Here is a 44,797-nt window from a genome sequence, read left to right as displayed (position 1 = left end):
TGCGGGTAACGCGACGGAGAAGGGTGGGGTGGCCAATGGTTCGGGTGGTGTGGTTGCGAGCGGCAACGTGCTGACCAACGACACCGATCCGGATTCCGGTGATACCAAGGCCGTTACGGCCGTGGTCTTCGGTGCGACGTCGGGCACGCTCGGCTCGGCGTTGAACGGCACCTATGGCAGTCTCGTGCTCAATGCATCGGGCGCCTACAGCTATGCGATCAACGAGAGCAATGCCGCCGTCCAGGCGCTGCGGCAATCGACCAACACGCTGAGCGATGTCTTCAGCTACACGATGCGCGACAGTGCCGGCGCCACGGCGACGGCAAACCTGACCGTCACCATCCATGGCGCCAACGATGCGCCGGTGCTGGCGGTGCAGACGACGACCCAGAATGCCACCGTCGGCTCCGCCTTCTCCTTCACCCTGCCGACGACGACCTTCACCGATGTCGACAGCGGCGAGACGCTGGCCTATTCGGCAACGGCCGCCGATGGCACGGCGCTGCCCTCCTGGCTGAGCTTCAACGCCTCGACGCGGACCTTCTCCGGCACGCCGACGACCTCAGGCACCTATGGCGTCAGGGTAACGGCAACAGATCTTGGCGGCCTTGCCGCCAACGAGACCTTCAACATCGCCGCATCGACGACGCCAACGACCTACAGCCTGTTCTCCGCCTCCAGCACGCCTGCCCAGACCAACCTCAACGATGGTCAGCAGCTCGAACTCGGCGTCAAGTTCACGTCGAGCGTCGCCGGCGACATTATCGGCATCAGGTTCTACCGCAGCGCCAACGACAACGGCCAGAACGTCGTCGACCTGTGGAGCTCCACCGGCACCAAGCTTGCCACCGCCACCTTCACCAATACCACCGCCAGCGGCTGGCAGACGATGAACTTCACAACGCCCTTCGCCATTGCTGCCAACACCACCTATGTCGCCTCCTATCACACGACAGGCGCCTATGTGGCGACCGGCAATTTCTTTACGACCGCCGTCACCAGCGGCCCGCTGACGGCGACAGCCAGCGGCAACGGCGTCTACCGCTATGGCGGATCCGCCACCGTTGGCATTTTCCCAAATGCCACTTTCGGTGCTACCAATTATTGGGCCGATGTGGTCTTCCGTCCGGGATCGGGCACGCCCGGCAATACGACGCCGACGGCGGTTGCCGATGCGGGTAACGCGACGGAGAAGGGTGGGGTGGCCAATGGTTCGGGTGGTGTGGTTGCGAGCGGCAACGTGCTGACCAACGACACCGATCCGGATTCCGGTGATACCAAGGCCGTTACGGCCGTGGTCTTCGGTGCGACGTCGGGCACGCTCGGCTCGGCGTTGAACGGCACCTATGGCAGTCTCGTGCTCAATGCATCGGGCGCCTACAGCTATGCGATCAACGAGAGCAATGCCGCCGTCCAGGCGCTGCGGCAATCGACCAACACGCTGAGCGATGTCTTCAGCTACACGATGCGCGACAGTGCCGGCGCCACGGCGACGGCAAACCTGACCGTCACCATCCATGGCGCCAACGATGCGCCGGTGCTGGCGGTGCAGACGGCGGCCCAGAACGCCACCGTTGGCTCCGCCTTCTCCTTTACCCTGCCGACGACGACCTTCAGCGATGTCGACAGCGGCGAGACGCTGGCCTATTCGGCAACGGCCGCCGACGGCACGGCGCTGCCCTCCTGGCTGAGCTTCAATGCCTCGACGCGGACCTTCTCCGGCACGCCGACGACCTCAGGCACCTATGGCGTCAGGGTAACGGCAACGGACCTTGGCGGCCTTGCCGCCAACGAGACCTTCAACATCGCCGTGTCGACGACGTCGTCGACCAGCTACAGCCTGTTCTCCGCCTCCAGCACGCCTGCCCAGACCAACCTCAACGATGGTCAGCAGCTCGAACTCGGCGTCAAGTTCACGTCGAACGTTGCCGGGGATGTCACCGGCATCAAGTTCTATCGCAGCGCCAATGATAACGGCCAGAATGTCGTCGACCTGTGGACCACGACCGGCACCAAGCTCGCCACCGCCACCTTCACCAATACCACCGCGAGCGGCTGGCAGACGGTGAATTTTGCAACACCGGTCACCATCGCCGCCAACACCACCTATGTCGCCTCCTACCACACGACAGGAGCCTATGTCGCGACCAACAATTTCTTTACGACCGCCGTCACCAACGGTCCGCTGACGGCCCCGTCAAGCGCCGTCGCCGGCGGCAACGGCGTCTATGCCTATGGCGGATCCGCCACTGCAGGTCTTTTCCCGACCAACACCTATAATGCAGCGAATTACTATGCCGACGTGGTCTTCCGGCCGCAGCTCGTCGCGTGAAGCATGTGAGGGGATTACGAACGGGTTTCGAATGAGGCTGATACGTCGCAAGTACTCGCCGCGGCTCCGGTCGCCCGGAACGCCCGCATTCAAGGAAGGCCGATGAACAGGATCGAACGGCTTCCGGTAACCGTGCTGGCCGGCTTCCTCGGCGCCGGCAAGACGACGCTGCTCAGCCACGTCCTGAATAACCGTCAGGGCCTGCGGGTCGCCGTCATCGTCAACGACATGAGCGAAGTGAACATAGACGCCAGTCTCATTCGCGACGGCGACTGCAACCTGTCGCATACGACGGAGACATTGGTCGAGCTCAGCAATGGCTGCATATGCTGTACTTTGCGCAACGACCTCCTGACGGAAGTACGACGGCTGGCAGAGGAGCGGCGATACGACTATCTGTTGATCGAGGGCACCGGCATTGCCGAGCCACGCCCCATTGCGGCAACCTTTTCCTTCCGCGACGAGACCGGTGTTTCGCTCGCCGATTTTGCCAGGCTCGATACGATGGTCACCGTGGTCGACGCTGCAAATCTGTTAGCCGACTACAGCAGTGCCGATCTGCTTGCCGACCGTGGCCTGCAGCGTGACGGTGAGGATCGGCGCACCCTGATCGACCTGCTGGTGGATCAGATCGAGTTTGCCGATGTCGTCGTGATCAACAAGATCTCGGATACGACCGAAGCGGTCCGCTCGGAGGTGAGCAAGATCGTTACCTCTCTCAACCCGGATGCGCTTCAGGTGGAGACGGATTTCGGCAAGATTTCTCTTTCAACCGTCCTTGATACAGGCCTCTTCGATGAAGCAAAGGCCGCGGCGCATCCCCTGTGGCACAAGGAATTGTATAGCCCGGATGAGCATGTTCCGGAGACGGAGGAATACGGGGTCTCGAGCTTCGTCTATCGCACCCGGCGTCCCTTCGATCCGACGCGGTTTCGGGCATTCCTCGACGAACCCTGGCCGGGAGTGCTGCGCGCCAAGGGCCACTTCTGGCTTGCCACGCGCCCGCGTCATGTGGGCCTGATGTCGGCTGCCGGGATCCAGCGGCGCTGCGAGCCCATGGGGCTCTGGTGGGCAGCCGTGCCCCGGCAGGACTGGCCCAACCACCAGCAGTTTCAACGACAGCTGCAGAGCCGATGGGACAGCGCCTGGGGCGACCGCCGGCAGGAACTGGTTTTCATCGGCGTGGGGATGGACGAGACAGCTGTACGGACTGCGCTGGACGGGTGCCTCGCCAGCGCCGATCCGCGCGACTGGGCCGCCCTCGAAGATCCGTTTCCGGCCTGGTAACACGGGCGGAGCAGGATAGCGCGCGCGTTAACCGGCCCGACCGGCCGGGGTGCGGTGAGGATCATCATATCGACGTATGGTAGTACCACCCACATACCCCGGATTGCTGTCGTCCGTTCCATTGCGAAAGCTGGCAGGATGAAGTCTTGCAGTGTCGATCGACGGATTGGGGACGCCGCTGATGCGGAGAATTCATGTCAGTAATCGTGAGTACCTGAGTATATTTGGTGGAGCGTTGATTATCTGTCGTTCATCCTCTGCCTGGAGCGCAGGCCTTGGATCGACGACGGTCGTGTCTTCGACGAATAGCGATGGTTCCCCGGGCTTTGCCAATCAGGGCAGCGCAACGGTCCACTCCTCCTTCACCGGCACGGTCACATCGTCCCTGACACCATCGGTCGACATGCAGACGCCCTCGGCATCGCCGGCGCCTGCGGCCGATGGCGGCACGCGGGACACGTCCACGAAGACGGCGTCGGCTGCGACGGTCTTCGAGACGCCTTCCTCGACATCCGAGCGCACCGTGCTTGGCCCGGATCCGCTCGAGGAGGCTGCGACACTGCCCGGCGCTCCCGAGCTGACCGGTGTTACCAGCAATGCCGATACCGGCAGCGGCGAAACGGCGGCGCCTGTTCCTTCTTCCAGCAGTGTCGCCACGGCTTCGTTGCGCCTGCAGGCCTCGATTGCATCCATTTCGGTCGAGGAGAGCCAGGACTCTTCTGCGGAGACGACAGCGGCCCCGACAGCATTGGTGGCCCCAGCGACGGCTGTGCCTGCGGCGACGCCCAACAAGATCGCGCTGGAAAACCTGAAGCAGGGCAACCCGATCAGCGAGTGGGGGCTGGAGGGCGACGGCGGCGGCACCATCCAGGGCTTTGCCACCGAAATCAGCACGAATATCGGCCAGACGGTCGATTTCAAGATCGCCACCGATTCCACCCACTACCGCATCGATATCTATCGCATGGGCTATTATGGCGGGGCTGGCGCGCGCAAGGTCGACTCGATCGAGCAGCAGCTGACCACGGCGCAGATCCAGCCGCATCCAATCGTCGACATGTCGCTCGGTCTCATCGATTGCGGCAACTGGTCGGTCTCGGCGAGCTGGCAGATTCCAACGGACGCGGTCTCCGGCGTCTATTTCGCCAAGCTGGTGCGCGAGGACGGCACCGAGGATGCCAGCATCATCCCCTTCGTCGTGCGCGACGACGCCTCGACCAGCGATATCGTCTTCCAGACGTCGGACACGACCTGGCAGGCCTATAATGCCTGGGGCGGCGCCAGCCTCTATTACGGTGAAGTGCCCGTCGACCCGGCAGACATGATCGGCTACCTGCCGCCGAACTGCAGCTGCGGCGTGACCGCGATCGGCCGCGCTTCGGCGGTCAGCTACAACAGGCCGATCATCACCAATACGAGCCCGATCGGCGGCTCGCATGATTACATCTTCGGCGTCGAGTCTTCCGCCATCTCGTGGCTGGAGCAGAACGGCTACGACGTGTCCTATATATCAGGCGTCGATACGGCGCGCAGCGGCGGCCTGCTGCTCAATCATGATGCCTATCTCTCCGTCGGACATGACGAATACTGGTCTGCCGAACAGCGCGCCAATGTCGAGGCCGCCCGCGATGCCGGCGTCAACCTCGCCTTCTGGAGCGGCAACGAATGCTATTGGAAGGTGCGCTGGGAAAGCAGCATCGACGGCAGCGGCCAGGCCTATCGCACCATGGTCTGCTACAAGGAGACCTGGGGCACGAGCACGGATCCGAGCAATGTCGGCACCGGCACCTGGCGCGATCCGCGTTATGCCGATCCGGGGCAGGAGCCGGAGAATTCGCTGACGGGCACGATGTTCCAGGTGGACAGCTACCGCCAGGATACGATCTCCATCCCCTACGACTATTCGAACCTGCGCTTCTGGCGCAACACCGAGGTTTCGGAGCTGCAGGAGGGCGATAGCTATAATCTCGTGCAGAACCTGCTCGGCTATGAATGGGACTCCGATGTCGAGAACGGATTCCGTCCGGATGGACTGATCAATCTGTCGCTCTCCTCGGTCTCGGTGAGCACCTATCTGCGCGACTACGGCACGACGGTCGGCGATGCGGTGGCAACCCACAGCCTGACCATGTACCGGGCGGCAAGCGGCGCGCTGGTCTTCGGCGCCGGCACCGTCTTCTGGTCCTGGGGCCTGAGCGACAACCACCAGGGCCCGACGACATCGACCGATCGCAACGTGCAGCAGTCGATGGTCAACATGTTCGCCGACATGGGCATCCAGCCGACGACGCTGGATGCGAGCCTGATCCTGGCGACACAATCGACCGATATGCTGAAGCCCACCTCGTCGATCAGCTCGTCGATATCAGGCGCAAGCTTCCTCGAAGGGCAGCATGTGACGATCACGGGCACGGCGCAGGATTTCGGCGGCGGCATCATCGCCGGCGTCGAGATCTCCACCGATGGCGGCCAGCACTGGTTCAAGGCGACAGGCCGCGAGACCTGGAGCTATAACTGGGTCGTGCAGGCGAGCGGCACCTATACGATCATGTCGCGCGCCGTCGACGACAGCGTCAACATGGAGGCGCCAGCGGCCGGCAAGCAGGTCACCGTCACCCTGCCGGACACCCAGGGCCTGTGGACGCTGGCGGACAAGCCCGCCGTCGAAATGGCGATCGATCGCGATTCCGTCGAACTCGGCCTGCGCTTCCAGGCGACGACGGCAGGGTATGTCGAGGGCATCCGCTTCTACAAGGGCTTCTACAATACCGGCGACCATGCCGTCAGCCTCTGGAGCGCCAACGGAACGCTGCTGGCAACGGGTGTCTCGGTCGGTGAATCGCTCTCCGGCTGGCAGACGGTGATGTTCTCCAGCCCGATCCAGATTGCGGCCGGCACGACCTATGTGGCCTCCTATCACACCAACGGCTTCTACTCCGCCACCGATAATTATTTCGGCGGCACCTATGCCAGCGGCGCGCTGAAGGTCGTCGATGGCGGCGGCGTCTATGCCTATGGCGACAATGCCGGCACCTTCCCCGGACAGAACCTCGGCACCGGCACCAACTACTGGGTCGACGTGGTCTTCGACGCCGGCCCCAACAGCGCGCCGGTTGCGACCGACGATAGCGGGCTGACGCTGACCCGCAACGACAGCGTCGTCATCTCGATCGCCTCGCTCATCGGAAACGATACGGATCCCAACGGCGATGCGATGACGATTTCGGCCGTCGGCAATGCCGTCAACGGCACGGTGACGCTCAACAAGCCGAACGGCACCATCACCTTCACGCCAACCAACAATTATTCGGGGCCGGCAAGCTTCACCTACACGCTGTCGGACGGGCGCGGCGGCACGGATCAGGGCAATGTCAGCCTCACCGTGGACCCAGGCCCTTCAGGGGAGACGCTGTTCAAGGCGAGCGAGGGGCCGACGGGCGCAAGCTTCAACGAGGGCCAGTCGCTGGAACTCGGCATGCGGTTCTCCGCTTCGTCGAGCGGCATGGTGACCGGCATCCGCTTCTACAAGGCGTCCGGCGATACCGGCCCGCATACCGGCTCGCTGTGGATGGCCGACGGCACGCTGGTCGCGACCGTCACCTTCGCCGACAGCGGAGCGGTGAGCGGCTGGCAGACCGCGACGTTCTCAAACCCGGTGCATATCCTGGCCGGCACGACCTATGTCGCCTCCTACCACACGACCGGCTCCTATGTGGCGACGGCGGACTATTTCACGACCGCCCACAGCAACGGCTCGCTGACGGCGCTTGCCGGCAGCAACGGCGTCTTTGCCGACGGCTCCGGTTTCCCGACCTCCAGCTATCAGTCGTCGAACTACTGGGTGGATGTCGTCTATAACCAGACGAGCAACGTGCTGCCGGTCGCCGCCAATGACAATGGCTACACGACCTATTCCAGCACGGCGTTGTCGATTGCTGCCGCCAGCCTGCTTGCAAACGACATCGATGGCGATGGCGACGCGCTCAGCATCACCGGTGTCAATGGTGCGGTCCACGGAACGGTGAGCTTCAACAGCCAGACCAAGTCAGTCATTTTCACGCCGACGGCGGGTTATACCGGTGCGGCAAGCTTCTCCTATACGGTTTCGGACGGGTTTGGCGGCACGGCGTCGGCCACGGTCAGCCTCACCGTCGACACGCCGCCGGCCGGGGGCGCGACGTCGAGCCTGTTCACCGGCGCCGACACGTCGGGGATTACCGCCGCCAACGACGCCAACTCGGTCGAACTCGGCGTCAAGTTCATCGCTTCCGCCAACGGCCAGATCACCGGGCTCACCTATTACAGAAGCGCCCAGGATACCGGTACGCATGTCGGCTCGCTCTGGACGGCGAACGGCCAGCTTCTGGCCCAGGCGACCTTCATCAACGAGACGGCGAGCGGCTGGCAGACGGTTTCCTTCACCCAGCCGATCAATGTTTCGGCCGGCACCACCTATGTGGCGAGCTACCATTCGAACGGCTTCTATTCGGCAACAGCGAATTACTTCACGACGGATTATTCGAACGGTGCGCTGACGGCGCCGTCGAGTGCGACGAGCGGCGGCAACGGCCTTTATGCCTATGGTACAAGCAGTCTGTTTCCGACCGCTTCCTACAATGCGAGCAATTACTGGATCGACGTGCTCTATCGGCAGGGCAGCGGGCAGAATGCGGTTCCGGTCGCCGCCAATGACAGCGGCTTCTCGACCACTACCGGCACGCCGATCACCATTCAGGCCTCGGTACTCCTGGCAAACGATAGCGACGGCAATGGCGATCCGCTTGTCGTTACCGGTGTCAGCGGCGCGGTCAACGGCACTGTTTCCTACGATGCCCAGGCCCAGACCGTGACATTTACGCCGACGGCAGGCTACTCAGGGCCGGCAAGCTTCAGCTACGCGATATCGGACGGCAATGGCGGCACGGCCTCGGCGCAGGTTGCGCTCACCGTCAACGGCAGCCAGTCGGCTGGGCCGGAGCAGAACTTCTTTGCCGCCGATGCGACGCCTGCGATCGTCAACGCCAACGACAACCAGCAGATCAATCTCGGTATGAAATTCCAGGCCGATACCGCGGGCTGGATCACCGCCATCCGCTTCTACAAGGGGGCCGATAATACCGGCCCGCATAACGGCTATCTGTGGACGGCCTCCGGCACGCTGCTCGGCAGCGTCACCTTCAGCAACGAGACGGCGAGCGGCTGGCAGACTGCGCAGCTCACCCAGCAGATGGCGATCCAGGCGGATACGACCTACGTCGTTTCCTACTCGAGCAACGGCAATTACTCGGCGACCGGCAATTATTTTGCCAGCGATGTGACGAATGGGGACCTGAAGGCACCCGGCGGCAATAACGGCGTCTATGCCTATGGATCGGGCGGGTTGTTCCCGACCGCCAGCTACAACAGCACGAACTACTACGTGGACGTGGCATTCAAACCGCAGCTCGCGGCGTAACGCCCACGCGGATGTAAGACCAAGCATGCCGTAAAGAGTGAGAGTATCGATGATGCGTACAGATATCAGATTGCCGGTTACGGTTCTCGCCGGGTTTCTCGGCGCGGGAAAGACGACTGTCCTCAATCATGTCCTGAGCAATCGGGAGGGTCGTCGGGTTGCTGTCATCGTCAACGATATGAGCGAGGTCAACATCGATGCGGATCTCGTGCGCGAGGGCGGCGCGGATCTGTCGCGCACGGACGAGACGCTGGTAGAACTCACCAACGGGTGCATCTGCTGCACCTTGCGCGACGATCTCCTGAGCGAGGTGCGGCGATTGGCAGCCGCCGGCCGTTTCGATTATCTGCTGATCGAGGGCACCGGCATTGCCGAGCCGCTGCCGGTCGCAGCCACGTTCTCCTTCCGCGACGAAAGCGGGGCCGCCCTTTGCGACGTCGCCCGACTGGACACGATGGTCTGCGTCGTCGATGCGGTCAATCTGCTTACCGATTACCGGAGTGCCGAGTTCCTTGCCGATCGCGGCGAACGGCGTGACGGGAACGATGAGCGCAAGCTCGTGGAACTGCTCGTCGAGCAGATCGAATTTTCCGACGTCGTCATCATCAACAAGGCAGGCGACGTGCCGTGCGCCGACCTTGCCGAGGTGCGCCGGGTCGTCGCGGCCCTTAATCCGGATGCTGAGGTGATCGAAGCAGTCTTCGGCCAGGTGCCGCTCGGCGCGATCCTGAATACCGGTCTCTTCAGCGAGGCGAAGGCCGCCCGTCATCCGCTCTGGCACAAGGAACTCTTCGGTTGGGGCGACCATGTGCCGGAGACCGAGGAATACGGCATCAGAAGCTTCGTCTATCGCAGCCGCCAGCCGTTTGATCCTTCAAAGCTGCAGGATTTCCTCGGCAGGAAATGGTCGGGCCTCATCCGTGCGAAGGGGCATTTCTGGCTGGCGACGAGGCCGGATGAGATCGGCCTTCTGTCGATTGCCGGCACGCAGTGCCGCATCGATACCAGGGGTTTCTGGTGGGCCTCGGTGCCGAAGGTGCAGTGGCCACGCTTTCCGCAGTTCCGCCAGCTCATCGACCGGCATTGGGACGAGGTCTGGGGCGACCGCCGCCAGGAACTCGTCTTCATCGGCGCCGGCTTCGACGAAGGAGCAATCAGGGCGGCACTCGACGACTGCCTGACCGGTGAGGAGACAGGCTTCGACCCGCAGACGGCTGTCGGGCTCCGGGACCCGTTTCCGGCCTGGCCGCACGGGCATGTGCATGCACATTCAAACAGTTAGAGCGTCCTCATGGACGTAAGGCGCCCTAAGGTGAAGACGTTTTGATTATCAACCAGAGGAGAGAACAATGAGCAACGAACTTTACGCAGACGGCATCGGCGAAATCACCATTACCGGAACGATCGTGCGCATCGACCTGATGTCGCTTTCGGCTACCGATCGTGATGCCAACAACAACCCGAAACCGGTCTTCCGCCAGCGCATCATCATGCCTGTCGATGCCTTCGCCAATGCGGTCGATCTGATGCAGAAGGCGCTCGGCGGGTTGGTCGAAGCGGGTGCGGTTCGTCGCGTTGGCGATATGTCAGCTGCGGCGGCTGCCGATATTCAATCGGGGCCGGCCGGCGCTTCGAACGCTTCGCCGAACTTCAACTGACAAAACAGATATCGCCTCGGTTTCGTATTGGGTTTCGGGTGGGCCATGAGTGGTTTTCTGCATACCAACCTGCATTGTCTGGCGCTCGTCGCGCGACATCACGGCGTCGATCTTGCTCCGGAGCGCCTGCAGCACGATTATGCCGTCGGCAACGATCCCGTTGCCGTGCGGCAGCTGCTGCGCATGGCCAAGGATGCCGGCCTCAAGGCCCGGCATCTGACGCTCGACTGGCGATCGCTGTTTCAGCTCGGCGAGGCCTTTCCGGTGCTCGCGGAACTGACGAACGGCAATTGGGTGGTTATCGCCGACGCTGTCGGGAGCGGTGAGGAGGAGAGAATTCGCGTTCTCGATCCGCTCGCCTCACGCGCCGAAGCGATGATGCTCAGCGAAGAGCAATTCGCCAAGGCCTGGCTCGGATCGGTGATCCTGCTGAAGCGCAATTATCGCATGTCCGATGAGGACCGGCCCTTCGGCTTCCGCTGGTTCGTTCCCGAAATCATCAAGCAGCGCAGCTTCTTCCGCGATGTCGCGCTCGCGGCCTTCGTGCTTTACGGCCTGGGGCTGATGACGCCGATCTTCTTCCAGCTCGTCATCGACAAGGTGCTCGTGCATCAGAGCTATGCGACCCTGACGGTTCTGACGGTCGGCATCGCGATTGCGCTCGTCTTCGACGCGACGTTCACCTTCCTGCGGCGCTATCTGCTGCTCTACGCCACCAACAGGATCGACATCCGCGTCGCGACCCGCACCTTCGGCCATCTGCTGAACCTGCCGATCGCGCTCTTTGAACAGGCTTCGGCCGGCGTTCTCGTCAAGCACATGCAGCAGACGGGGCGCATCCGCGAATTCCTGACCGGCCGGCTGTTCCTGACCCTTCTCGACGGCGTGTCCCTCTTCGTCTTCGTGCCGATCCTGCTTCTCTACAGCGTCAAGCTGACGCTCGTGGTGCTCGGCTTCGCAGCGCTTGTCGGCCTGGTGGTGATGCTGCTCGTCGGGCCGTTCCAGCGCCGCCTGCAGGCGCTCTACCAGGCGGAAGGCGACCGGCAGGCCCTGCTGGTGGAAACCGTGCACGGCATGCGTACCGTCAAATCGCTGGCGCTGGAACCGCGCCAGCGCAAGGTGTGGGACGATTATTCGGCCCAGTCGATCTCGGTGCGTTTCCGGGTCGAGAAGATCTCGACCATCGCCCAGGCGATGACCGGACTGCTGGAGAAGCTGATGAGTGTCGCGATTATCGGCCTCGGCGCGCTCGATGTCTTCAATGGCGCGATGACCATCGGCGCACTGGTTGCCTTCAACATGCTCGCCGGCCGGGTCTCCGGACCGCTCGTCCAGATCGTCACCATGGTGCATGAATATCAGGAAGTGGCGCTCTCCGTGCGCATGCTCGGCGAGATCATGAACCAGCGGCCGGAGCAGGCGGGCCGCGGGCGCGGTGTTCGGCCGCATCTGCGGGGCCACATCGCATTCGACAGGGTCACCTTCCGCTACGCTCCCGACACCGCGCCGGCGCTCGACAATGTCTCCTTCGCCATTCCGGCAGGCTGCGTCTTCGGCGTGGTCGGCAAGAGCGGCTCGGGCAAGACGACGATCACCCGGCTCATCCAGGGGCTCTATCAAAGCCAGGAAGGCCTGGTGCGCATGGATGGTTACGACAGCCGCGAGATCGACCTCGTGCACTTAAGAACCAGCATCGGCGTCGTGCTGCAGGACAATTTCCTGTTCCGCGGCTCGGTGCGCGACAATATCGCCGCCGCCAAGCCCGATGCCAGCATCGAGGAGATCATGGAGGTCGCCCGCATCGCCGGCGCCGAAGAGTTCATCGAACGGCTGCCGCGCGGCTTCGACACGATGCTGGAGGAAAATGCCGCCAACCTCTCCGGCGGCCAGAAGCAGCGCCTGGCGATTGCCCGCGCACTGATCACCGATCCGAAGCTGCTGATCTTCGACGAGGCGACGAGCGCGCTCGATCCCGACAGCGAGGCGATCATCCGCGAGAATCTGAGCCGCATCGCCGCCGGCCGCACTGTCATCATTGTCTCGCACCGGCTTTCGACCCTTGTCGATGCCGATGCCATTCTCGTTATCGATCGCGGCAAGGTCGCCGATATCGGCCGACACGATCAGCTGGTGTCGCGCTGCATGACCTACCGTCACCTCTGGGCACAGCAGATGAGGCAGGTCGCATGAACGCGCATGTCAAAAAATCCAGCGAGAACCTGCCCGTACGCTCGAACAAAGCCCCCTCGGCCACGGGACCGGACAAAGGCAGGGAGCTCACCGCCCGCCCACCGCTGCCGCCGGCGATTGCGGAATTTCAGTCCGACGCCGTCGAGCTGGAAGAGCGCGCGCCGCCGCGCGTTGCCCGCATGACGCTCTACTGCGTCACGGCGCTGCTTGCCGCAGCGATCACCTGGGCCTCGGTCTCGTCAATCGACGAGGTGGTGATTGCGCCCGGCAAGCTGGTCACCACTCAGCCGACCATCGTCGTCCAGCCGCTCGAAACCTCGATCATCCGCACGATCGACGTGAAGGCCGGCGAGGTGGTGCGTGCCGGCCAGACGCTGGCGACGCTCGACGCCACCTTCAGCCAGGCCGACGTCGGGCAGCTGAAGACGAAGTTTTCCGCCCTCGACGCCCAGGTGAAGCGGCTTGAGACCGAGCTGACCGGCGAGGACTATTCGAAGATCGCCGGCAATACGCCGGACGAGCAGTTGCAGGTGCAGCTGTTCGGCCAGCGGCGCGCCTTCTACACGGCGCAGCTGCAGAATTTCGAGCAGCAGATCGCCGGCCAGTCCTCCGTCCTCAAGGCAAACCGCAACCAGGAGGTCGTGCTGAACGACCGCCGCGACAATCTCTCGCAGATCGAGGCGACACGAAAGAAGCTCTATGACACGGAAAGCGGCTCGCTGCTCACCATGCTCGGCTCGCGCGACGCCCGCCTTGATGTCGAGGCCGATATCACTGCCGTGCGCGGCAAGGCCGACGAGGCGGCTCACACCTATGCCAAGCTGCTCGCCGACCGTCAGGCCTTTATCGAGGATTTCCGCCGCGCCGCGATGGAGCAGCTGGCGGACCTGCGCAGCCAGCGCGACATGGCGGGCGAAGAGCTGAAGAAACTGGAGCTGCGCCGCAACATGGTGGCGCTGACGGCACCTGCCGATGCCGTCGTGCTCGAGCTGGCGCAACGCTCGGTCGGTTCGGTGGTGCGGGAGGCCGAACCGGTCGTCACGCTGGTGCCGATCAACGTACCGCTCGAAGCCGAAGTGTCGATCAACACCCGCGACATCGGCCGCGTGGCCGTCGGCAAGGAGGCACGCATCAAACTCGACGCCTATCCCTTCCAGAAATATGGCACAGCCTCCGGCGAAGTGAGAACCATCAGCCAGGACACCTTTCTAACCGGCCAACAAGAGCAGACAGCCACCCCCGGCCAGCCGGCCGCCCCCTTCTTCAAGGCGCGGATCCTGCTTGCCGATACCCGGCTGAATGCCGCAGATGTGCCGGTGCGGCTGCTTCCCGGCATGACCGTGTCGACGGAAATCAAGGTCGGCAACCGCACGGTGATGTCCTACTTCCTGTATCCGTTGCTGCGCGGACTCGATAACGCAATACGTGAACCATAGGCTGACGGATCGTTGGCTGAAAACACAGTTCCGAGTGAGCTTTGAGGCAGATATCGCCTCTCATCGTCTGCGGTTTGGCCGCCTGCATGTTCGTGAAGTCGGTCGCCGCTTGACGCTATACGCGCCTAACCTCACACTCGCTGTGTCGAAGGTGAGTCGAACAGACTGTACGGTTTTTCAGATGCGTTGCTCACCTCCCCAGGAGCCGCGAGCCGGGGCGGATCTATCCAAACCCGGTTGGTCGCAAAGACAATCGAGGTCGATCGACTTCGAACGCGCACGGGCTCCTATTTTGTTTGTGAGGCCGCGCCGTGGATAAGGTGTCATCAGCCGTCGATCCTCCTGGCGGTGGCCCACGTTCACACTGGAATTTCCCGTGGCGAAACGTCCCCCGCTGGCTGCTTTGGCCAGTGCTTTTGATCGGCATCTTGCTCGTCGCGGGCATCGTCGTTTTTTTCGGTGGAAGCGACCGTCTCGAAGGTCCGGCTGGGCCCATTGAAGATCGAGCTCTCGATAAGGCTGCCCCGTCATCGGAAATCGCCGCCCGCCGTGATGATGAGACTGCTTCTCCCCTCCGGCCGATGTCGATATCGCCGCAGCTGATCGAGGTCCCGAAGCCGGAGCTGGCAGGTCAGTTTCTGCGGATGTGGCGCGTCTCGGGGGCGAGCATTTGCGCTGCTCTTCGAGAGGCCGGTATCGCGATGAGCGAGTGGAAACCCGCATCGATGCGCAATCGCAATTATGAATGTTATTTTCAGCGCATCTATGAACGTGACGAGGCGCGTCCCCTCAGTTCCACCTTCCTCAAGGTTCGCGGAAATGAAATGGGCGATATTGTTGAGATCCGCGCCAGGATCATCGGGCCGACGACAGACGATGAGGGGCGTCTCGCCCCGGCTATTCTGCGCATGTTCGAGATCATTGTGAAGCAGGCGTGCTGGCGCGATTTCGAGGATAGTCTTACGTCGATCCAAAACCTTCGAAATGTCGAAGAAGAGCAATTCGGCGCCTATCTCAGTTTCATGCGCGAAGCCGACGGCGGAAGCAATTTTGATTTTGTTCTTGGTCTTAAGGCGACTTCAGCTGCGCAGGTGAGAACCAAGACGTATTTTTCGCCGGAGCGCTGGCTAACCGGAACCGATCGCCGCAACGTTTCGGGGAACGTGATCCTCACGGACCGCTCGAGTACGTCCACGTCAGCCAATTGTCCAAATTGACGGCGTAGCCGGAGGGGTGACCTGCGGGAGTTGCTACGACCGTGCAGAGGCGCCACGAACGACGCTTTACAGGTCCTTACGGATAGAAAAAACGTAATTATAAGGCCTGCCGGAAGAGCTCTTCCGAACCTCCTCGGACGACAGGGAACGCAATTTTCGATCTTTCAGGCAATATACCGAATAGCCAAACGGTGTGAGATAGTCGATCACACTGGCGACAGCATTGGGTCGATGTCGGTCTTCCGCCTCGATGAGCAGGTTGGGGCGGTCCCGGCTCAAGATCGCCTCCGCACCTTTGAGTACTTTGAGCTCGTGGCCTTCAACGTCGATCTTGATGAAGCCGACAGCGTCGAACTGATAGCTATCCAGGCGCCGGGTCGGAACGGAGATTTCTTCGACATTTTGCGTTGAAAGCGTATTCTGCTCCTCAATTGTGGCGCAGCCATCCATAAGCTGATCACTGGGGATCCGCATCGTTGCAACGCCAGCGCTATCGGAAAGTGCGACCTGCTCGACCCGGACCGACGAACCAAGTGCTGCCTCCAGAAAAGCGACCATATTGGGCTGAGGTTCAAAGGCGACGACATCGCGCGCAAGCTTGGTCAAAAACCAGGAATAAACACCGTAGTTCGCGCCTATATCGATCGCAGTCTGGTTCCGACGGCATAATTTGTCGAGGATCCGAAGCTCGGGCTCACCCCGGCGCCATTCCCGTGACGCGCGCGTCCACAACCTGAACCGAGGTGGCGCAATATTAGCGATGTGAAGCATGTCGGCTCCCGGGTAACTCGAACGCGCGCTATCCGCTCATCGAGCGGCGTGCCCTGTTTTTCCATCTTCGGTGAATTGGCAGCCAGTCGCTAGATCATCGATAGTTGATGGCCTGCGCGGCCCTTTCGCCAAGCCTAGTTCTTTAGGTGAAGCCGACGTAGCCGCGAAATACCTTCGATCTCGCCAGGTGATGATGGCGCGGCGGGGCTAAACACCTGGTCGATCCGGAGGTCGGAACCACCGCAGACCGCATGTTGGCCCAGAGAGAAACCCCGCCGTCAATGGTCGGAATAAGGGTAGTCTCACCTATATACAGCATTATTGGAAATGCTGTATATAACAGCAAATACAGCAAAGGAGGACGCCTATGCCCAGGTCAAGCGGTTCCTATTCTACCAGCGATCTCTCCCGGAAATCCGGCGACATCATCGCCGAAGCGCTTCGTCATCCGGTCACCATCACCCAGCGCAACAAGCCGCGCCTCGTCCTCCTCAACATCGAAGACTACGAGCGACTGATGAAGCAATCCGACCGCCGATCCGCCGGCACGATCGGGACCATGTCGGATGAACTCTTCGCTGAATTCGAGAACGCCGTCGAGACCTATGCCGGCGAGGATGAGGCAGGTCGGTAGTGAGCTACGACCTGATCCAGACCGCAAGCGTCATACGCTATCCTTACCTCTGGGCGCGGGAGGCTGAGCGAGGAGAGACGGAAGGACGCAAGGAGCGGCCAGTCGCCGTGGGCGTGAGAATGCCACGGCCGGACGGTGATCTGGTCCTGTTCTTTCCCATCACCACCAAACAGCCGGAGGCATCGCGGTTTGCCGTAGAGGTGCCCGCGATCGAAAAGCGCCGCGCCGGCCTTGATGCCGATCGCAGGCTTTGGATCATCTTCGATGAGTTCAACACCGACACCGTCGGCAATTCATTCTATCTCGAGCCCGAGCCGCCGACCGGCCGCTTCAGCAAGGCTTTCTTCCTGCCGTTGCTGCGCGAATTCATCAGCCGCCGCAAGTCGGCCACGGAAGTCAACCGGTTCCGCTGACCGCCACGGCAAGAGTGCGGCGGCGTATTGATCGTCATGAAATGGATTTGACGAAGCAGTTTGCCGCGGCCACCGCGTCCAAACGATGATGATCTGTTCGTCCTTGCGCATCGATTGGGTGATCTCGTGCGGAATAATCAACGGCCGACGCTGGTAGGTGAGGCTTTCGCGCTTGGAAATAGAATGTACCCGGCTACAGGCGAATCTGGCGTAAGTTCTATTATGGAACTCGATTATGGGGCGAACGCGAAACGGCTGGGACAGTGCTCGTCGCGCCTAAGCCAACGCCACCGAGATATCGATGCAGAGCCGCTCTGGCGGGCATCGAGCGACGCGACGGCCGGTTGGTTGCGCGAGGCATGGTCCTCTCTAATCGCCTTTGATGATCGCTTCCGCCGCCTTCTCCGCAATCATGATCACCGGCGAATTCGTATTGCCGGAAACGATCGTCGGCATGATCGAGGCATCGACGACCCGGAGCTTGGCCACGCCGTGCACGCGCAGCCGCGTGTCCACCACCGCCATCGGATCGCTGCCCATCTTACAGGTGCCGACGGGATGGAAGATCGTCGTGGCGATGTCGCCGGCGCGGCGGATCAGATCGTCGTCGCTCTCATATTCCCGGCCCGGCAGCATTTCCTGCGGGTTGAAACGGGAGATGGCCCTCGTCTGCATGAGGCTGCGGGTGTGGCGGATGGATTTTGCTGCAAGCAGCCGGTCGCCGGCGGTTGAAAGATAGTTCGGGCGAATTTCCGGCGGCTGGCTGGCGTCGCCTGTCGTGACATGCACGGTGCCACGGCTTTCCGGCCGGAGATTGCAGACGGAAACCGTGACCGCGGGATAGCGGTGCAAGGGCTCGCCGAGCCGATCGGTGCTGAGCGGCTGGACATGATATTCGAGGTCCGCCGTGGCGACGGCGGGATCGCTTTTGGCGAATATGCCGAGCTGGCTCGGCGCCATGGAAAGCGGGCCTGACCGGTTGACGGCATATTGCAGGCCCATGCCGGCGCGGCTGAAGAGGCTGTGATAAAGCTGGTTCAGGGTGCGCGCGCCTTCGATCTTAAAGACCGTGCGGATCTGCAGGTGATCCTGAAGATTTTCGCCAACGCCCTTCAGGGGGTGACGAACCGGAATATCAAGGGCCGAAAGAACTTCCGGCCGGCCGATGCCGGAGAGTTCTAGGATTTTGGGTGAGTTGATGGCACCCGCCGACAATACGACCTCGCGGGAGGCGCGGGCGTTACAGAGTTGGCCGCCAAGCCGGAAACGCACTCCGGAAACCGCCTTGCCGTCGAACTCCAGCCGTTCCGTCTCCGCGCCCGTCAGGACGCGAAGGTTCCCGCGCTTCATCGCCGGCCGCAGGAAGGCTTTCGTCGTGTTCCAGCGCAGGCCGCCCTTCTGGTTGACCTCGAAATAGCCGGAGCCTTCATTGTCGCCGTCGTTGAAATCGTCGGTTTTCGGGATGCCGAGTTCTTCCGCTGCATCGCGGAAGGCGTCGAGGATCGGCCAGGAGAGGCGCTGGCGCTCGACGCGCCATTCGCCGCCGGCGCCGTGCACGGCGGATTTGCCACGGTAATTGTCTTCCGACTTCAGGAAATAGGGCAGAACATCGTCCCAGCCCCAGCCGGCGTTTCCGGCCTGCCGCCATCCGTCATAATCGGCCGCCTGCCCGCGCATGTAGATCATGCCGTTGATCGACGAACAGCCGCCGAGAAGTTTCCCGCGCGGATAGTTCAGTGCGCGGCCATTGAGGCCGGCCTCGGCGGCCGTCTTCATCATCCAGTCGGTGCGCGGATTGCCCATACAGTAGAGATAGCCGATCGGCACATGGACCCAGTGATAGCGGTCCGTGCCCCCAGCCTCGAGCAGCAGCACCCGGGTTTTCGGATCGGCCGACAGCCTGTTTGCCAGAACACAGCCGGCGGAGCCGGCGCCGACAATGATGAAGTCGTAGCTTCCCTCGTCTATCGGCGTTTCATTGCCATCCATCGTCACGTTGCAGCTCCCGTCGCCGTAGGTTCGGCTGCCGAAAGCCGCCGCCAAAGCGGCGCCATGGCTTCCGCTATGTCATTGTAAAGCGCGTAGCGCCGGTCGTAATGCGCAGCGAGCGCGGCATTCGGCCGATAGTGCCGGTCGATACGCACCATGGCATCCGCACCTTCCGTGAAATCGGCAAACAAGCCGACTCCGGTTCCCGCCGCAATCGCCGCACCGAGAGCCCCGGTTTCCCTGGAGCTGGCGACAGAAACCGGCACGCCGAGCACATCGGCAAAGATCTGCGGCCAGAGGCGGCTGCGCGATCCGCCGCCGGACAGCACCGCCTGGTCGAAGGTCGCCCCCGCTCCGCGGAGCGTCTCTACGTGTTGGCGGTGGCCGAAGGCAACACCTTCAAGAAGGGCGCGGATCAGGTGTCCCTTGGTGTGCCAGCCGGCAATGCCGTAAAAGCCGGCCCGTGCATGGCCGTCCTGCTGGGCGCCGTAGAGATAGGGATGATAGAGCGGGTCGTCGGCAGCCGGCTGGATTTCCGCCGCCAGTGCGCAGCAGGCGTCGAAGGGCGAGACGCCCTCCGCATGCTCACCATCGAAAAATTCCCGCACCAGCCATTCGAGATTGGCGGCCGAAGTGGCACTGTTTTCCATCGCCATGTAGCGCGCGCGATCGAAGGTCGACGACATGAAGACGGGTCCGCCGAGATCAGGCCCGTCGATGATGACCTGGTTGATGCTCCAGGTGCCGGCGATGATCGAGGCGCTGCCGGTGCGCGAGACGCCCGAGCCGAGGGCCGAGGCGACGACGTCGAAGAGCCCGCCGACAACTGGCGTGCCGGCGGCAAGGCCGGTCTCCGCCGCCACCTCTTCCGTCACCTTGCCGGCAATGTCGGCGCTTTCGATCAGCCGCGGCAGCAGGTCCATGCAGTCGCCGAGGCCATAAGCTTCCATCAGTGTGCGGTCATAACGGCGGGCGGCGAGATCGAGCAGCCCGGCCCCTGACATATCCGACATCTCGCTGACACGCTCGCCGGTCAGCCGGTTGACGACGAAATCCTTGCAGTAGAACACCGTGCCGATGCGCTGGAAAATCTCCGGTCGATGACGTTTCAGCCAGGCGAGCAGCGTCGGTGTCTGCGAGGGCCAGGGCCGTTGGCGGGCGATCGGATAGGTGCGATCGCCGACAGCCTCGGCCGCCCATTCCTCGACGAGCCCGGTCGCCCGCGTATCGAGCGACTGGATGCCGAGGAAGGGTTCGCCATTGCGATCCAGCGCATACAGCCCGTTGCCGTGACCGGCGCAGCCGATTGCGGCGATATCAGCCGCAGCAATGCCTGCCCGGTCGAGGCAGGTGCGGATGACGCGTTTGGCGTTGGCCCAAAGCTCGCCGAGATCCCGCTCGACATGGCCGGGACATGGCATGCGGCTATGCCCCTCCTCTCCCGCATAGGCCACTTCCCGGCCGGCGCGGTCGAAGATCACCGCCTTGATGACGGTGTTGCCGGCGTCGAGCCCCAACAGATATTCTCCCATTCCGAACCCCTCCCAAGGTTCTGTCATTGCCTGCGCAATTCCAAAGATAAACCGCTTCACGCTTTTCCGGGAATTGCTTCAGCACCTCAGCCTTGCTGATAGATTGCAACGGCTTCTTCGCCGCTCGTATCCTGGTGGATGATCGCCATCAGCCCGCGCACGACGGCGCTCGGATTGGCATGCTGGTAGATGTTGCGGCCATAGACCATGCCCATCGCGCCCTGCCGCATCAAGGCGGCCGATTTGGCGAAGACGGCGGCGAGATCCTCCTTGCCGCCGCCGCGCACCAGCACCGGGCATCGTGCCGCTTCGACCACGCGGTGGAAATCCTCCGCATTCGTCGTCGGATCGGCCTTGACGATATCGGCGCCCATTTCGCGGGCAAGCCGCGTCAAGGTGACGATCTTGTCGGCATCGCCGTCCACCATGTAGCCGCCGCGCTCGGTGACCGGCTGCATGACCAGCGGTTCGATCATCAGCGGCATGCCGTATTTCTCGCAGTCCGCCCGGACGCGCGAAATATTCTGCACGCACTGGCGAAAGAGATCGGGCTCATCCGGCAGCATAAACAGATTGACCACCACGCAGGCGGCATCCATCTGCAAGGCGCCGACCAGCGGCTCCGCTTCATTCTGCAGCACCGCCCACATGTCGCGGTGGCGGATGCGGTTATAAGGATTGCCCATGTCGATGCGCATGACGAGCGCCGGCTTGTCCTTGCCGGGCAGATCCTGCAGCAGGTCGGCCTGGCCGTAATTCATCTGGATCGCATCCGGCTTCGCATCGACCAGCGCCTTGACGACGGCCGGCATGTTCTCCAGCCCGTTGAGAAAGGACGGTTCGTTGCAGACGCCATGATCGATTGCCACATCAAGGCAACGGCCGTTGCCGAACAGCCGGTTCATCCGGACCTTGCGGTTGTCTCGCATAGTTCACTCCTTCGTTCGTTCCTTGCGGAAAGGGTTGCTTCGGCGACGCCGTGGCGCTCGCGCATGATAGTGAGAAAGCGGATGCGCTCTTCGGCGGCGCGCTCAGCCGACCAGCCTCTTTCGGCGGCCAGCAGGCCGAGCACGGCGTCAGCCATGTCGAGCGAGAGTTCGCCGGAAATTGCCAGCGTCGTGCGGCGCAGCAGCAGGTCGTCGAGATGCTCGACGGCCTCGGCGCCGATCAGATACTGGATTTCGCGAAGGCTGTAGCCGGCATGCGGCAAAGGATGGTCGGGGCCTGCCGCGATGAACCCGGCGACATCCTCCGCATCGGTGCCATAGCGTTCGAAGAGGATCGCAGCGCGATCGATGGAGATGCCCGTCGACGCCGCAAGATCACGAACCCAGCCACCGCCATCTTTGGGGAAGGCACGTCCGCCGCCGAATGCTCTCTCCGCCGTATCGATGCGCCGAGGCCGGCGGAGCCGTTCCAGCGCCATGTCGGCCGCCAGCTCACCGAAGGAGCGGAACGTCGTCCACTTGCCGCCGATCATGCAGAGCACGGGCGGGCCGCCATCATGGCTTTCGATCACGGTGCAGAAATGATCCCGCGGGATCCGGCCGGTAAAACTGTCCTTACTGGCCGGCAGCGGGCGCACCCCGGCGAACTGGAAAACGATCTCTTCCGGCCGGATGCGAATGCCGGGCAGCACGAAGGCAAGCGATTGCAGGATATAGTCGCGCTCGTCGGTCTCGCAGCGCACAGTGCCGGGGTCATCGACGCGAATGTCCGTCGAGCCGACCAGCACCTTGCCGAGATAGGGAAAGAGGATGCAGATGCGCCCGTCCTCATTCTCGTAATAGATCATGTGCCCGTCGAGCATGTCGCGGAGCGCGGGATTGTCGATGATGAGGTGCGACCCCTTGGTGCCGCCCATCAGCGGGGCAGGCCGCGCGCCCTCGGGAAAAAGCGATCCATTGGCGATGTCGATCCAGCCCCCGGTCGCGTTGACGACGAGACCCGGCTGGATGCGAAACATCTCCCCCGCGATGCCGTCGCGCAGCAGGACCCCCCCCGCCCCGGCCTGCTCGATCGTCGCATAGTTCAAGACCCGGGCATTCGGACCGGCAGACAGGCCGTCGCGCAGCAATTCGATGCCGATCCGCTCCGGATGGCTCACCCAGGCATCGTAATAGGTGGCGGAGCTGCGTATCCCAGGATTGAGCGCCGGCCATTTGGCCAGCGTCGCCCGGCGACCGCGGAACTGATGGCGGGGCATCAGCGCGCGTTTGCGCGTCAGGAAATCGTAGATGGCAAGGCCGGTCTTGATGGCCACGGCGCCGCGGCGGCTCGGACGACGGGTGAGACCGAGGAAGCGCACGATACCGTTGCCGAGGCCGGAGAAGACGTCGAAAACAGGAACCGTCGTGGGCAGAGGCGCAACATAATGGGGCGCGTTGCGCAGCAGCCGGTCGCGCTCGACGAGAGACTCCTGCACGAGGCTGAATTCGCCATTCTCCAGATAGCGCAGCCCGCCATGGACCATGCGCGAAAGGGCGGCACTGGCACCGGAGCAATAGTCGCCCTGCTCGACGAGCAGCACGTTCACGCCCTGCAGCGCCAGCTCGCGAAAGACGCTGAGCCCGTTGATGCCGCCGCCGAGGACGCAAACGTCCACCTTCGGGCTTTGGCGAAGCCCGTCCATTGTTTCCACACGGTTCATGATGGCGTCCGTTATCCGTCCATGGTGGCGAGCTGCGCCGATATGGCGGTGTCGATGGCCGCGAGATCGGCGGTTGAAAGGCGAAGCGTTCCGGCCCGCGCATTGTCGAACGCCTGCGCCGGGTTTCTTGCGCCGCAAAGCGCGAAGGTTACGCCCGGCTGGGCCAATGTCCAGGCGATCACCGTCTGCGCGATGCTGGCGCCGTGGCGCTCCGCCACAGGCCGGATCGCCTCGGCAAAATCCTTGGCCTTGCGGCGGTTGGCGACGGAAAAGCGGGGATTGTCCTTGCGCTGGTCGTCGCCGGAAAACACGCGCTCGGGCCCGATGGCGCCGGAAAGCAGGCCGAGCGCCAGTGAGGAATAGCTGAGCGTCGACACGCCGTTGGCGATGGTGAGCGGCAGCAGGTCCGCCTCGATCTGGCGATCGATCATGCTGAACCGCTCCTGGATCGCATCGAGCGAACCGGTCGCGATATATTGTTCCAGCTCCGGCCGGTCGACGTTGCTGGCGCCGATTGCGCGGATCTTTCCGGCCTGTTTCAGCTCTTCCAGCGCCGCGACGGTCTCCTCGATCGACGTCGTCGGGTCCTGCCAGTGGGTGATGTAGAGGTCGATATGATCCGTGCCGAGGCGGCGCAGACTTTCCTCTACCTCGTGAACGATCGAGTCCCGCCCGAGATGGCGGTGCACCGGCTTGCCGTCCTGGTCGAAAAAATGGTTGCCCTTCTGCGTATGCCACACCAGCCCGCATTTGGTGGCGATCACCGCCTTGTCGCGGCGTCCGGCGAGCGCCTTGCCGACGATTTCTTCGGATCGGCCCAGGCCGTAGGCCGGCGCCGTGTCGATGAGGGTGACGCCGGCATCGAGCGAGGCCTGGATCGCGGCGATGGATTGCGCCTCGTCCGTGCCGCCCCACATCCAGCCGCCGATGGCCCAGGTGCCGAGGCCGACGGCCGAGGCCTTGACGCCGGAGCGGCCGATTTCGCGGGTCAACTGTTCGCCGCTCATGCGGAAAATCCTTCCTCGGATGCGAGTTCAAGAATGCGCGCGCCCGTCGCCTCGTCGGTGACGAGCGTATCGAGGTGGTTGCCGCGCAGGATGCTGAGGATCGGTCCGGCCTTGTTCGGGCCGCTTGCGACGCCGATCTTCGTCGGGATCGAGGCGAATTCCGGCAGCGTCAGCGAAACCAGCGACCGGTTGAGACTGTAGTCGCAGACGCGGCCGTGATCGTCGAGCAAATGGGCGAGCAGTTCGCAGCTGGCGCCCGAACGCTCGATTGCCGCGCGATCGGTGCTGGAGGAAGGGTGCAGGTCGTAATAGCTCGAATCATCGGTCAGGATCGAGCCGATGCCGACCACTGCGACCTTGGCTTCGCGCGCCCGCCGGAAGACGTCGGCGACGGAGCGCATATTGATCAGCATCGACCGCTGCTCGGCGTCATCGGCAAAAAGCGGCGCGTGGATCTGGTAGGAGCGCCCGCCGAGCCGGTCGGCCATCAGCGTCGAGACGTGGTTGACGTCGGTATAGTGTTTGCCCTGCACGCAGCCGGTGGCCGGGATGACCTCGACATCGAAGCGGCGCGGCGCCTGCAGGCCGGCGACGACGGCGCTGACGCCCTTGCCGCCGGTGATGCAGATGGTATCGCCATCGGCGATTTCTTCGAGCAGCAGGCGGGCTGCCGCCTCGCCGACCGCCTGCAGCGCGGTCTGCGGATTGTCGGAGACGGTCGGGACCACGACCGCGCGGCTGATGCCGCCGAGCGCCAGAAGCCGCTCCTCCATATCGACCAGCGGTTCGATCGGCGACTTGATCTTGATTTCGACCAGGCCGAGCTGACGGCCCCGCTTGATGAGACGGTTGACCGTGGCGTGCGAGATTCCGAGCTGATCGGCGATCTGCGCCTGCGTCAGACCTTCCAGAAAATGCAGGACGAGGGCCTGGTGCATCTGGCGGGCGATGACGATTTCTTCGCGCGGGGCTGTCGTCCTGGGTTTCAGTTTGGCGATCGGCATGTCAGGCGGCCTTCCGCTTGTGCAGGAAATGGTCGATGGATACGGCGGCAAGCAAGATGCATCCTTTGATCATGTCCTGCCAATAGACGGAAACATTTAGCAGGATCAGCGACGAGGTGACGAGGGAAAGAAGCGCGATGCCGAGGATGGCCCCGAGGATGGTTCCCGAGCCGCCGTTCAGCGAGGCTCCGCCGATCACCGCGGCGGCGATGATGTTCAGCTCCATGCCGACGCCGAATGTGGGTGTCGCCGCGCCGAAGCGGGACATGTAGATGACGCCGGCGACACCTGCGAGCGTCGAGCAGAGCACCGTCACCCAGAACTTCACCTGGTTCGTCTTGATGCCGGAATAGAGCGCCGCCTTTTCATTGCTGCCGGTGTAGAACACCTTGCGGAAGGCGGTCGCCCGGCGCAGCAGGAAATCGAACAGCATGACGACGGCGACGAAGATCAGGATGACATAGGGAATGCCGTAGAACGTGCCCTGCCCCACCGCCTTGAAGCCGGGAGGCAGCGTGAAGAGCGAGAGCGGCGTGCCCTTGGTGATGATGAGGCAGAGGCCACGCACGATCACCATGCCCGCCAGCGACGTGATGAAGTGGTTGAGCCCGACGACGGTCACGAAGAAACCCATGATGGCGCCGATGGCGCTGCTGGCAAGAATGCCGGCAAGCGAGGCCGTCCACGGATCGAGTCCGGCGAGAAAGAGCGAGCCCGAAAGCACCATCGCGAAGCAGACGACGGAGCCGACCGCAAGGTCGATGCCGCCGACGATGAGCAGGATCGTCATGCCGACGACGACGATGCCTTCCACGGAAAAGCTCATCAGCATCGCGCGGAAATTGCCGAGCGTCAGGAAGTGCGGCGAGGCGAAACTCATGATGATGCCGAGCGCCAGGATGATCGCGATCAGCCCGGCCTCGCGCATCGTGCCGATGCGCTTGAAGGACGACGTCCTGGGCAAGCCTGCCGCCATCGTGTCGATTGCCATTTCCCTCTCTCCCATGTTCTCTTCACGCGGCATGGTCTGCCGCCCTTGCGCTGCCCATGCCGGAAGCAAGGCGGATCACGGCCTCTTCCGACATCTCGTCGGCACCGAGTTCGCCGGCGATGCGTCCCTCGCGGACGACCAGCAGACGGTCGGAAAGGCCGAGCAGCTCCGGCATTTCCGACGAGATGACGATGATGCCGATGCCCGAGCTTGCCAGCTCGCGCAGCAGGCGGTGGATCTCCGCTTTCGCGCCGACATCGATGCCGCGCGTGGGCTCGTCCATCAGAATGACCTTCGGCTTCACCGCGAGCTGCTTGGCGATCGCCACTTTCTGCTGGTTGCCGCCGGAAAGCGATTTCACCGGCGCCTCGATGCCGCTCATGCGCACGGCAAGCCTTCGGGCAAAATCATCTGCTAGCGCGGCCTCCGCGCGGCCATTCAGCAGGCCGACCGAATTGGTGAGCGCCTTCAGATCCAGCACTGATATGTTCTGCGCGATGGACATTTCGAGAAAGACGCCTGACCCCTTGCGGTCCTCGGACAGGTAGACGATGCCGGCTTTCACGGCATCGGAATAGGCGCGGATCGGTCTCACGTCGCCCTGCAGGCGGACGGTTCCCGCCGTGCGCGGCCGCAATCCGCAGATGCCTTCGGCGATTTCCGTGCGGCCGGAGCCGATAAGGCCGCCGATGCCGAGGATCTCGCCCTTGCGCAGGCCGAAGCTGACGTCGTGAAAACGCACCCCGTCACTGATGCCGTCGACCTCGAGAATGATCTCGCCTGACGTTTCGCCGGCACCGAGCTTGTCGGGATAGAGCTGCGTGATTTCGCGGCCGACCATGCGGCGCACCACGTCGTCAGGCGTCACGTCGGCAATGCGGTCGGTGCAGACGTAGCGGCCGTCACGGAACACGGTGACCCGGTCACAGAGGCTGAAGATTTCCGCCATGCGGTGGCTGATATAGATGATCGAAATGCCGTTCGACTTGAGGTCGCGGATGATCGAGAAGAGCTGTTGCGCCTCGGTCTCGGTCAGGGCAGCCGTCGGTTCGTCGAGGATCAGCACGCGGCAGTCGAGCGTCAACGCCTTGGCGATCTCGACGAGCTGCTGACTTGATATCGGTAGGTCGGCAACCTTACGGCGGACATTGATCGCGGCAAGCCGGTTCATCACCGCCTGCGCATCGCGCTCCAGCCCGCGGTAGTTCATGAGCGGCGCCCGGCGACGGTTGGTCGCCGCCATGAACATGTTTTCAGCGACCGTCGCATCCGGGCAGAGCGCGATTTCCTGATGCACCAGGCCGATGCCGAGAGACTGGGCGGCGGCCGGAGAGGAAATGCGCACAGCCTTGCCGTCGACGCGGATTTCGCCTTCGGTCGGCTGCAGCACGCCGGCGATGATGTTCATCAGCGTCGACTTGCCGGCGCCGTTCTCGCCGCAAAGCGCATGGACTTCACCTCGCTCGAGCGTGAAGTCGACATCCGTCAACGCCTTCACCGCCCCGAAATGCTTGGTGACGCCATGAATGGTGAGCATGGGCTCCGCCATCATCTTCCTCCTCTCCGTCTCGGCCATCCGCGCCAGGCGACGCGGATGGCCTGTCGGGGTCTTATTCCTCGATGCCCTTCGTGCCGCGATGCTTCAGGTACTTGTCCCAATAGAAGTCGTCGGCATTTGCCGCGGTCACGATCGAGAGGCCGTTGTCGACGACCGGGATGCTCATCGGGTTGAAGCCCGAGCGCTTGGCGTCGTTCATCGGATCGATCAGTTCCGGGTGCTTGGCGAGCCACAGCAGCATGAAGCCCATGTAACCCTGCATGCCCTGGTTCGGGTTGATCGAGCCGAAGACTTCGCCCGCCTTGATCATGTCGAGGATATTGGCATTGACGTCGGCGCACATGACGAGGACCTTGCCGCCGGTTTCCTTGTTGGCCTGCGCGGCGCCGATCGCCGAATTCGCCTCCGGCATGAAAACCGCCCCGAGGTTCGGGTTGGCCTGGATGAGGCTGGAAAGCCCCTGGTAAGCCTTGGTCGGATCCTGGTTGGATGCGGCGCGGCCGACGAGCTTCATATCCGGCCACTTCTCTTCCATGCGGGCGATGAAGGCGGCGATGCGCTTGTCGTGGTTGTCCTGGCCGGGGTTTTCGAGAACGGCATATTCGCCCTTGCCGCCCATCTTCTCGGCGATCGCATCGGCGGCATAGGTGCCTTCGCGGGTATTGTCCGAGGTGATGAAGGAGACGCGCTTGGAGAGCGGCGAGTCTGCCGCAAAGGTGACGACCGCCGTGCCCTGGCCGATGGCGCGATTGATCGGCTCGATGAACGGGTCGGAGTTCATCGGATGAACGAGAATGCCGGCCGGATTTTGCGCCAGCGCCTGGTCGAAGGTGGCGATCTGCTTGTTGACGTCATATTCCGGTGTGCCGGTATATTCCGTTTCGCAGCCGAGCTGCTGCCCCGCCTGCTTGAACATCTCGTAAACCGGGAACCAGTATTCGACGCCCGAAACCATGACGTTCATGACGTATTTTTCGCCCGGCTTGCAGCGGAACGGGTTCTCCGTAGCAGCGGCGGCGGAGCCGGCGATAAACGTTGCAGCAAAAACCGCCATTGCGGTCGTGGTGAGTAAAGTGCGCAAGAGTCCTCCTTGAGGCCGAAGCCTCTCCCAAAAGCCCGAGGGCGCCGAAAAGCGCCGCTGATCGTGTTGAAGTCCGGACTTCCTCCTCGACGTCCGGTATGGGCAGCTAAGCGTAAAGCTCGAGGACTGTCAATATAATTCACGACATGAAATATATTTCATCGGGATCAGGTGCGGCGTCTCAACCGACAGATCGCCAAGGTGCGGTCGCGGCCAGCCACTGTCGTGTGCGGGCCTCGGGATCCGGATTGCGGGTGATATCGGTGACCACGGCAGCGCTATCGGCGCCGTTTTCCAATACCAGCGGCGCGCGTTCGGCGGTGATCCCGCCAATGGCCACGAGCGGCATTGGTCCGACGCGCCGCCGCCAGGCCGCAAGGCGTTCGACGCCTTGCGGCGCCCATTTCATTTCTTTGAGGATCGTCGGCCAGACCGGCCCAAGGGCAACATAGTCCGGCGCGGCGGCCAGCGCGGTTTCTAGTTCTGATGGATCGTGCGTGGAAAGGCCGAGCTTCAGGCCGGCGCGGCGAATGGCAGCCAGATCGGCCGCCATCAGGTCTTCCTGCCCGAGATGAATGAAATCGCATCCCTCGTCGATCGCCATCCTCCAGTAATCGTTGATGATCAATTGGCAGCCCGCTGCCACGCAGGCGGCTTTCGCACGCCGGATCTGCTCGCGAAGCACCGGCTCCGGCCGGTCCTTGATGCGCAGCTGGACGAGTTTGACGCCGAGCGGCACGAGACGCTCGATCCATTCGGCGCTGTCGACGATGAGATAGAAGGGGTCGAGCGTCATGAGAAGACGGCCTTTCCGATGACGGGAGTGGAAGGAACGGCCATGTCGCGCGGCTCCAGCGGCACGGCGCCATGCGCGAGGCGGCCGGCATCGATGGCAAGTGCGAAGGCCTCGGCCATGGCGGCAGGGTCGCTTGCGCCGGCAACGGCGGTGTTGAGAAGAACGGCGTCGTAACCGTACTCCATGACGGCGGCGGCATGCGACGGGCGGCCGATGCCGGCATCGACGATGAGCGGCACGTCAGGAAAATGTGCTCGGAATGACCGCAGCGCCATCGGGTTCACCGGTCCCATGGCGGAGCCAATCGGCGCGCACCAGGGCATCAGGATGCGGCAGCCGGCCTCGAGCAGCTTTTCGGCGACGACAAGGTCGTCGGTCGTATAGGGGAAGACCTGAAAGCCCTCCCCGGTCAGGATGCGTGCCGCTTCGACAAGGCCGAAGACATCGGGCTGCAGCGTATCGTGATGGCCGATCACTTCGAGCTTGATCCAGTCGGTGCGGAAAACGTCGCGCGCCATCTTCGCCGTCAGCACAGCCTCCTGCACGCTGTGGCACCCGGCCGTATTCGGCAGCACCCGCACGCCGAGCTCGCGGATCAGCTCGAAGAAGGCGCCGCCCGCCTTGCCGCCGGCGGCCTCGCGCCGCAGCGAGACGGTGACAATTTCGGCCTTCGAGCGTCTCACGGCTTCTGCCAGGACGGCGGGCGATGGGTAGCGGGCGGTGCCGAGCAGCAGCCGGGAATGGACCTCGACGTCGTAGAGTTTCAGCATGTCAGCCTCCCTGCATCGGTGAGAGAATTTCAATGCGGTCGCGCTCGCCGAGCACGAAATCGGCGCGATCCTCGCGGTGCACCAGTTCGCCGTTCACCGCGGTTGCGAGCCACCCGCCTTCGTAGTCCAGAGCGAGAAGCAGATCTGCGAGCGTCGCGGCCGCGACCTCCTGTTCCTCGCCATTGATGATGAAGGTCATGACGCCCTCCTTTCCTGAGGTCCTTGTTCTGTGAGAAGACGCCGCGCGACCTCTGCGGCCATGGCCGGCGCCAGCAGAAAGCCGTGGCGGTAGAGGCCGTTGACATGGAGGGTGCGTCCCTCCTGCGTCACGCGCGGCAGATTGTCGGGATAAGCGGGCCGCACGCCTGCGCCGGTTTCCGTAACCCGTGCCTCGCCGAAGGCGGGATGCAAGGCGTAGGCGGCGTTCAGCAATTCCATCAGCGAACGCGCGGTAATCGGGCCGGCATCGTCGCTTTCGATCATCGTCGCCCCGACCATGAAGCGGTTTTTTTCGCGCGGCACGATATAGATCGGGTGGCGCGGATGCAGCAGGCGGACGGGGCGGGAGAGACTGACCTCGCCTGTTTCGATGCAGAGCATCTCGCCTCGAACACCGCGCAATCCAGGCAGCCGGCCGATCTGGGCGGCACCGGTGCAGTCGATTACCCGGTCATAATGGGCAAGATCAGCTTCGCCCGTGACGCCGAGCATGAGACGCATGCGGGCGTCCTCCAACCCTGCGGCCAGGGCGGCGAGCGCCTGCCGTGGATCGAGATGCGCTTCCTGCCGGAAGAACAGCGCCCTGCGGAAGCGGCCGGCGAGATCAGGCTCCAGAGCGGCGATCGCCGCCTCGTCCAGCCATTCCCATCCGCTTGTCCGGCGGGAAAAGCGGTCGAGCTCGCCGGCATCGCGCCCGCCCGCCACGACAAGCGTTCCCCGGCGATTGACATGGCCGGGCAATGCCGCCTCCCACCAATCGGCGGCAAGGCGACCGAGCGTCAGCACCGGCTCCTCCGCACTTTCCCGTTCGCACCACGGCGCCAGCATGCCGCCGGCAAAGCCGGATGCGCCGGCGCCGGCCTTGTCGGCCTGCTCCGCAAGGGTGACGCGGAAGCCGTGGCGATAGAGCTGCCAGGCAACGGTGAGGCCGGCAACGCCGGCCCCTTTGACGAGAACGCGCATGATCATTCTCCGGCGGGAGTTTTCGCGACCTCTGCGACCGGCATGTAGAGATCGCCGCCATCGCGGTACTTGGCCGCCATCGCTTCCAATCCCTCTTTCTGAGCTTCGGCGCGAATGTCGTGGGAAATTCGCATGGAGCAGAATTTCGGGCCGCACATCGAACAGAAATGCGCCACCTTGTGCGCCTCCTTCGGCAGGGTCTCGTCGTGGAAGGAGCGGGCCGTATCCGGGTCGAGGGAGAGGTTGAACTGATCCTCCCAGCGGAATTCGAAGCGCGCGCGCGACAGCGCGTCGTCGCGGATGCGGGCGGCCGGATGTCCCTTGGCGAGATCGGCGGCATGGGCGGCGATCTTGTAGGTGATGACGCCGGTTTTGACGTCGCTGCGGTCGGGCAGCCCCAGATGCTCCTTCGGCGTGACGTAGCAGAGCATGGCCGTGCCGAACCAGCCGATCATGGCGGCGCCGATACCGGAGGTGATGTGATCATAGCCCGGCGCGATGTCGGTCGTCAGCGGTCCGAGCGTATAGAAGGGGGCTTCGCCGCAGACCTTGAGCTGCTTGTCCATATTCTCTTTGATCTTGTGCATCGGCACATGGCCGGGGCCCTCGATCATCACCTGGCAGTCCTTCGCCCAGGCAATCTTGGTCAATTCGCCGAGGGTTTCGAGTTCGGCAAATTGCGCTGCGTCATTGGCGTCCGCGATCGACCCCGGACGCAAACCGTCGCCGAGCGAGAAGGATACGTCATAGGCACGGCAGATGTCGCAGATTTCCTCGAAATGCTCGTAGAGGAAACTCTCCTTGTGGTGATGCAGACACCACTTGGCCATGATCGAGCCGCCGCGTGAGACGATGCCGGTGACGCGATTGACGGTGAGCGGGATATAGGCAAGCCGCACGCCGGCATGGATGGTGAAATAATCGACGCCCTGCTCGGCCTGTTCGATCAGCGTATCCCGATAGGCTTCCCAGGTCAGATCTTCGGCAATGCCGTTCACCTTCTCGAGCGCCTGGTAAAGCGGCACCGTGCCGATCGGAACCGGCGAATTGCGAATGATCCATTCCCGGATGTTGTGAATGTTGCGGCCGGTGGAAAGGTCCATGACCGTGTCGGCGCCCCAGCGGATCGCCCAGACCATCTTCTCCACCTCTTCCGCCATCGACGAGGTGACCGCCGAATTGCCGATATTGGCGTTGATCTTCACCAGGAAATTGCGGCCGATGATCATCGGTTCGGTTTCGGGGTGGTTGATATTGGCGGGGATGATCGCCCTGCCCTCGGCGACTTCCCGCCGCACGAATTCGGGCGTCACGAAATCCGGAACATGCGCGCCGAAGCTCTCGCCGTCGCGCGCGAGCGCCTCCTTCGCGGCCTGCCGGCCGAGGTTTTCGCGGATCGCGATAAACTCCATTTCCGGGGTGATAATGCCGGCACGCGCATAGGCGAGCTGGGTGACGGCGCGTCCGGCCGTTGCCTTTAGCGGCGTGTTGCGAATGGGAAATTCCGGCGTCAGCCGCTCGCCCGTGGCAAAACCATTGTCTTCAGGCTTCACCACCCGGCCTTCATAGGCTTCGACGTCGCCACGCGCCCTGACCCAGGCTTCGCGCAAACGCGGCAGCCCGGCGTCAATGGAAACCATATGGGCCGGATCGGTATAGGGGCCGGAGGAATCATAGACCGTAACCGGCGGCTCGCCGGAGGTCGGGTGAAGGCTGATTTCGCGCATCGGTACGCGCAGATCCGGATAGAGCGTTCCGGGTTTGACGATCTTGGTCGAGGCCGGAAGCGAGCCGGTAGTGACGACGGGAGTAAGCTGGGGTGCAACAATATTCATGGATGAGGCTCCAAGGTTTGACGTTTGGAGACCCAGTTCCAGTGTTGGAATGATGGAAAGACGCCTTGCGCGACAAAGCGAAAATCCGCCCAACAGCCGCAGCGTCCGCACCGTCCCTACGCCAGTATGAACTGGATCAGGTTCAACGGGTCACTGCGCCACAATCGGCAAAGCCGAATCGTCTAGCAGAATCTCAGCCCCTTGCCGGGACACCCCTGGTGAATGGTCGCCATCAAAGACCGCAGCGGCCTTTGTGTCAAGAAGCCCTTTTGCGTTTCAAGGCAGTGGCTGTCGATGCTGGTCGCCGATCGGCTGGTATCGTAGAGTGTGCCGGCGGCCGGACCGGCCCCGGTCGAGCAACATTGATTGTGGATGGGCCGGTTTGCCGGGCCATTTCGCTCGCGCCCCTTGGACGCGTGCTCCATATTCTCATCCTCACGGCCACGTGACAGCGACCGCGCGTTCATCTGTCCGACGGCACCGGCTCATCATTCTGTCGCAACGCGATTTCTGCATTCATGGCTTATCGTTTCGTTCACACTGCCGATCTCCACCTCGACTCTCCGCTGCGGTCGCTGGCGCTTCGCAACGCCGAGCTGGCCGATCTCGTGAGTGACGCCAGCCGGCAGGCGCTGATCGCGATCGTCGACCTTTGCCTCGAGGAGCAGGTCGATGCGCTGGTCATCGCCGGCGATCTCTATGACGGCGAGCAGACGTCGATGAAGACGGCGCGCTTCCTGGCAAGCCAGCTGGAACGGCTGCACCGGGCGGGGATTTGCGTCTTCAAGATCCGCGGCAATCACGATGCGATGTCGAAGATCGCCAGGGAGCTGGTGATGCCCGATACGGTGAGGGTCTTCGGCGGCCACGCCGAGACCGTGGAGGCGACGAAGGGCAGTCTGTCGATCGCGATCCACGGTCTGAGCTTCGCCAAGCCGCAGGCGCCGGACCCGCTTCTGCCGAAGTTCAAGCCGCCGGTCGCAGGTGCGGTCAATATCGGCATCATGCATACGAGCCTTGCCGGATCGGCCGGCCATGACGTTTATGCGCCCTGTAACGTGCTCGACCTTCACGCCTCGGGATTCGACTACTGGGCGCTCGGCCATCTTCATCAGCGCAGCCACTATCCCGGCACGGCGACGGTCATCATGCCCGGCATGCCGCAAGGCCGCGACATCAACGAGTCGGGCGTCAAGACGGTGTCGCTGGTGACCGTGGCGGACGACCGGACGGTGACGGTCGAGGAGCGGCGCACCAGCATCGCGCAGTTCGAGCGCGTCGATGTCGACCTCACGGGTGTCGATGATTGGCGTGATGCGGCCATGGTGATCGAAGCGGCACTGACGGCGCAGCGCGATCATACGGCCTCGCCGCATCTCGTCGCGCGCCTCAGGCTTTCCGGTCGCACGCCGCTCTCCTGGCAGCTTCGCCGCGATGTCGACCTCATGCAGGCGGAAGCCGAGCAGCGCGGTGACCGCATCGGCCGGACCTGGATCGAGAAGCTGGAGCTCGCCTTCGAAGCGCCGGTGCCCCTCGCCGACGAAGCCGTTGCCGATCCCGTCATCGAGCTCGGCGCGCTGATGCGGGACGAGGTCATCGCCCGCAGCGGGTTTCGCGACGATGTCAGGGAGATGGTCCGCGACCTGCTCGCCGACCTGCCGCCCGAGAGCCGGGCATTTGCCGGGCATGACGAGGCGGGTTTCGAACGCTTCATCGACAGCCTTCTCGCCGACGGCGCCGAGGACATCGCCGCCCGGATGAAGGCTGCGGAGCGGGGAGACAGCTGATGCGCCTGCGCCGTCTCGACCTCATCCGTTATGGCAAGTTCACCGACCACTCGATCGATTTCGGCGCGGTCCGACCGGGTTCGCCCGATCTGCACATCGTCTATGGCCTCAACGAAGCGGGCAAGTCGACCACCTTCGCCGCCTATCTCGACCTGCTCTACGGCATAGGCGAGCGCAGCACCTACAATTTCCTGCATCCCTACAACACGATGAAGGTCGGTGCGCGGCTGGAATTCGGAGGCGCGGACCACGAGTTGGCCCGGCTCAAATTGCGGACCGGCAGCCTCGTCGATGATCGGGGACAGGCTGTGAACGAGGCGCTTTTGGCCGGCGCGCTCGGCGGCGTCGGCCGCGACGCCTATCGCACCATGTTCTCGCTCGACGACCAGTCGCTCAAGGAAGGCGGCAACGCCATCATACAAAGCAAGGGCGAGCTCGGCGAGTTGCTGTTCTCGGCAAGCTCGGGCCTCGCCGGCCTCAGCCGTTCGCTGGTAACGGCAGCCGACGAAGCCAATGGGATCTACAAGAAGCGGTCGTCGAGCACGAAGCTTGCGGAACTCAAACGCGCGCTCGAAGCGCTGAAGGCCGAGCGCAATGCCATCGACACGCTTGCCTCCACCTATTCGGGCCTGAAATCGACCCACGAGCAGGCCGACGCCGCCTATGCCGCGACGACGCGGGAACTGGCCGGGGCCAAGGCTCGGCACCAGGAGCTGACGCGTCTTCTCGGCGCCCTGCCCGCGGCGCTGGAACTTCGGCGGCTGGACACCGATGCAGCCGGCATGGGCGATCTGCCGCGGCCGCCCTCCGAATGGTTCACCCTGCTGCCGCAGCTTTTCCACGACGAGACGCGGCTGCAGGCGCTTGTCGAAACCGCCGATCGCACGCTGCGCCAGCTTGCCGACGAGATCGAGGCGATCACGATCGACGACAAGGCGCTGGCGGTCGCCACGCATATGGACCTGCTGGATCAGGGCCGCGCGCGCTATCTCGCGGCCGAGAGCGACCTGCCGAAACGCCGGCTGGCGCTGGCCGAACAGGAAGGCGTGCTGGTGCGGCTGCTGGCCGATCTCGAACAGCCTGGCCATGCGACGCCCGAGGCGCTGCTGCTGCCCGCCTCGCTGATCGGCATCGTCCGCGATCTCATTGAGCGACGTTCCGGCGTCGAGGCCAACCTGGCTGCCGCGGGCCGCGAACTGGTGCGGGCGCGCGACAATCTCGAAAGGCTGAACAAGGAAGGCGGCTCGCAAAACGGAGCTGCGGTCGTCGATCCCGCGCGTCTCGGTCGCATCGAAGCCGCCCTGAGCCGGCTGGCCGGGTCCGATCTCGCAATGCGGCTCACCCTGGAAGAACGCGCGCTCTCGCAGGCGAAGCGAATTCAGGAGAAGCAGTTCGCACAGCTTGCGCCCTGGACAGGGGATGCCGTCGCCCTGCAGCGGACGACCGCTGCCGAGCCTCGGCAGACCGAGGCCTGGCGTGGCCAGGCGATCTCCATCGACAAGCGGATTGCCGATCACGAGGCACGGCTGCGCGATCTCGGCACCGAACAGGCGCTGACCAAAGCCCGGATCGCCGCTTTCGTCGCCGGCGGTTCGATCGACGATGCCGAGGCCGCGAGGCTGCGCGATGAACGCGATGCCGCTTGGCAGGTGCATCTTGCCAGCTTGAATGCCGCCACCGCCCGGACATTCGAGGAGCGGATGCGCCAGGACGATGTGGTGTCCGCCGGCCGGCTGTCACGCGCGCAGGAACTGGCCGAGCTGCGCCAGCTCCGCCAGACCGAAGCGGCAACGGCGGCAGCGATCGAACGGCAAAGGGAATTGCTTGCCGAGGCGCGCGCCGAACATGATGGGCTTGCCGACCGCATCGGTGGTCTGCTGCCCGAGGCAATCGAATATGACGCCGAAGCTGCGGCGCGCATTGCAGCACTCGAGGCATGGAGCAGCAAGCGAGCCGCGGCGTTGGCTGCCTGGGACGAACTGCAGCGGGCCGAAGAGGCGGTAGACGCGCTTCGCGGCGAACTGGACAGCCATGCCGCGACGCTTGCCGCGAGCCTTGCGGATGCCGGCCATGGTGGCGCCGACGATCTGCCGGTCGCCGCGCTGATGCAGGCGGCGAGCGATATGCTTGCCGCCGGCAAAGCCGAACAGGCGGCGCGGCAGGCGCACGAAAAGGCAATCGGCGATCTCGACCGCGATGTCAGGGAACGTGAGCGCGACCAGCAGGAGGCGGAGGCCGCGGTCGAGGCCTGGAACCGGGAATGGGCGGAAGCGCTGTCGCGAACCTGGTTTGCCGACAAGGCCGGCTCGATGGCCGCCGTCCGCGCCATGCTGGATGCGCTCGCCACACTGCCCGCCATCCTGAAGGAGCGGGATGATCTCGCAAGCCGCGTTGCCGCGATGGAGCGCGACCAGGAGCAATTCCGTGGGGATATTGCCGGGCTCCTCGCGGACGGCGGCCTCAGCCGGTTGGCACCCGATACGCTCGCTTCGGCCAATGCACTGGTGGAACGCCATGAGGCGGCGCGGCATGCCGCACAGCTTCGGGCAGACCGGCAGGCGGATCTCGAAAAACAGTTGGAGAAACGCCGGGCGCTAGAGGAGGAACTGGCCGTTCACAATGCCCGCAGGAACGAACTGACGGGCTATTTCGGCACGGACTCGCTTGCCTCGGTCGAGGTATTCCTGAACCAGGTCCGGGAGCGGGACCGGCTGGAGGCGCGCGCCGCTACCTTGCGCGGCCAGATCACCGAGGCATTGCGCGCGGCAAGTTTTTCCGAAGCCGAATGCCGCCTTGCCGATATCGACGCCGATGCGGCCGAGCGCGATGCGATCGAGCTTGGTGCCCGGATCGAGGATCTCACCGAGCGGGCGAAACTTCTCTATTCCGACGTGTCGCTGGCGCGGCAGAAGCTCGAGGCCGTCGGCGGGGACGACGCGGTGGCGCGGATCGAGGCCAAACGCCGAACCATCTTCCTCGAGATCGAGGAACTGGCCGTGCGGCATCTGACGCTGCGCGCCGGCACGCTCGCGGCCGAACAGGCGCTGCACATCTATCGCGAAAAACATCGCAGCTCGATGATGAACCGCGCATCGCAAGCTTTTCACCTGATCACCGGCGGCAACTATTCCGGCCTGACGACCCAGCCCGACCGGGACAAGGAAATACTGATCGGCGTCTCGCGCGACGGCGGCTCGAAGCTGGCGGACGCGATGTCGACCGGCACGCAGTTCCAGCTTTATCTCGCGCTTCGGCTGGCGGGCTACGAGGAATTTGCAGCGCTTCGCCCGCCCGTGCCGTTCGTCGCCGACGACATCATGGAGAGCTTCGACAATCCCCGCTCCGAAGAGGTTTTCCGCCTGCTCGGCGCAATGGCGAAGGTCGGACAGGTCATCTACCTCACGCATCACTGGCATCTCTGCGAGATCGCGCGACACGTCGTTCCTGATGTGACCATACACCAGCTGCCATGACCGGACGCAAAGACATCAACCCTGCCACGGATCCAACACGACAACGCCCGCGCCTTCGAAATCCCGGATATTGCGCGTAACCACGGTCAGGCCGAGAACCAGGGCGGTTGCGGCAATCAGAGCATCGGCTTCATTGCGCCGATCCGGAATATGCAGATGCGCGCAGCGTGTCGCGATCGCGTCATCGATCGACAGGATACGGCCGGCGAATGCCGGCCGTACCTGATTTTCCAGCCACGTACGCAGACGAGCCCCCTGCGCCGCATCGCGGCGCTGTACGCCGAGTATTCCACGCTCCAGCTCCAGGATCGTGATGGCGGAGATGCATAAGCTCGCGGTATCTTGCGCCCCGGCCCATGCGACCACATTGGCATCTGCCTTGCCGTCTCCGACCTTACGCAATTCGGAAACAACGTTGGTATCCAGCAAATATTTCAAGACAGATCGACCCCGCGCGGTGCGATCTCAACACGAGGCGGGTCGAAGTCAATATCTGACAAACCCGGCATGAAGAGAGCATCGACCAGGCTGCGGCGCTTGCCGGTGAGACGCTCGAATTCGTCATAGGTCATCAACACGTGGGATGGTTTGCCGCGATCCGTAATGATGACAGGACCATTTTGCGCCGCCTTCTTTGCCCTGCTCACGTCGTGATTGAGTTCGCGGCTGGAAAGACTTGTCACGTTCATTACTCTTCTCCATGTAGGTACATACCTACATATAGTATCCAGGGGATGCAAGGCAAGATCAGATCGCATGCCTCGGGCGTGTTGGCTTCCCAGGTAATCTCTGCTCTAGTCTGGACTCCGCCGGGCAGACCAGCCGCGGCCCCTGGCATTCGAAACGAGCGAGAGCTGTATTCCCATGACCACTCACCGCTTCATTCCGACGCTTTTTCACAATGTTCTCGGTTCACTTGCGCCGGCGCTGCATATCGCCGACGGCGATACAGTCGTCACTGAGACGCTCGACGCCATCGGCTATGACAAGGACGGCATCCGGCGGACATCTGGTCCGAACCCGATGAACGGCCCGATCTTCGTGGATGGCGCCGAACCCGGAGATGCGCTGAAGGTCGAAATCATCAGCATGGTTCCGACCAGGGGCACCGGCTTTACCCGGAGCATCGTCGCGGCCAATGTCATCGATCCCGAAACGGTTCGCAACCTGCCGTCGCGCAACATGGCGATCTGGGCCATCGATCGCGAAGCGCTGACCGTCCGGCTGTCCGAGCCGGTCGCCGGCCTCGAAAATCTCGTTCTGCCGCTCGCCCCGATGATCGGCTGTTTCGGGGTGGCGCCCAGCCTCGGCCAGGCGATCTCGACGGCGACTAGCGGCGAATATGGCGGCAACATGGATTATCGCCTGTTCGGCCCCGGCACGACCGTTCGTTTTCCGGTATCGGCTCCCGGCGCGCTGTTCTTTCTCGGCGATTGCCATGCCGTGCAGGGCGATGGTGAGATCGTTGGCACCGGCGTCGAAACCACTTTCGAAGTGACAGTTCGGCTGACGGTGGAAAAGAAGGCCGGACTGGTCTGGCCACGCGGAGAAACCGCCGAAGACATCTTCACCATCGGCAATGCCAGGCCCCTCGATCAGGCGCTTCAGCATGCCACCAGCGAAATGCTGAATTGGCTGGCCTCGGATTACGGCCTCGACAGAACGGCAGCAAGCCATCTCTTGGGACAGGTGGTGCGTTATGATGTCGGCAATGTCTTCAATCCGGCCTATACGATGGCCTGCCGTGTCGCGAAGAAATGGCTGGTCCGCCGATCGTGACCAGCCGGCATCTGCTTCAGTCGTAGCGCGACAGAAAGCCGGAAACGGTCGCCAGGCAAAGCTGCTTTTCCTCGACATGCGGCATGTGGCTGGAATTTTCGAAGAGCACCCATTCGCAGCCGGGAACGCGTTCGAGATAGGGCCTCACTACCAGGGGCGTGGCCTCGTCATATTTCCCCGAGATCAGCAGCGTCGGCGCCTCGATGCGGTCGAGCCGGTCTTCGATCGTCCAGTCCTTCATCGTCCCGATGACGTGAAACTCGGTCGGGCCGTTCATGTTGCGGTAGACGGTGTTGTCCTCGTCCATGATGGCAAAGGTCCGCGCCACTTCCGGCGGCCACGGCACCACGCGGCAGACATGGCGATCATAGAAGACGCGGGAGGCGGAGATATAGTCCGGATCGGTGAGGCTTCCCGCCTGCTCATGTTTCAGCAGCGTGTCCTGTACCTCTTTCGGCAGTTCCTGCCTCAGCCGGTTCGCTTCCGAAACCCAGGTGTGCATATTGGCTGGCGAGTTGGCGATGACAAGCGCCTTCAGGCCTGGTGGCCGACGGACCGCATGTTCGGCGCCGAGCATGCCGCCCCAGGACTGGCCGAGAAGGGCATAACGATCCTGTATGCCGAGATGGGCAAGCAGCGCATCCAGCTCTTCAAGGAAGAGGCCGACCGTCCAGAAATCCGCGCCTTTCTCGGGTAGACGGGTGGAATTGCCGTTGCCAAGCTGGTCGTAATGAATGACAGGGCGGCCGTCGAGCTCAGCAATGTCCTTGAAGGAATCGACGTAATCATGTGTGCAGCCGGGCCCTCCATGGGCGACGACGAGCGGCAGTTTGCCGCTTTCCACCGAACCGGTCACGCGATACCAGGTGCGATAGTCGCGAAAGGGCAGATAGGCTTCACTCGTTGCGATTTCGGCCACCGGCGTCTCCATCTCTTGGGCGTTTGGAGACCATAAAGCGGCGGCAGCGCCGAAGGCAGCTATCACAACTTATAGGGTGGCTAGGAGCCGCTTTAGTTTCGGTCGCGTTCTTCGAGCAGGCGGTAGTGGGTGGCGCGCACGACGGCCTGGGTGCGGTTGCGGGCGCCGAGTTTCTTGGCCGCGGCATTGAGATGCATCACCACGGTCGGCACGGAGCGGCCGATGATGCGCGAGATTTCCTTGGCAGAATAGCCCTCCGCCGAATGGCGCAGGCATTCGCGTTCCCGCTCGGTCAGATGGATGGTGCCGACGCTGCGCGCCTTCCTGTCGAAAAGCGAATAGGCCGTCTCGTGGAAGACATGGGCGAGCAGGTTGAAGTCGGCGATATAGCGCAGCGCATGCCGCTCGAAGTCGCTGTCTTCGCCGAAGCGAATGCCGGTGACGGTCGCATAGTCGCCGCCCGGCATATGGACCGGCACGGTGACGCCGGTCGACATGTCGCGTTCGCGGAGATAGCGCGTCACCGGCGCGGTGTCGTCGCTCATGAAGCGGTTGATCAGCGTGTCGGCATTCGTATCGTAGTTCCAGAAGAAGGGCGCGCTGCTGCGCAGCGCCACCTGCTGGACCGGGTCGATGCGGAAATAACCGCGACCGAACCAATAATCGTGCATGTCGTCGGCGATGTTCCTGAGTTTCAGCAGCGAGGGTATCATGATCGCGCCGTCGAGATCGTAGGGCACCGGCGTATAGTCATAGATCAGGGCCTCGAAGCCCAACCGCTTCATCGCCTCGAAGGCCTGGTCGATCCGGCCGTCCAGCGTTTCATGCGCTGTAAACTGCCGTCTGATCGTTCCGATATCATCAAGCATGGGCAGTTCCCTGGTTCGCATGCGCCCTACCCTATCACTTCTTATAGCTGGCACGGGACGCGATTTCCGGTAAAAATTTAACCATGCCCAAATATTGAGCAAGCGAAATCTTCTGCCGGAGCAATCAATGTGGCGTGAAATACAGCCGGACGCCCGTTTCGAAATCGATGTCGATGGCTACCGCGTCATCGCCTATAGCTTCGGGACCGGCGACGAGACGGTTTTCTGCTTGAACGGCGGTCCCGGCTTGCCCTGCGATTACCTGCGCGAGGCGCATTCCTGCCTGATCGACAAGGGCTACCGTGTGGTCGCCTTCGACCAGCTCGGCACGGGCGCCTCCGATCGGCCGGACGATCTCTCACTCTGGACGATCGGCCGTTATGTCGAGGAGACCGAGACAGTGCGCAAGGCACTTGGGCTCGGCGAGGTTCACCTGCTCGGCCATTCCTGGGGCGGGTGGCTGGCGATCGATTATGCGCTGACCTATCCCGAGAACCTCAAGACACTGATCCTCGAAGATACCGTCGCCGACATGCCGCATCTGATCTCGGAGCTGGAACGGCTGCGGTCGGCACTCGGTCCCGAAACCGTCTCGATGATGCAGAAGCACGAGGCGCAGGGCACCTATAATCATCCCGAATATCTCGCCGCCGTCACCATCCTCAATTACCGCCATGTCTGCCGCCTGGCCGAATGGCCGGCGCCGGTTCGCCGCTCGCTCGACGACTGGAACATGGCGCCTTACGCGACCATGCAGGGCCCGAACGAGTTTCTCTACATCGGCAACCTCAAGGACTGGAATCGTATCCCGGATCTGCCGCGGCTGACGCTGCCGGTGCTGATCACCACGGGCGAGCATGACGAGCTGACGCCGGCCTGCGCGCTGAGGATGAAACTTGAATTGCCGAATGCCGAACTCAAGGTAATTGCGAACGCCAGCCACATGCCGTTTTATGAAAACCCGCAGGACTATTATCCGGCGCTTCTCGGTTTCCTCGCCCGGCACAAGGCAGCCTGATGCAAATGAAAGCGGCTCAAACCCGACGAAGACAGAGGGGCGATCGCCGTCATGCATCGCTATAAATTCGTTCTGACGCGGCCGCTCCAGTTCCTGCCGGTCATTTTCGGCATCAGCGTCATCACGTTCATTCTGGTTCGGTTGATCCCCGGCGATCCGGCGCGCAACATCCTCGGCACGCGCGCGACGCCGGCAGCCCTTGCCAGCATCCGCGCCCAATACGGCCTCGATCAGCCGATGTGGCTGCAATATCTCTACTTCCTCAAGAATCTCGCCAATGGCGAGATGGGCAAATCGATCCTCTACAAGATCGACGTGCTGAAGCTGATCGTCACCCGCATCGAGCCGACGCTGGCGCTCGTCGTCTCCAGCGTCGTGCTGTCGGTCGTGATCGCGGTGCCGATGGCGGCGATCGCCGCGCGCAATGCCGGCCGGGCGCCGGACCATGCGGTGCGCATCGTCTCGACCTTCGGCATCGGCTTCCCGCCCTTCTGGCTGGGGTTGATGCTGATCATCCTCTTCAGCGTCGAACTCGGCATGCTGCCGGTTTCCGGGTACGGCGCAACGATCGGCGACAAGCTTTCGCATCTGGTGCTGCCGAGCCTGACGGTGGCGCTGTCGCTCTCGACCGTTCTGACGCGAAGCCTGCGGGCGGCAATGATCGAAGCGCTGAAGTCGGACGTCGCGACGGCGGCGCGCGCCCGCGGCATGCCGGAAAGCATCGTCTTTTGGCGGCATGTATTGCCGAATTCGCTGGTGCCGACGATCAACCTGCTTGCCGTCAACATCGGCTGGCTGATCGGCGGCACGGTGGTGGTCGAGAGCGTCTTTGCGCTGCCAGGCATGGGGCAACTGCTCGTCAGGGCGATCTTTTCGCGCGATTACATGGTGGTCCAGGGCGTCGCCATGGTCTTTGCCTGCGCCACCGTGCTCATCAACTTCATCGCCGACGTCGTCACGGTCGCCGTCGATCCGAGGGTGACGCTATGAGCATCCAGGCGACCGCCCCCGCATCCCACGGCTGGCGCCGGTTCTTCGGCCGACGGCCAATGTTTGCCGTCGGCGCCGGCCTGCTGCTGTTTTTCTTCCTGCTGGCGATCGGCGCGCCCATCATCGCGCCCTACGATCCGATCACTCAGAATGCCGAGGTGCGCCTGCAGGCGC

35 protein-coding genes and 1 riboswitch (1 of these 36 only partly in view) are annotated in these 44,797 nt (G+C 63.2%); of the genes, 16 read left to right on the top strand and 19 right to left on the bottom strand.

Going from position 1 to position 44,797, the window contains the following annotated elements; translation table 11 throughout:
* The 8 genes from CO671_RS21575 to CO671_RS21540 form a co-directional block, all read left to right on the top strand.
* A partial coding sequence (locus CO671_RS21575; protein ID WP_141514479.1) for a DUF4082 domain-containing protein occupies positions 1-2,332 on the top strand: 2,332 nt, incomplete at its 5' end.
* 102 nt (positions 2,333-2,434) lie between these two features.
* The gene (locus CO671_RS21570; protein ID WP_097607642.1) at positions 2,435-3,619 is read left to right on the top strand and encodes a GTP-binding protein; all 1,185 of its coding nucleotides are present in this window, start codon (positions 2,435-2,437) and stop codon (positions 3,617-3,619) included.
* Between the two features lie 181 nt (positions 3,620-3,800).
* Positions 3,801-9,074, top strand: a complete 5,274-nt coding sequence (locus CO671_RS21565) for a DUF4082 domain-containing protein (RefSeq protein ID WP_097607654.1) — start codon at positions 3,801-3,803, stop codon at positions 9,072-9,074.
* Between the two features lie 49 nt (positions 9,075-9,123).
* Complete coding sequence (locus CO671_RS21560; RefSeq protein ID WP_097607641.1) at positions 9,124-10,356, top strand: GTP-binding protein; 1,233 nt, start codon at positions 9,124-9,126, stop codon at positions 10,354-10,356.
* Positions 10,357-10,423: 67 nt separating this feature from the next.
* Positions 10,424-10,732: a hypothetical protein gene (locus CO671_RS21555; protein ID WP_040112893.1), complete on the top strand. Its 309-nt coding sequence runs from the start codon at positions 10,424-10,426 to the stop codon at positions 10,730-10,732.
* Between the two features lie 45 nt (positions 10,733-10,777).
* Positions 10,778-12,922 (top strand): peptidase domain-containing ABC transporter, encoded by a 2,145-nt coding sequence (locus CO671_RS21550; RefSeq protein ID WP_097607640.1) that lies wholly within the window; start codon positions 10,778-10,780, stop codon positions 12,920-12,922.
* Positions 12,919-14,358, top strand: coding sequence for an HlyD family type I secretion periplasmic adaptor subunit (locus tag CO671_RS21545; protein ID WP_097607639.1), 1,440 nt, complete (start codon positions 12,919-12,921; stop codon positions 14,356-14,358). Before CO671_RS21550 ends, CO671_RS21545 begins: the two co-directional genes overlap by 4 nt.
* A 410-nt stretch (positions 14,359-14,768) precedes the next feature.
* Positions 14,769-15,575: a DUF6030 family protein gene (locus CO671_RS21540; protein ID WP_097607638.1), complete on the top strand. Its 807-nt coding sequence runs from the start codon at positions 14,769-14,771 to the stop codon at positions 15,573-15,575.
* 66 nt (positions 15,576-15,641) lie between these two features.
* Here the strand turns inward: CO671_RS21540 and CO671_RS21535 are convergent, their stop codons facing one another.
* Positions 15,642-16,346: an FkbM family methyltransferase gene (locus CO671_RS21535; protein WP_097607637.1), complete on the bottom strand. Its 705-nt coding sequence runs from the start codon at positions 16,344-16,346 to the stop codon at positions 15,642-15,644.
* Positions 16,347-16,713: 367 nt separating this feature from the next.
* On the opposite strand from CO671_RS21535, the gene CO671_RS21530 reads away from it, so the two are divergent.
* On the top strand, positions 16,714-16,980 hold the full coding sequence (locus CO671_RS21530) for a type II toxin-antitoxin system prevent-host-death family antitoxin (protein ID WP_064685161.1): 267 nt from the start codon (positions 16,714-16,716) through the stop codon (positions 16,978-16,980).
* Positions 16,980-17,393: a hypothetical protein gene (locus tag CO671_RS21525; protein ID WP_097607636.1), complete on the top strand. Its 414-nt coding sequence runs from the start codon at positions 16,980-16,982 to the stop codon at positions 17,391-17,393. The genes CO671_RS21530 and CO671_RS21525 overlap by 1 nt, the downstream gene beginning before the upstream one ends.
* A gap of 369 nt (positions 17,394-17,762) precedes the next feature.
* On the opposite strand, the gene CO671_RS21520 is transcribed toward CO671_RS21525, so the two are convergent.
* The 14 genes from CO671_RS21520 to thiC form a co-directional block, all read right to left on the bottom strand.
* On the bottom strand, positions 17,763-19,382 hold the full coding sequence (locus tag CO671_RS21520; RefSeq protein ID WP_097607653.1) for a GMC family oxidoreductase: 1,620 nt from the start codon (positions 19,380-19,382) through the stop codon (positions 17,763-17,765).
* A gap of 2 nt (positions 19,383-19,384) precedes the next feature.
* A complete protein-coding gene (locus tag CO671_RS21515) occupies positions 19,385-20,914 on the bottom strand; it encodes an FGGY-family carbohydrate kinase (protein ID WP_097607635.1) in 1,530 nt (509 codons plus the stop codon).
* 86 nt (positions 20,915-21,000) lie between these two features.
* Positions 21,001-21,843 carry a class I fructose-bisphosphate aldolase gene (locus CO671_RS21510; RefSeq protein WP_097607634.1) on the bottom strand — a complete coding sequence of 281 codons (843 nt, stop codon included), beginning with the start codon at positions 21,841-21,843 and terminating at the stop codon, positions 21,001-21,003.
* Positions 21,816-23,564 carry a glycerol-3-phosphate dehydrogenase/oxidase gene (locus CO671_RS21505; protein WP_170965024.1) on the bottom strand — a complete coding sequence of 583 codons (1,749 nt, stop codon included), beginning with the start codon at positions 23,562-23,564 and terminating at the stop codon, positions 21,816-21,818. Before CO671_RS21505 ends, CO671_RS21510 begins: the two co-directional genes overlap by 28 nt.
* A gap of 11 nt (positions 23,565-23,575) precedes the next feature.
* On the bottom strand, positions 23,576-24,571 hold the full coding sequence (locus tag CO671_RS21500; RefSeq protein ID WP_097607633.1) for an aldo/keto reductase: 996 nt from the start codon (positions 24,569-24,571) through the stop codon (positions 23,576-23,578).
* Entirely contained in the window at positions 24,568-25,575 is a 1,008-nt protein-coding gene (locus CO671_RS21495; protein ID WP_064685329.1) for a sugar-binding transcriptional regulator, read from the bottom strand. Before CO671_RS21495 ends, CO671_RS21500 begins: the two co-directional genes overlap by 4 nt.
* Before the next feature lies 1 nt (position 25,576).
* Positions 25,577-26,566: an ABC transporter permease gene (locus CO671_RS21490; protein ID WP_170965023.1), complete on the bottom strand. Its 990-nt coding sequence runs from the start codon at positions 26,564-26,566 to the stop codon at positions 25,577-25,579.
* Positions 26,567-26,588: 22 nt separating this feature from the next.
* Positions 26,589-28,115 carry a sugar ABC transporter ATP-binding protein gene (locus CO671_RS21485; protein ID WP_097607631.1) on the bottom strand — a complete coding sequence of 509 codons (1,527 nt, stop codon included), beginning with the start codon at positions 28,113-28,115 and terminating at the stop codon, positions 26,589-26,591.
* Positions 28,116-28,176: 61 nt separating this feature from the next.
* Positions 28,177-29,205: a substrate-binding domain-containing protein gene (locus tag CO671_RS21480; RefSeq protein WP_097607630.1), complete on the bottom strand. Its 1,029-nt coding sequence runs from the start codon at positions 29,203-29,205 to the stop codon at positions 28,177-28,179.
* Positions 29,206-29,386: 181 nt separating this feature from the next.
* The gene (locus CO671_RS21475; protein ID WP_097607629.1) at positions 29,387-30,001 is read right to left on the bottom strand and encodes a thiamine phosphate synthase; all 615 of its coding nucleotides are present in this window, start codon (positions 29,999-30,001) and stop codon (positions 29,387-29,389) included.
* Positions 29,998-30,771 carry a thiazole synthase gene (locus CO671_RS21470; RefSeq protein ID WP_097607628.1) on the bottom strand — a complete coding sequence of 258 codons (774 nt, stop codon included), beginning with the start codon at positions 30,769-30,771 and terminating at the stop codon, positions 29,998-30,000. The genes CO671_RS21475 and CO671_RS21470 overlap by 4 nt, the downstream gene beginning before the upstream one ends.
* A 1-nt stretch (position 30,772) precedes the next feature.
* Entirely contained in the window at positions 30,773-30,970 is a 198-nt protein-coding gene (gene thiS / locus CO671_RS21465) for a sulfur carrier protein ThiS (protein ID WP_088393589.1), read from the bottom strand.
* Positions 30,967-31,953 (bottom strand): glycine oxidase ThiO, encoded by a 987-nt coding sequence (thiO, locus tag CO671_RS21460; RefSeq protein ID WP_245425013.1) that lies wholly within the window; start codon positions 31,951-31,953, stop codon positions 30,967-30,969. Before thiO ends, thiS begins: the two co-directional genes overlap by 4 nt.
* Before the next feature lie 2 nt (positions 31,954-31,955).
* Positions 31,956-33,788 carry a phosphomethylpyrimidine synthase ThiC gene (thiC, locus tag CO671_RS21455; RefSeq protein WP_097607626.1) on the bottom strand — a complete coding sequence of 611 codons (1,833 nt, stop codon included), beginning with the start codon at positions 33,786-33,788 and terminating at the stop codon, positions 31,956-31,958.
* A 95-nt stretch (positions 33,789-33,883) separates the two neighbouring features.
* Positions 33,884-34,015: riboswitch (TPP riboswitch) on the bottom strand.
* Between the two features lie 291 nt (positions 34,016-34,306).
* Between thiC and CO671_RS21450 the strand changes: the two genes are divergently transcribed.
* Positions 34,307-35,575, top strand: a complete 1,269-nt coding sequence (locus CO671_RS21450) for a DNA repair exonuclease (protein WP_097607625.1) — start codon at positions 34,307-34,309, stop codon at positions 35,573-35,575.
* Complete coding sequence (locus CO671_RS21445) at positions 35,575-39,048, top strand: AAA family ATPase (protein ID WP_097607624.1); 3,474 nt, start codon at positions 35,575-35,577, stop codon at positions 39,046-39,048. Before CO671_RS21450 ends, CO671_RS21445 begins: the two co-directional genes overlap by 1 nt.
* Positions 39,049-39,063: 15 nt before the next feature.
* Here the strand turns inward: CO671_RS21445 and CO671_RS21440 are convergent, their stop codons facing one another.
* Positions 39,064-39,486 (bottom strand): type II toxin-antitoxin system VapC family toxin, encoded by a 423-nt coding sequence (locus CO671_RS21440; protein WP_097607623.1) that lies wholly within the window; start codon positions 39,484-39,486, stop codon positions 39,064-39,066.
* Positions 39,483-39,737 carry a type II toxin-antitoxin system Phd/YefM family antitoxin gene (locus CO671_RS21435; protein WP_004677292.1) on the bottom strand — a complete coding sequence of 85 codons (255 nt, stop codon included), beginning with the start codon at positions 39,735-39,737 and terminating at the stop codon, positions 39,483-39,485. Before CO671_RS21435 ends, CO671_RS21440 begins: the two co-directional genes overlap by 4 nt.
* A gap of 175 nt (positions 39,738-39,912) precedes the next feature.
* On the opposite strand from CO671_RS21435, the gene CO671_RS21430 reads away from it, so the two are divergent.
* The gene (locus CO671_RS21430; RefSeq protein ID WP_097607622.1) at positions 39,913-40,827 is read left to right on the top strand and encodes an acetamidase/formamidase family protein; all 915 of its coding nucleotides are present in this window, start codon (positions 39,913-39,915) and stop codon (positions 40,825-40,827) included.
* A gap of 16 nt (positions 40,828-40,843) precedes the next feature.
* On the opposite strand, the gene CO671_RS21425 is transcribed toward CO671_RS21430, so the two are convergent.
* Both CO671_RS21425 and CO671_RS21420 read right to left on the bottom strand, forming a co-directional pair.
* Positions 40,844-41,746 carry a proline iminopeptidase-family hydrolase gene (locus tag CO671_RS21425; RefSeq protein ID WP_097607621.1) on the bottom strand — a complete coding sequence of 301 codons (903 nt, stop codon included), beginning with the start codon at positions 41,744-41,746 and terminating at the stop codon, positions 40,844-40,846.
* Positions 41,747-41,838: 92 nt separating this feature from the next.
* The gene (locus tag CO671_RS21420; RefSeq protein ID WP_097607620.1) at positions 41,839-42,615 is read right to left on the bottom strand and encodes a LuxR family transcriptional regulator; all 777 of its coding nucleotides are present in this window, start codon (positions 42,613-42,615) and stop codon (positions 41,839-41,841) included.
* A gap of 127 nt (positions 42,616-42,742) precedes the next feature.
* Between CO671_RS21420 and CO671_RS21415 the strand changes: the two genes are divergently transcribed.
* The 3 genes in view from CO671_RS21415 to CO671_RS21405 are tightly spaced (at most 51 nt apart) and all read left to right on the top strand, a layout consistent with a single transcriptional unit that may run on beyond the window.
* Positions 42,743-43,633 (top strand): proline iminopeptidase-family hydrolase, encoded by an 891-nt coding sequence (locus CO671_RS21415; RefSeq protein ID WP_097607619.1) that lies wholly within the window; start codon positions 42,743-42,745, stop codon positions 43,631-43,633.
* 51 nt (positions 43,634-43,684) lie between these two features.
* Positions 43,685-44,623 carry an ABC transporter permease gene (locus CO671_RS21410; RefSeq protein ID WP_097607618.1) on the top strand — a complete coding sequence of 313 codons (939 nt, stop codon included), beginning with the start codon at positions 43,685-43,687 and terminating at the stop codon, positions 44,621-44,623.
* Positions 44,620-44,797, top strand: partial view of an ABC transporter permease gene (locus CO671_RS21405; protein WP_097607617.1) — the beginning only. The gene runs 674 nt beyond the window's last position; the window shows 178 of its 852 coding nt (coding positions 1-178); the start codon lies at positions 44,620-44,622; the stop codon falls past the right edge of the window. The genes CO671_RS21410 and CO671_RS21405 overlap by 4 nt, the downstream gene beginning before the upstream one ends.

The sequence above is a fragment of the Rhizobium sp. M10 genome, assembly GCF_002531955.1.
Taxonomy (GTDB): domain Bacteria; phylum Pseudomonadota; class Alphaproteobacteria; order Rhizobiales; family Rhizobiaceae; genus Rhizobium; species Rhizobium etli_C.
The sequence above is the reverse complement of the archived record's forward strand: the minus strand, read 5'-3'. Positions and strand labels throughout refer to the sequence as shown.

Excerpts from the sequence above, each read along its gene's own strand:
- CO671_RS21550 (WP_097607640.1), top strand. The coding sequence starts at position 10,778 with ATGAGTGGTTTTCTGCATACCAACCTGCATTGTCTGGCGCTCGTCGCG.
- thiO (WP_245425013.1), bottom strand. The coding sequence starts at position 31,953 with ATGCGCGTTCTCGTCAAAGGGGCCGGCGTTGCCGGCCTCACCGTTGCC.
- CO671_RS21410 (WP_097607618.1), top strand. The coding sequence starts at position 43,685 with ATGCATCGCTATAAATTCGTTCTGACGCGGCCGCTCCAGTTCCTGCCG.
- CO671_RS21535 (WP_097607637.1), bottom strand. The coding sequence starts at position 16,346 with ATGCTTCACATCGCTAATATTGCGCCACCTCGGTTCAGGTTGTGGACG.
- CO671_RS21570 (WP_097607642.1), top strand. The coding sequence starts at position 2,435 with ATGAACAGGATCGAACGGCTTCCGGTAACCGTGCTGGCCGGCTTCCTC.
- CO671_RS21530 (WP_064685161.1), top strand. The coding sequence starts at position 16,714 with ATGCCCAGGTCAAGCGGTTCCTATTCTACCAGCGATCTCTCCCGGAAA.
- CO671_RS21500 (WP_097607633.1), bottom strand. The coding sequence starts at position 24,571 with ATGAGCGGCGAACAGTTGACCCGCGAAATCGGCCGCTCCGGCGTCAAG.
- CO671_RS21485 (WP_097607631.1), bottom strand. The coding sequence starts at position 28,115 with ATGGCGGAGCCCATGCTCACCATTCATGGCGTCACCAAGCATTTCGGG.
- thiC (WP_097607626.1), bottom strand. The coding sequence starts at position 33,788 with ATGAATATTGTTGCACCCCAGCTTACTCCCGTCGTCACTACCGGCTCG.
- CO671_RS21490 (WP_170965023.1), bottom strand. The coding sequence starts at position 26,566 with ATGGCAATCGACACGATGGCGGCAGGCTTGCCCAGGACGTCGTCCTTC.
- CO671_RS21470 (WP_097607628.1), bottom strand. The coding sequence starts at position 30,771 with ATGCTGAAACTCTACGACGTCGAGGTCCATTCCCGGCTGCTGCTCGGC.
- CO671_RS21430 (WP_097607622.1), top strand. The coding sequence starts at position 39,913 with ATGACCACTCACCGCTTCATTCCGACGCTTTTTCACAATGTTCTCGGT.
- CO671_RS21555 (WP_040112893.1), top strand. The coding sequence starts at position 10,424 with ATGAGCAACGAACTTTACGCAGACGGCATCGGCGAAATCACCATTACC.
- CO671_RS21450 (WP_097607625.1), top strand. The coding sequence starts at position 34,307 with ATGGCTTATCGTTTCGTTCACACTGCCGATCTCCACCTCGACTCTCCG.
- CO671_RS21435 (WP_004677292.1), bottom strand. The coding sequence starts at position 39,737 with ATGAACGTGACAAGTCTTTCCAGCCGCGAACTCAATCACGACGTGAGC.
- CO671_RS21415 (WP_097607619.1), top strand. The coding sequence starts at position 42,743 with ATGTGGCGTGAAATACAGCCGGACGCCCGTTTCGAAATCGATGTCGAT.
- CO671_RS21520 (WP_097607653.1), bottom strand. The coding sequence starts at position 19,382 with ATGGATGGCAATGAAACGCCGATAGACGAGGGAAGCTACGACTTCATC.
- CO671_RS21545 (WP_097607639.1), top strand. The coding sequence starts at position 12,919 with ATGAACGCGCATGTCAAAAAATCCAGCGAGAACCTGCCCGTACGCTCG.
- CO671_RS21475 (WP_097607629.1), bottom strand. The coding sequence starts at position 30,001 with ATGACGCTCGACCCCTTCTATCTCATCGTCGACAGCGCCGAATGGATC.
- CO671_RS21510 (WP_097607634.1), bottom strand. The coding sequence starts at position 21,843 with ATGCGAGACAACCGCAAGGTCCGGATGAACCGGCTGTTCGGCAACGGC.
- CO671_RS21495 (WP_064685329.1), bottom strand. The coding sequence starts at position 25,575 with ATGCCGATCGCCAAACTGAAACCCAGGACGACAGCCCCGCGCGAAGAA.
- CO671_RS21515 (WP_097607635.1), bottom strand. The coding sequence starts at position 20,914 with ATGGGAGAATATCTGTTGGGGCTCGACGCCGGCAACACCGTCATCAAG.
- CO671_RS21420 (WP_097607620.1), bottom strand. The coding sequence starts at position 42,615 with ATGCTTGATGATATCGGAACGATCAGACGGCAGTTTACAGCGCATGAA.
- thiS (WP_088393589.1), bottom strand. The coding sequence starts at position 30,970 with ATGACCTTCATCATCAATGGCGAGGAACAGGAGGTCGCGGCCGCGACG.
- CO671_RS21565 (WP_097607654.1), top strand. The coding sequence starts at position 3,801 with ATGCGGAGAATTCATGTCAGTAATCGTGAGTACCTGAGTATATTTGGT.
- CO671_RS21445 (WP_097607624.1), top strand. The coding sequence starts at position 35,575 with ATGCGCCTGCGCCGTCTCGACCTCATCCGTTATGGCAAGTTCACCGAC.
- CO671_RS21560 (WP_097607641.1), top strand. The coding sequence starts at position 9,124 with ATGATGCGTACAGATATCAGATTGCCGGTTACGGTTCTCGCCGGGTTT.
- CO671_RS21505 (WP_170965024.1), bottom strand. The coding sequence starts at position 23,564 with ATGAACCGTGTGGAAACAATGGACGGGCTTCGCCAAAGCCCGAAGGTG.